This window comes from Halioxenophilus aromaticivorans (genome assembly GCF_042850945.1).
Classification (GTDB): domain Bacteria; phylum Pseudomonadota; class Gammaproteobacteria; order Pseudomonadales; family Cellvibrionaceae; genus Halioxenophilus; species Halioxenophilus aromaticivorans.
Map to the genome: position 1 here is coordinate 3,051,079 of NZ_AP031496.1, position 57,671 is coordinate 3,108,749.

Sequence of the window (57,671 nt, forward strand, 5' to 3'; positions counted from 1 at the left end):
CAGATCGTGGTCGTCTACGACTAATATTTTTATCACCTTCTAAACCCCAATAGTAGTTCGAGCTTATACTCTTAAACAACACATTACGTGCTTAAGAACAAATCGAGCTTCCCTACTCATGGCTTTCGTTGTCTGAGGTGCCGCGCCCAAAGCTCATGGGCTCGCCTCTGTGGACAACAATATCACCACTACCAGTATTGCCTGTCTCTGAGCGCAACCAGCGGCAGGTTACCAGTTTGAACGACCAATCTCCATCGCACTGTTCTTTGTGGGCTGCGCTTATGCCCACCAGCATATCATCCTGCGATCCTCTACCGTAATGGAACAGTTACGCTAAGTATTTTACAACAACATTGAAAATGCCAATAACCCGACCTGGCGTGAGATTAACGGTTTTCATTTACCGACCAACACAATGCGCAAGTCAGTCACAAATTATTTTGCGAAACGTGAGATTGATTCTCGCATCTACCACTTTCTTAGTTTTAGGTACTTTGTGCAGCCAGTTTTTTTGGGTGCCACCGGACATCTCTAATAAAGATCCCGGTTCCAAAAGCAGACTGACAGGGGCCAAACTTCTGTCCTGGCGATGCTTAAATTTAAAGGAGCGAACCCCACCTAAGCTCACTGATGCAATCACCGGGTTGGATCCCAGCTCTGGCTCATCATCTGCGTGCCAATCTACGCTATCGTTACCGTCACGGTAATAATTAGCCAAGACAGCGTTGAAGCTATACCCAGTGGCCTGCTCTACCCGCTCTTTCAAACTACGGAGTTCAGGCGTCCAGTCCAGTCTCGGGAGTTTGATACCGGAGTAGCCATAGCCCGCGTTGCGGTCTGCGTACCACGCGTTCAACCTGGGAATAGGAATGGCTTTACCGGCGATACGAATACTTGGGGATTCCCACGCCAAGTGCTGAAAAGCCTGCCAGTAGGTAGCCTGTTCTTGTTCAGACAACCACTGGTTTAAATACCTTGCCTGGCCATCGTTTAAATCGATGGACTGCCAACCGCGAAACAAGGAAAACTGATCGGTCAACTTATGTCACCGTCGGGGCATTTTGCCACATTAGCATTTGTTAATGTTAGTCTTTTCATTTCTTTAATGAGTGTTCACAAACGGTACGAGCGCAGCAAACATTGTGCATTAAAGGCAGCTAACGACTGAGGGTTCTATCTCGAGCGAGACATCGAACTTGGCGGCGACATCCGACTGAATAACCGATGCAGCATTGAGTATGTCTTTGCCCGTGGCACCGCCGGAGTTAACTAACACCAGGGCTTGCTTTTCGTGTACAGAGACCGGCCCGATGGACTTTCCCTTCCACCCCGCTTGGTCGATCAACCAGCCAGCGGCCAGTTTAACAGTACCGTCTGGCATTGGGTACGATGGCATGTGTGGAAAGCTTTTTAGTAATGCATGGCATTGCTCTTGCGCGACTACAGGGTTCTTAAAAAAGCTGCCGACATTGGGGTGCGATGCCACATTTGGCAATTTGCGGGCGCGTATGTCGCTAACCGCATCATAAATATTTTGCGGGCTTAACTTTTGGGCATCGGTAGCGGCGAAATAATTAGACAACTCACCGTAATTCAACCGAGGTAAAGCGCGTTTACTAAGCCGAAAACTGACCGCGGTTATGATGTACTTATCTCGCCATTGGCCCTTAAAACGGCTATCGCGATAGCCAAAGTCACACTGGGCTCCCTCCACAACTTTGGCCTCACCACTGTGCCGGTCGATCAATTGGATTTCGCGGATGGCGGAGTTAACCTCAACACCGTAGGCGCCAATGTTCTGGATAGGACAAGCCCCTACCCGGCCGGGTATAGCAGCTAGGTTTTCCAACCCCCAATACCCGTGTTGGACGCAGTAGCGCACAAAGTCATCCCATACTTCGCCGGCTCCGACGTTAATGATTAGCTCGTCATCGTCTTCACTGAGCTTCTCTATGCCCAAAATACGGTTAACAACCACCAAACCCGGTATGTCGCCATTTAGAATAACGTTGCTACCACCGCCAAGCACCAGCGCGATATCAGGGCCACAATCGCCTACCACCTCTCGCGCTTGGTCAGAATTCTCTATGGTGCATAGCTGAGCTGCACGACTGGGTAACGCAAGCGTGTTTAATTCTTGCAGGTTTTGCTGGGGGCTGTATTTCATGGCGATGAAAACTAAGACTGCTGAATGATATGAGTTATTAAACCCTCGCTGGCCTGTTCGATCAGATCCAGCACAGTTTCAAAGCCGTCCGCGCCGCCATAATAAGGGTCAGGAACGTCTTTACGCGCGGCTGGAGCAAAATCAAGAAACCGGCCCAAATAGCCAGAGTAATCCGCACCGCTAGACATGCCCTCGAGGTGATCTAAATTATCGCTATCCATTGCCAATATATAATCGAAACGATCGAAGTCGGAAGACTTTACCTGCCGAGCTCGGATGCTGGACAAATCATAACCCCGCGCTAAAGCAGCCGCTTGCGCCCGCGAATCGGCCGGATTGCCCGCATGCCAGGCCCCCGTACCAGCAGAGTCGATAATGATGGAAGCGTTGGCCAACTTCGATTCAGCAACTTTGAGGCGAAACACACCTTCGGCCGTTGGTGACCGACAAATATTGCCGAGACAAACAAAGAGGACGGATTTAGACATACCTACTCCTGCTGTTCGATTAATTTACGTACGGCCGCCAAATCCTCAGCGGTATCCACACCACCCGGCACCGCAGCCATGGCTTGGGCCACATGAATCTGCTTACCATTAGCTAATATCCTTAGCTGCTCCAAACACTCCACCTGTTCTAACTCGGCCATTTGCCAGGTAACGAATTGATTTAGCAACGCAACTTTATAGGCGTATATACCAATATGCCGCTGGGCATTGAATGGCTCTGGCAGGCTAGTGTTATCTTTATTGAAATGATCCCTGGGCCAGGGCACCGGCGCACGACTGAAGTACAGTGCTCTACCGCTGGGATCGGCTACTACCTTGACGGCGTTGGGATTAACAAACTCTTCAAAGGAGTGGATTTTTTCACTTAAGGTGGCGGCGCTAAACCCGTTTGCGCTAGCCAAATTATGGGCCACCTGATCGATCACCTGGGGCGGAATTAACGGTTCATCGCCTTGCACATTAACCACAATGTCTTCGTCTCCAAGCCCCAACAGCGCGGCACTTTCCTGCAGTCTGTCGGTACCGGAGGCGTGGTCTTCCCGAGTTAAAATACACTGCCCGCCGAAGCCCTCAACCGCACTTTTGATCTGTTCGTTGTCGGTGGCTACCACTACACGGTCGGCTTTCGATTTTTGTGCCTGCTGGTACACCCACTGAACCATGGGTTTACCGTGAATATTGGCCAAGGGTTTACCCGGCAAGCGAGAAGACGCATAACGAGCAGGGATGATGACAGTAAAGGGTTGCATAGTTAAGGCTCTAAGTTACGACTCTAATCAAAGGGAGAACTGTTCGTGCGTAGAGCCAGCCTATTGGTTAGCTCATCAAAGACGGGTTCAGGAATATTGGCCTGGACTTTTAAATACCACCAATTATCTGCAGCGAAGGCGGCGCATTTTACGGCATCTTTTTCCGTCATCACCACGGTGCGCCCACCATATTCGGCAAAGTCTTGTGCAGTAAACTGGTGATGATCTGCAAAGGCGGTAGAATCAAATGGCAAGGCGAGCGCTGTTAGAGTGTCGAAAAAACGTTGTGGGTTGCCAATGGCGGCCACCGCGCACAGCGAGCCATTGGCCGTGAGTGATTGCAACGGCAATCGCTCGCCGGTTTTGACATTAACCCAGTGTACCGGCGTTAAGGTAAACACCACTGCGTTGTTGTAAAGCGGCTCTCCCGTTGTGGACAATCCATTCTGCAACACCAAATCTACCTGGGTTAATCGTTGTTCCGGTTCGCGTAAAGGGCCAACGGGTAGACAGTGCTTATTGCCCAAACCACGCTTACCATCAATAACGGCGATCTCTATTGCTCTGGGCAAACCGTAATGTTGCAAGCCATCGTCACTGATCACAATGTCGACATCGAAATGCTCAGTGATGTAAAGCAACGCCTGCTTACGGTTCGGATCAATCACAACCGGGCATTGGCAAGCAAGCGCCAACATTTTGGTCTCGTCACCGGATAGTGTCACGTCGGTATCGGCATCAACGGCCAAGGGGAATTGTTCGCTCTGCGAGCCATAGCCCCGCGAGATAATCCCCGGGCGTAAACCCTGTGATCTAAGCCATAACACCAAAGCCTGCACACAGGGTGTTTTACCTGTTCCGCCAACAGAGATATTGCCCACCACAATAACCGGAGGCGAATTGAGTTGCTTTATTCTGCGTTGAAAACGAGTGGCTACTACCCGCCGATACAAACACTCCAACGGCGCCAGGATTTGGGTCCAGCCGGGTTTATCCTGGTACCAGGATGCTTCTATGGCTGAGCGCATGGCTTGGCCCAAGGAGTTGCCGGCCAAACCGATTAGTCGCTCGTATCTTTGGGTTGTCGCGTAGCAATACTCAAATGGACAAAGCCCAGTTTTCCGGCAACGTCCATGGCAGTTACGACGGACTGATGGGGCGTAGCGGCATCCGCCGTGATGACCAAGGGCAAGGAGTTATCGCCTTCAGCGACCTGGGTTAACGCACGCTCCAATGTTTTGGGTTTCTGATTAACCAAAACATTGCCATTGATGGAATAAGAACCGTCTTTTGCGATGACAATATCGATGGTCTGCGGCTGTTCCTGGGCTGGCTTAGCACTGGCCTCTGGCAGATCCACAGTTAAGTGGGTCTCTTTGGTAAAAGTGGTAGAAACCATAAAAAATATTAACAGCAAAAAAACAACATCAATCAGAGGCGTTAGATTAATGCTGTCTTCGTCTTTTGTTTGACGTTTAAATTTCACGCAGCTCTACCTACACCACTTTAACATCGACTTTGCGATCGCCATGAATCGCATCCACCAGTTTTACGGCCTCTTGCTCCATGGTGACGACCAGCGAATCTACCCGACGCTGGAAAAACCGGTGGGCAATCATGGCGGGGATGGCGACGCACAAGCCCGCCGCGGTGGTAATTAGCGCTTGTGAGATACCGCCGGCTAGTGCACCGGTGTTACCCGTACCTTGCACCATAATAGCGGTGAACACTTCAATCATACCAAACACGGTACCGAGCAAACCCAGTAACGGGGTAACGGCCGCAATAGTACCCAGAACTGACAAATAACGTTCCATATCGTGGACAACGCTACTAGCCGCTTCCTCGATGCTGTCTTTCATTACATCACGGCCATGGCGGGAATTGCTGATTCCGGCGGCCAAAATCGTCCCTAAAGCAGAGCCTTGCTTCAGTTGCTTAAGAGATTCCACGTCCAATTGTTTGGCTCGAATGTTATTCCAAACCTCACCCAACAAATTTTTGGGGGCAATTTTATCTGGGTTTAAAGTCCAAAACCGCTCCAAACTGACGCCAACCACAGCCAAAGAACACAGCAAAATGGGCAACATCAACCAGCCGCCAGCGGCAATAATTTCAAACACAAAACTCTCCTAGCTTCGTTCGGTAAAGGGCTTGCTTCAACCCCTTTAGCATAGCCAAAATCCATTCAAAAGTGGCCATCAGCAACGCCGATGGGCCGATTTCTCGGGGCAGAACTGTAGCACAATGGTAAAAATGAGCACAGCGTCACTCAAACCAAAAGCGCTGACGCTCTCCACGCAACCCATAAGCATCAAAATTTCCGTCAGATTGCCATACGAATTGAATGGCGCCATGCTTGGCGGTATTCCAGATAGTGGCATCCGTGAGCTCGCGATAGCGGTTTAGAACACGCGGATTGGGGTGCCCGTACCGATTGTGATAACCCGTACTAAACACCACATGTTGAGGCTTGAATGCCATGATAAATCGATGGCTGGAGGACGACTTAGAACCATGATGAGGGGCAACCAAAACCGTGAGCGGCTGAGCCAGCTGGGCAACCAATTGCCACTCCACCGCTTTCGATATATCTCCCGTCAACAGAACGCGGTGTTCGCCCCATTCAATTAAAAGCACACAGGATCGGTCATTTGAATTTTCCGAAGCTATTTGGGCGGGTTCGGGCCAAAGGAAACTGAAATCGACACTCTGATGCGTAGACAACTGCCACTTCCAGTTTTGGCCTCTGTGGCAAGCATCGACACGCCATGGCAGTCGGTGCGGCTCGCCACTGTGTACCACTGAAGCCTTAAACTGTTGGGCTATTTGCTGTGCGCCGGAAGCGTGGTCAGCATCACCATGACTGACTACCAAGTGGTCAATACTGTGGCTGCCAGACCAATGTAAAAACGGGCTCAATATGTCCGTTGCGGCAAGAAAATCTTCGCTAAAGCGAGGCCCGGTATCAAACACCATAGTTCTACCGTGTGCTTGTAAAACATGCACAGACCCCTGCCCCACATCTAACACGGTTAGACGCACCGTGAAATCAGGCTCTGGATTACTGGTCACCAGTGCTATCGCGGCGCTAAGGCACACCAGCTTTAAAACACGGGGCAGTACCGGCAGCACTGTACAGGCAACTAATAATCCCAACAGCAGCCACTGCCACCATGGAATCCATTCCGCTGCAACCGGTGCTAGCAACCCATGGTTCTCCATCGCCACTAGCTTTGACAGCACATGGGTATAGCCTTCCAATGTTCTCCATAGCAATTGCATTGCCCAAACAGCAACGCCGTACACCCAGTAGAAAAGGCTCGCCAGCACCTCAAAACAGCTCATTACGGCGGCGAGGAGCGACACCGGCACAAGACAAACAGACACAAATGGAATGGCCACCAAATTAATTATAGGAGACACAAAGTTAAGCGAGCCGGTGGCTAGGGCTACCGGAAAGAGCATGGCAATAAAGATGGATAACTGCATTTTAACAGCACCAATCCACGCGGAATGTTTGTTCACCGTGGAGACCACACTGAGAATGGTCGCAACCACAGCAAAGGACAACCAAAAACCCTGGCTATGCCCCGCCAATGGATCGATGATCAAAACCAGTACAACGGCCAACCAGAAGCCCAACCACGGGTTTCTCGACCAACCAAACAACCAAAATACATTGGCCACAACCACCATGACCAACGCCCGTTGAGTGGGCAGGCTAAACCCGGCCAGTAGTGCGTAGAACAGCGCCAAAGCGACGGAGCTAAGAGAGGGTATATATTGGCGAAACACCGGTCGGCCCACACTGAGCAAACGTGCTACTAGGCCGCCCAACCAATAGCCGAGCCCAGCCACGATGCTGATATGCAGGCCAGAAACAATCAGCAGGTGCAGTGTTCCGGTCAGTTGTAACAACTGCCATTGATCCTGGGATAGATAGGATTTATCACCCAGTACCAGCGCGATTAATGCGCCAGCTACGGCGGATTGTTCATCGCTATTCGCTTCGACTTGGTCGCGAGACCCGCGCTGCTGACTGGCCATCAGAAACTGGTTTCTGATGGCTAAACGTAGGCTGTCTATGCCATAACGATTCCCTTGGCTGGCGGACGCGGACGCTTCAGCAGCAACGGTAACCAGCTCAGTGGCTCGCCCCACCGCACTGTAACCAGAACTTAATAACCAACGCTGATAATCGAATCCCTTGGGGTTTACTAGGCCTCTAGGCACCCTCAACTTTGCCCGCAGAGACACCTTGCGCCCTGGGTGTAGCCATGAGGTATCTAGGTCGTCTTTGTTGACCCAAACCAAGCTGAGCCGTTGACCGTGCAGGCGATTCAACGAACATTGTGAGTTAGAACTTGCCAGATTGGGCTCGGCGGATAGGTTGTGGGCGATTAAATCGAAATGCCACTGGCTCACGGAAGGATCAAACGCTGAGGGCGCTCTATTGGGCAGGCCCGCCACCGCCCCCGTAAGGTCAACGACTTGATTGTCGTAGCACTTAGGTAGCTGCTTGGATACTAATTGAGAGCAGGAAAAGTAGGCCGCGCACAGGCCAAAGAGCGCGCCGACGAGAAGAAGCAATGTTCGCTTAACAACCCACCAACGCTGCCCTAATGGGTGCAACCACAAGAAAAGACTCAGTAATATGACTACTATTACAACAACCAACAAAATAGCGGGCAGCCATGCCAACGTCGGCAGATAGCTCACAGAGAGCATGGCAATAGATACTGCCAGCGCAATAGCCTTCATAATAGATAGTTTATAGATCATCCATGACAGCAGGCATTATCAACCAAGCACTGGCTTCAAACCCAGCACTGGCTCGCAAATCCACAAACAATAGTTCGACGAATTACCAACTAGAGCCCAGCGACATTTGGCGGCATAATACGCGCCCTTTCGCTAGGCCTAACCGACCTCCATGCCCCGAAAACTGCTAAAACGCTGGATTCCCAGTCCAGACCAACTTCAGCAAAAGCAGTCTAATTCCGTCTGGGGTAAGTTGTGGCAGGACCCAAATCTATTCCATTTGAATCGCCACTCGGTATCCGTGGCGTTCTTCCTTGGGCTGTTTATTGCATTTATACCCGCGCCAGGCCAAATGGCTTTGGGCGCGTTTTGCGCTTGGTTTTTTCGCTGTAACCTACCAATAACCCTAGCGCTGATTTGGGTGAGCAACCCGTTAACCATGGCGCCGATATTCTTCTTCACCTACAAACTGGGCACCTGGATTTTAGACACGCCGGTACGTACGGTGGAGAGCGGATTCAATTGGCAGTGGATCACCACCGAAATCAGCTTAATTTGGCAGCCTTTATTAGTTGGCTCACTGTTAACAGGGTTATTTTGCGGATGTTTAGGCTATACCACCATTAAAGTGTTTTGGCGCTGGTATGTGATTCGTAATTGGCACCGCAGGCAGCGTGCCAGGTCACAACAAAAATAGTGCGATTATTTAGCGCGACTAATCGTAACGCAGCGCATCAGCCGGCTGCACTCGGCTGGCCCGCCATGCGGGATACAGCGAGGCCAAAACGCTCAACGCTAGGGCTGTGATGCCAATAAACGCTATATCAGACCAGCGGTTATCGATGGGTAAATAGCTCACAGGGTAGATTTCTGAAGTGAGCAATTTGCTGCCAAACAAGGCTTCTATCCAGCCCACCACAGTGGCGGCCACTTGGGTCAAGGCCATGCCAACCACCAATCCCAGGGCGGTTCCAACGCAACCTATCAAAAGGCCTTGCACCATAAAGATCGATAAAATTTGTTTTGGGCTGGTGCCAAGCGTACGCAGAATCGCAATATTGCCTTGTTTCTCAACCACGGCCAGCACCAATGTGGATACTACATTGAATACTGCAATACCGATGATCAACACCAGCAGCAGCCAAACCAAGTTACTGGACATTTGCACGGCGTGATAAAGATTACCGTGTGTCCGGGTCCAATCGCTGGAGTAATAACCAAACGGTAGAGCCGAAACAACCTCGCGGGCCAGCTGTGGCGCCTGGAATAAATCGTCCAACCGCAACCGAATGCCACTCACATTGCCGCCCACGGTGCTCAACTCAGCGGCACTCGCCAGGCCCATAAGGCCCATTCCTTGATCCAGCTCAGTACCCGTTCTTAACAGGCCCGCTAAGCGTAGATATTTCACGCCCGCCGAGCGACCGCCGCCATTGGGTTTAGGCACCACCAGCGAAAAAGTGTCACCCACGCTGAGTGATAATTTTGCAGCCAGGTCAGCCCCCAAAATGATTGATGACGGATCCTGGCTGACCTGATCCAGTAATTCTGGATCTACGAACAGCTCCAAATGAGAAACCGTTGTTTCCAGCTCGGGCTCAATACCGTAAACCAAAACCGGTTGCACCAATCCATTGTGGCTAATCATACCCTCTAGCTGCACAAAGGGAGACGCAGCAACCACGCCTTGGGCTTGTGGTAAAGCGGTAATGTCTGCCAATGTTTGCTGCCAGTTGTCTATACCATCGCGGTGATAAATGGATACCTGCGGTACTACGGAGAGTATTTTGGTTCGCAACTCTCGATCAAAACCATTCATCACTGCCACCACCAACACCAGCAGTGCTACGCCCAACGCCAGCCCAGCGGTTGAGATGGAGGTTATAAAGCTCATCAACTTGCTGCCGCGCCCGGCGCTGGAAAATCGATAGCCTATAAACCAGGGCAGCACCACACGGCCTTTGCTCATGATACGGTACCCACTGCTGGTACAAACGATCCATCAGCCAAGAACAACGTTCGATCCATGCTGCTGGCCAACTGTTCGTCGTGGGTAACGATGACAAAACTGGTGTTAAGGCGCTGGTTTAAGCCGGCCATTAAATCCTGAATGGACTTGGCGGTTCTGGTATCTAAATTGCCGGTGGGCTCATCCATAAACACCACCCGAGGGTTGGTTACCAACGCCCTGGCAATGGCCACCCGCTGGCGCTCGCCGCCAGATAATTCGGCGGGTTTATGCCGACCGCGGTTACTCAAGCCAACATCATCCAAAATAGCCTGGGCGCGCTGTTTGGCTTCGGGCTTTGCGCAGCCGCCGATGAGCATCGGCATCATGACGTTTTCTAGCGCGGTGAATTCTGGCAAGAGATGATGAAACTGATAAACAAACCCCATGTACTGGTTACGTAATGTTCCGCGCTGCTTTTCGTTTAACTCATTTAGAAAGTTATCCAGCAATTGGACTTCGCCGGACGAAGGTAAATCTAACCCGCCCAGAATATTGAGTAACGTCGACTTGCCCGCGCCAGAGGCACCGACAATGGCGACCGTCTCACCGGCACCAATGGTCAAATCGATACCATTTAACACCCTGACCTCTTGCGGGCCTTGACGGTAGGTTTTTACTAAACGCCGGCAGGCTAAAACCGTTGATGGTTTGGCGTTTTGAGGAGTATCAGTCATATCGAAGCGCTTCTGCGGGGTGAATTTTTGCGGCTTGGTAAGCGGGATATACGGTTGCAATAACACTCATTGCTAGGCCAGCAGTGGCCACAATTAAGGTGTCTTGCCAACGCCATACCGATGGCAATTTGGAAACAAAATAAACGTTGGGATCGAACAGATTGGTGTGCGTGATGGATTCGACCCAGCCGACAATATCACCGATGTAAATCCCTACCAGAGACCCAAGTGCACAGCCAGTAACAATACCAATAACCCCCACCGCTGTTCCTTGGGCCATAAACGTCAACATCACTTGTGCAGGCGCCATGCCCATAGTTCGTAAAACGGCGATATTGGAACGCTTATCGGACACCATCAGCACAAGACTGGTGATGATGTTAAATGCGGCCACCGCAACGATGATCATCAACAGAGAACCCACCACTACTTTTTCCATCTTAACCGCTTGGAATAAAGCACCTTGTGTTTGGCTCCAGTCCTTAGCGGTTATCTCACCCGCGTCTTTGCCTGCCAATTGATTTTCTATGGCCGCCATTGTCTGCTGGGCTGAATAGAGGTCTAGAGTTTTTACCCGCAAGCCGTCTGCCGCGCGCGCTCGTCGGTATAGCTTTTGTGCGTCTTGCAGGTTAATTAACGCAAGGCTTTGATCCTGCTTGGCGCCTACCTCAAATACACCGACCACGGTCATACGCTTTTGCCGGGGAAAAGCGCCTGCCGGAGTAATACTTACTTGGGGCAACACCAACACGACCTTATCGCCGGTGGTGACTCCTAAATAGCGGGCCAATAAGCGGCCAATCACAATACCGTAGCCACCGGGTTGTAGGGCATCCAAACTGCCCACTAACATCTTCTCGGCCACCTGAGAGACGCTAGCTTCGGCCACAGGCTCAATGCCTTGCACCTGAATACCTTGAATACCGTAGCTGCGTGTTAGCAAGCCAAAGCCTTCAATGTACGGCGCCGAGGCGACTACGCCAGGAACTTCATCCACATGCTTGCTCAACCCGGCCCAATCATCCACGCCGCCGGGCTGTTCTACAAAACCGTGGGGTACAACACTCAAAATGCGGCGTTTGATCTGGTCATCAAATCCATTCATAACCGACAGCACAACCACCAGTGCGAAACAGCCAAAAGCCATGCCCAGAAGAGAAAAAATAGAAACAAAACTGATGAACTGATTTCTACGTTTGGCCTTGAGATATCGCAACCCGATAAACAGTGGCAGGGGTAGTCCGAGGGCACTCATGGTTGTCTGATCCAAGAAAACGAATTGAAGGCTAGCTGCGGCCCGTTGAGCGCAGACCAGCAAAAGGTGAAGGAGTTAACAAGGTGCGCATTGCGAAGAGCATCATACCGGGTAATCACTTTTTGTCGATCTAGACATGCTATGCTTAAACTGTTTATCGTAACCGCACCACGATAAGGCGCATACGCATATGAGATGTGACTTAACCAATGGGTTTAAGCATTAAACTGAAAAAACTACAGATTAAAAAACACCAGACCAAGCCCCTGGAAGAACTACCGCCAAATGAAAGCAAACATTGAAAAATTCCCTATATACGCGCTCATCTACGGCTGCCTAGGCGTTATGTCGCCCCTTGCTAATGCCGAAGCCGTGGCCATCCCTGTGGGCCAACAAAGCCTGAATTCCAGCATAGCCGTGCCCCGGGCGGGCATGTCGAAGGCTCGCGTAGAGCAGCAGTTCGGCGCCCCAACCCACCGAGCCGCATCGGTAGGGGATCCGCCGATCTCCAGCTGGGAATACAGCGGTTTTACCGTTTATTTTGAGTATGACCGCGTGATCCACGCGGTGGTCAGCCATTCAAAGTCCAGCCGCTAGTTAGGTTTCGCAACAGCTTACTGCGCCAAACTCCTTTAATGGGTTTGGCGCCAAAGCACCTCCCCACCCGATTGTTTAGCCACGGCGTCTAAAGCCTGTTCGTGGGCCGCCAACTCATCGGCGCTAGCCAAAATCACAGGAGTAGATTTGCGATCCGCGGCTAAACGTCGAATGGCAGATCCGCCAGAACTGTCGCTGTCAGAATTCTGGCTACCAGTGCCCAATCCAAGCGACGTCTGACCGCCCGTCATCAACAAATAAACGTCTGCTAGAATCTCGGAATCGAGCAATGCACCGTGTAACTCACGCGCGGAGTTATCTACAAAGTACCGCTTACACAAAGCATCCAAGTTATTTTTTTGGCCTGGATGTTTCTCGCGCGCCAGAGCAAGGGTATCCACTACCGTACATACATCTAAAATTGACCCGAAATTGGGGTTGAGCAAGCGAAATTCGTGATCAATGAAGCCGATATCAAAGGGCGCGTTGTGAATGACCAACTGAGCCCCTTTGACGAAAGCCAGAAATTCCTCGGCAACTTGGTTGAACCGAGGCTTATCGACCAAAAACTCGTTGGTGATGCCGTGCACATCAATGGCTTCTTGCTCGACTTCACGCTCTGGGTTGATGTATTGGTGATAATGCCGGCTGGTCAACTTTCGACCAACCATCTCTACGCAACCAATTTCAATGATTTTGTGGCCTTGTTTCGGGTCGATACCTGTGGTTTCGGTATCCAGTACTATCTGTCTCACAGACGCCTCAAAAAGAGTTAAAGTTTAGTCATTAAAACACCGACGCTCTACAGCTCGATAATCCCTTTATTAGCAAGCTGATCCGCTATCTCGTTCTCGCGGTGACCGGCGTGCCCCTTTACCCAATGCCATTGCACTTGGTGCTTACCGGTTGCGGCATCAAGCTGCTGCCATAGATCGGCGTTTTTCACAGGTGATTTACTGGCGGTTTTCCAACCGTTTTTTTTCCAGTTGTGTATCCATTGGGTAACACCCTGACGCACATACTGGGAATCGGTGGTTAAATCGACCTTGCAGGGCTCCTTCAACGCCAGTAAGCCGTTGATAGCCGCTAATAATTCCATTCGATTATTGGTGGTGTTGGCCTCTCCACCATAGAGCGACTTCTCTTTACCCTGGAAACGCAATAGTGCGCCCCACCCTCCTGGCCCTGGGTTGCCTTTGCAGGCACCATCAGTGAAGATCTCGACGTTTTTCAAACTTTTTCTTACCCGACTAGTGTTTAATTTTGCTTGCGGATTTCACGGCTACGCCCTCGGGCACCCTTGACGTCACCTTGCCCACACCGAAGCCAGACATAACGTTTACTGGCTGCCATTGAGGCTTCATGGGGATAGAGGACACCTGCTCTTTACGGGCGACGATCATATAGAAACTGCCCATGGGTTTTAAGAGTTTACCACCAAGTTTTTCCAACCAGCGCGTGTGGTTGACTAAAAAGCGGCTATTGAAGGGTAAACGAAAGTGACCGTGGTCAATGCGAACCGGCTCGCAATCCAGCACCCGCAACCAATCCACCACTCGGGACAGCCGCAGCGCGTTTTTACGCTGGTGGGATTTTCGGCTAACGTGGCGCGCAATTAGGGACGACGCCCCCATAGGGCTGGCAGGATTGAAACCCACCAAAACCAAGTAGCCGTGGGGAACCAGGGTGCGAACCACCTCGCGCAATACCCTGTGGGGGTGCTCAGCATAATCCAAAACATGATGTAAAATCGCCACATCGATGGAACGTTTCTCCAACGGCAGCTGTTCGAAGTCACTCAACCCGCGCACTTCACCGCCGCTACACGTTAGCGGGTGCAACCCAAAGCAGTGATTTACTTTACTGTTTCCGTAGAGCTTTGCTCGACGATCGACACTCAACTGCAATAAGTGATAACCGAACATGTAGCCCAAAGCCTCGTCCAGCTTCGATTGCTCTTCAAGCAACAGGCTCTCACCCAGCGGTGTATCACCCCAATTTTCGATATCGGGTACCGCATGCGCCCAGGGCAATACGCCGAACCTCTGGTGATACGCCTCACGCACAGGGCCTGGTAACAGGGCCGACTGGTCTAAAAATGGATTCTTGCTCATGGCAACCGCCCTTCGCTTTGATTCAATGCGTTTTATACATAGAGAACAGGCACAAGGCTTGCCACACCAAGGCTTGCAAATGTGCATCTAAACTGACAGCCTGGGCGGCAAATAGCTTCACCCTTGCTCTGTAAAATAAACCTAGGACCTGGTCGTATTATGACGCACCCACATTCCTCTGCCCACCCCGATCCCATAACCGTGGTCGCAATTCCTGCGTTTGCCGATAACTACATCTGGCTGATCGAAGACAGGCAATCACAACAACACTGGTTGGTTGATCCAGGCATCGCCAAGCCTGTGATTGATTACTTTCAAGCAAATGGCATAACGGCGCTGGCTGGCATTTTAGTGACGCATCACCACAATGATCATATTGGCGGTATAGATGACCTCAAGGCGCATTTTCCCGACACCCTGGTCTACGGCCTTAAGTCAGCCAGAGTGCCCCAGGTGACTCACACCGTTGAAGGTGGCCAGCAACTACATTTATCGAGCAATCTAATACTATCGGTGCTCTCGGTGCCTGGGCATACCATAGATCATATTGTGTACTTCCTGCCTGCCGAACAGCCAAGGCTATTCAGTGGCGATACGCTCTTTGCCGGCGGCTGTGGCCGGTTGTTTGAGGGCAGCCCGGCACAAATGAGAGCGTCATTAGATCAATTACGCCGACTTGCCGACCACACTTTGGTATACTGCGCCCACGAATACACGGCCAGTAACTTGCAGTTTGCTCTAGCCGTGGAGCCGGGTAACGCGTCTCTCAAACACCGCATCGACGATGTCACAGAACTTCGAGAAAAAGGCAAACCTACAGTTCCCTCTCAACTGACCACAGAGCGACAGACCAACCCATTTCTGCGCTGGGACGAGCCGAGCGTCATCGCCGCGGCCCAAGCACAGGGCGCAGAGGATAACTCCCCAGATACCGTATTCACTGCAATTAGAGCGTGGAAAGACAAGTTTTAGGCGCTAACTGTTTCAATGGGCTGGCGGCGGCCGCGAGGCTGATTGCTGGAGCTTGGAGCGTGCATCGCGCCCCTTAACACAGTTAATGTAAATTCTAGCTTCAAAAAAAGCTTGGTTAGTCAGCAATTTGCGCAAACTTTTACATCTAGTTGCTAACTAGGTCATATACGAGACCAAGCCAATTTGACTACAATTTGCGACCTAACTAACCTGCCTAGAAAGCGCCCAGTTCATGGCCATAGACAAGGCAGGCGAAGAACGACTTATACGCAAAAAGTAAAAAAGTAACACGTGGTAGCAGCTCTTTATGGTCTCGATCAACAAACTTTACCCATTGGCCGCCGCTGGCATGCTAATCGTGGCATGCCAAGCCCAAAATAGAACGAGCCCTACTAATACCGAGTCCCAAGCCGAGCAAACGACAGCTGCCCCGGTTGTAGAACGTAAAGTCAGCAAAGCCAACCCCATAAAAGACCGCAAGGTAAAAGTTTGTACCATCGAGCAATATGGCGACCCTGGGTTTGAGCTAACAGATCACGTGGATTTATGGGACCGACTGCGCGCGGGCTTTGCCATCCCAGATCAAAACCACAAACGTATAAACCGCTATATTGACTGGTATAAGAAACACCCTGGCTATTTGGATCGCGTAGCCAAGCGTGGCCAACCCTATCTACATCACATCATTGAACAACTAGAAGCCGCCGAGCTACCTCTAGAATTAGCACTTCTGCCCATCGTAGAAAGCGCTTTTGATCCATTCGCCTACTCCCACGGCAGAGCTTCGGGTATGTGGCAATTTGTGCCGGGAACAGCCAAGGCCTATGGCCTTAAACAAAACTGGTGGTATGACGGTCGACGCGATGTAGTCGCCTCAACCAACGCCGCGGTGGAGTACCTCAGCTATCTAAGAGATTATTTTGAAGGCGATTGGCTGGCTGCACTGGCAGCCTACAACTCAGGCCAAGGCACAGTAGGCCGAGCCATTCGCAAAAATAGAAAAGCTGGTAAAGCCGACGACTATTGGTCGCTCAAATTGCCAGACGAAACGGCAGCCTACGTGCCGCAATTATTGGCTTTGGCTAAACTCGTTGCCAATCCAGAACACTACGGCGTAGAGCTGAGCGCCATAGACAATAAGCCCTGGTTCCAAGCCGTACCCATAGGTTCACAAATAGATCTATCTCAGGCCGCAGAGTTAGCCGACATCAGCATAGATGAACTGTACAAACTGAACCCCGGATTTAATCGCTGGGCCACAGACCCCACTGGCCCACACGAGCTACTCATCCCGGTGGACAAATCAGTGACCTTTACCACCAACCTGTCACAATTAAGTAAAGAAAAACGCGTCGGCTGGCAACGCTATATCATAAAAAATGGTGATGCCTTATCCACCATTGCGGCCAAATTTAATACCGACGTAAGCACCATCAAAACCGTGAATGGGCTAAGCGGCAACAATATTAGGGCTGGCAAGGCACTTATGATTCCCGCTGCCATGGCCGATGACAGCAAGTACTCCTACAGTGCAGACCAGCGGCTCGCCAAGGTGCAAGCCCGAAAACCCAACATCAACAACCGCTATAAAATCCAATACCAAACCCAAGCAGGCGATTCGCTTTGGGTCATCGCTAAAAAACACGGTGTATCCGTGCGCAACTTGGCCAAATGGAATTCTATGGCCCCCAACGACCCTCTCAAGGTGAATAAAACCCTGGTAATTTGGGCCGACAACGGAAAGGACAGCGCAGACAACAGCGTAGCCACTAACAATCAGACTCTGCGTAAGATCTACTACAAAGTGCGTTCCGGCGACTCTTTGGACAGAATTGCTCGCAAGTTCAACATCTCGGTAAAGCAAATCCGAAATTGGAACACCAAGGCTCGCAAAAAATACCTCCAGCCTGGCGATTCTCTAACCTTATTTGTTGATGTTAGAAATATCAGTCACTAAGTTAATCAAAACTAGGCGCAACAAAGCGCCTCTGCTTTGAGTGTCTCCACGCCTGATGTTGTTACGGCTACAAAAGCTACTGGGTATAACCTCTAACACACCCACGCCAGCTATTATTATTACGGGCATAGCCATGCCTTCCTACACCCTTGCCAAGGAGCTGATGCAGAGAAAGATTGCCACTCCCTGCGCGTTTATAGACGATCAACCGTGGACCAACCGAACCCAAATACTAGGGGTAACCATTCATTACCCCAGCGATCTGGCCGCCCTTGTGAAGAGGCAGCATGTCGCTATCGTCGTACGCTTTGATCACGATATAACCATCGCAAATACTATTTGGCAAGAGGTTGAGAAGACCGGTGTTCAGCAAATAGAAATACCCAATACCGCCTCGCTAGGGTGGCAATTAAAGGCGATCATGGAAACCCTCAAGACTAACTAAACACCCAAAAAAAACCGGCTGGTGCCGGTTTTCGTAACGATAGTTGTATGGCTCTGGGAGGATTTCAATTAAATCTCGACTTCAGCCTGGTCAACCAAATAATCGCTTAAATTGGCTAGATCCGCATCGCCGTACATTCTTCCTAGCTGGGCCTTAATGGCTGAGCGCTCTTCTGAAGTAACGCTTTCAGTATCACCACTGTTCACGCCGGTGAGCTCAATCAACGCCATTTGCCCACTGGCCAATACCGCGGGGCTGTAGACGCTTGCACCCTCATCTGGCTTCGGCATGCTGAACAAGATACGTACGATGGCAGCATCAACATCTTGCTGCTGCCGCTTGGCTGCTTCTACACTCATCACTTCGGTGGACATTTCTTCTGCCACGCTGGCCAACGTGCCATCGCCCTGACGAACCCTATCGATAGCAGATTCAACCGATTCCGCCAACAACTCCCCACCTTTGTTAGCCTTAACCGTTTGCGTGATGGATTCTTTAACGTCGTCGAAAGGTTTTACTGCTTCTGGTTCGTGACTTACCACGCGAATAACAACCACGGTAGATTCATCCAACTCGATTGGATCGCTAGTAAAGCCAGAAGAGATTAATTCTTCAGAAAAAGCCGCCTCGATGACCTGTGGATTTGCTGCGACACCCACACCATTAAAGCGACTGAATGTTTCAGACTCCCAAAGCGGTAAATCCAATTGCTCAGCCGCGTCTAATAAGCTTTCTACGTTGTAGGTTAAATCTTTAAAGTCGTTGAGCTTTTCTAGGAAGAACTCGTTGGCCTCTGCCTGGCGTATTTTCTGAGCAATTTCCATACGCATCTCTTCAAGGCTTGGCATTGCGGATTCAGACACATCCACCAGTTTAATGATGTGTGCACCAAATTCCGACTCCACTGGCTCGGACACCTCACCAACGCTTAAATTTGCCAACGCCTGTTCGAACTCAGCAACGAAACTATCGCCAGTGGTCACTCCTACATCGCCACCGGAGTCTTTGGAACCGAAATCTTGAGAATACTCTTTGGCCAGAACGGCAAATTCTTCACCCGCTTCTAATCGCTGTTGAATATCGGCAAGTGTGTCGCTGTAATCGTCACTGGAGGGATCCAGCAGGATATGTGCTGCACGGCGCTGTGTAGCCGGCATAAAGCTTTTCGCTTCCTGCTCGTACTCTTCTTCAATGCGCTGGTCATCAACCTCAACGCTGGCAGCCAATGTGTCGGCGCTCAGCTCTAAAGCTTCAATTTTGACTTGCTCAGGCGTCATAAATTGATTCTGGTTAGCCTCATAGTAGCTCTGTAACTCAGACTCTTCGACCTCTACTTGCTCTTCAAAGGGAGACTTATCGACAACAATATAGTTAAAATCGCGAGTTTGCAGACTCAAATCGGCCAAGTAATTGGCTTCGTCTTCCGTCAGGAAGTTGGATTGGCTGATGCCACTGGCGAATTGATTCAGTACGATCTCGCTGGTGATCATCTCTTTGTAAGACGTATTGGTAAAGCCGGCATTGCGAATCAATGCCTGGTATCGATTGGCATCAAATTCACCATCGATCTGAAAATCCGGCGTTCCTAAAATAATTTGATCAATGCTGGAGCCGGCCACGGTCATACCTTTGCTCTGCGCTGTATTTAACATCGCGGCTCGTTGTATAAGAGACTGCAACACCGGCTCACGTAGGCGATCATCGCTAAGGAATTGAGGCGGGAAGTTTTCGCCAAACTGCTGCATCAGCTGGTTTTTACGCATCTGTATGGCCCGTAAGAGCTCGGCCTCGGTAATCTCTACGCCATTCACCTCAGCGGCGGGCTCTGCGTCGGCTTGTGTGTTAAACAGTGAATCTATTCCAAAAAGCGCAAATGGAATACAAATTAAGCCAACCAGAATAATGGCAACTGTACCTTTGATATTATCGCGAAATGATTGCAGCATGGCTGTTCCGTACTTTCGAATCTTGATCAGATGACTATTAATAAAAAAGGTGCACATTGTAGTGCACCTTTTTGAGGATGTGGAGTTTTACAGACGACCACCGGATATTAGGCCGATATGAAGGTATAAGCAGGTACGCCAAACAACTACCCTATCTGCGCGAAGTTTAATATCCATATTTAACTTCTTGAGGCCGTTCCGCTTTGATTTCCATAATAACCAACACCCAATACAGCTTAGCCTTGAATCTGCGTAAGTTTACGTCCTGCGACAACTCTTAAAACACTGCAACAAAGCCTGAGCTACACAAGCGATCGCTGTGCGGTCTGGTGTTTGCAAAGAGGGGATTAACTCTAAAAATTACACTGATGGTTGGCTAAGCCATTATGGCTTATGACTAGGAATTTACCGCGTCTTTTAGCGCTTTGCCTGCCTTGAAGCTTGGGATTTTAGCAGCAGCAATTTCAATTGGCTTGCCAGTCTGTGGGTTGCGACCAGTGCGCGCAGCTCGATCTTTTACTGCAAAGGTACCAAAACCAACCAGAACTACTTGATCGCCTTCTTTCAGAGCACCGGTAACGGTGTCTACCATTGCGTCTAAGGCACGGCCCGCAGCTGCCTTTGGTATATCTGCTGATGCTGCAATGGCATCGATAAGCTCTGATTTATTCACGCTTTACCCCTCGTTTATTGGATAATTAATTTCGTATATTTGGGCATTTGACCGCCTAGCAAATCCCCGCAAGGCCAGTAATTTCGGGGCCTGTCAGGGAAGACGATTTATACCAACAGTCACCTGTTGGGTCAAGGAAACCACTTGCCATTTAGACCAATTTGACGGACAAAATACAATTCAATGCAACCTTCGTCGTTAGTTTGGATAAACTTTGATGGGCTTTTTTTGATTGATCGATCGAACAAGTGAAAAAAGACCCAACGCTCAACTACCCAAACTGTACATTTCGCCCAGGGGCTAAGTTGCCCCCGTCTTATTTGTGCTTTTAAGCTTGGCTCAGTGTCTAGCCTGCTGGCCGCTCACGCCGGCTTCGGCACGCTCCAGTAAATCACGATATTCTTCGTCCGAAAATGGCTCCGGCATATGTGTTAGGGCCACCTCTAGCACTTGATCAATCCATTTTACTGGCTTTATGGTAAGCGCTTCTTTGATGTTTTCCGGAATCTCTTTAAGATCGCGCTCGTTGTCAGCCGGGATCAGCACAGTTTTAATACCACCCCGGTGTGCAGCCAACAGCTTTTCTTTGAGACCACCTATTCGCAACACTTCGCCGCGTAAGGTGATCTCACCGGTCATGGCCACATCAGCCCGCACCGGAATATCGGTTAACACACTCACCAGAGCCGTGCACATTCCAACACCGGCACTGGGACCATCCTTTGGCGTAGCCCCCTCTGGCACGTGAATGTGTAAATCGGTCTTTTCGGAATAATCAGGCGCGATACCAAGTACTTGCGCTCGTGACCGGACAACTGTCATAGCTGCCTGAATGGACTCCTGCATTACGTCGCCCAGCGAGCCGGTTTTTACCATACGGCCCTTACCTTTTAAAGCAGCGGCTTCGATGGTTAACAACTCACCACCAACTTGAGTCCAAGCCAAGCCTGTCACCTGGCCGATTTGGTTTTCTTGCTCTGCAATACCGTAATCAAAGCGACGAACGCCTAGGTATTTCTCCAAAACATCGCTATCGATTTCGGCCTTTGCGCTGTCTTTTTCTTTGACGTGTTGCGTAACTACTTTACGACAAACCTTGGCAATTTCACGATCCAGGCCACGCACCCCAGCCTCTCGGGTGTAATAACGTATAATATCCCTGATAGCGTCTTCCGAGAGGTCTATCTCTTTGGCTTTGAGGCCGTTACGCTCTACTTGTTTAGGCAATAAATACTTAGTGGAGATAGCCACTTTTTCGTCTTCGGTGTAGCCAGGTATACGAATAACCTCCATACGATCCAACAAAGGGCCGGGAATATTCATGGAGTTTGAAGTACAAATGAACATCACGTCTGAAAGATCGTAATCGACTTCCAGGTAGTGGTCGTTAAAGCTGTTATTTTGCTCAGGGTCCAAAACCTCCAGCAAGGCGGAGGCTGGATCGCCGCGATGGTCCATGCCCATCTTGTCGATTTCATCTAACAAAAACAGAGGATTTTTAACACCAACCTTGGACATTTTTTGAACCAACTTACCCGGTAAAGAACCGATGTAAGTACGGCGATGACCGCGAATTTCAGCTTCGTCGCGCACACCACCCAGGGCCATGCGGACGAACTTTCGGTTGGTTGCTCGGGCGATAGATTCACCAAGAGACGTCTTACCGACACCCGGAGGACCCACCAGACACAATACTGGGCCCTTTATTTTCTTAACCCGCTTTTGCACGGCTAAATATTCCAAGATGCGGGCTTTAACTTCTTCCAAGCCGTAGTGATCGCGCTCCAGAATTTCCTCTGCGCGCTGCAAATCGTTACGAACCTTGCTGCGTTTCTTCCAGGGAACGTTAACCATCCACTCAATATAAGAGCGAACCACCGAAGCCTCAGCGGACATCGGAGACATCATTTTGAGCTTACCCAACTCGGTGCGAGTTTTGCGCTCAGCTTCTTCTGGCATGCCGGCGTCGGCGATTTTTTGCTCGAGATCTTCCATCTCGTTGGGCTCTTCGCTTAAATCACCCAGCTCTTTTTGAATGGCTTTCATCTGCTCATTCAAATAGTACTCACGCTGACTCTTTTCCATCTGCTTTTTAACACGGCCACGGATACGTTTTTCAACCTGAAATAAGTCAATCTCCGCTTCTATCAAGCCTAGAATATGCTCTAGACGATCTCGCACGCTGACCATCTCCAGTATCTCTTGCTTTTGCACAAGATCCAGGGACATATGGGCCACAATGGTGTCCGCCAGCCTGCCCGGCTCATCAATGCCGGATAGTGAGGTCATCACTTCCGCAGGGACTTTTTTACTGAGGTTTACATACTGCTCAAATTGCGACATTGCTGTCTTAACCAGCACATCACTTTCGCGCGCGGGGATTTCTTCTTGGGCCAGTATTTCAACATCAGCTTTGTAGTAAGCGTCATCGCCGTCAACGGACAGCACTTTTGCGCGCTCACCACCTTCGACCAACACCTTTACGGTACCATCGGGTAATTTCAGAAGTTGCAGCACCGAAGACACAGTACCGATCTCAAATAGTCGGTCTGGTGTAGGATCATCATCAGATGCGTTCTTTTGCGCCAGCAACAACACCTGCTTATCTGACGCCATCGCCTGCTCTAACGCTTGGATCGACTTTTCTCGCCCCACGAATAACGGGATGACCATATGGGGGTAAATAACCACGTCACGGAGCGGCAACAGCGGTAAGCCATGGATGGCGGATTCGTTACTGTCAGATGCCATGCTATACATTGCCTCACATTGGTTTAGCGGGCCATTGCAGACGCGCTGGGATATTCATAGATGGAAAGTTGGGGTCTGTACGTAGAAATACAAGCCACTAGCACAGTTTGGGGACAAAATTCACTTATTATGGGGGTACCAAAGCCCTCTCTGTGGATCTAGAGAGGGCCGCGGGTAGCTGAAGAGACGGGTTATTCGTCGGAAATTGCTTTCTGAGCGTTGGAATTTTCGTAAACAAGAAGCGGTTCCGACTCACCATTGATGACACTCTCATCAATAACAACCTTAACGACATTATCGGCGGATGGTATCTCGTACATGGTGTCTAATAGTACGTTTTCCATGATAGACCGTAGGCCGCGTGCACCAGTTCTTCGCTCCATCGCTTTCTGCGCTACAGCATCCAGTGCCTCAGGGCGGAAGTCAATCTCTACCCCTTCCATACTAAACAACTTAGTGTACTGCTTAGTGAGGGCGTTCTTAGGCTCGGTAAGAATTTGAACCAAGGCTTCTTTATTTAGCTCTTCCAAGGTTGCAATAACAGGTAAGCGACCAACGAACTCTGGAATCAAACCGTACTTAACCAGGTCTTCCGCTTCGAGCTCTTTCAACGCTTCGCCAAAGTTCTTCTTGTCATCCTTGCTTTTAACGTCAGCGCCAAAGCCGATACCGCCCTTCTCAGAGCGATCTAGGATGATACGATCTAAGCCAGCAAATGCACCACCGCAAATGAACAAAATGTTAGAAGTGTCGACTTGCAGGAATTCTTGTTGAGGATGCTTGCGTCCTCCCTGTGGTGGAACCGAAGCAACGGTACCCTCAATCAACTTCAACAGCGCTTGCTGCACACCCTCCCCGGACACATCACGAGTTATAGAAGGATTGTCGGATTTGCGCGAGATCTTATCGATTTCGTCAATATAAACGATACCTTGCTGCGCCTTGTCGACATCGTAATCACACTTCTGCAACAGCTTTTGTATGATATTTTCAACGTCTTCACCAACGTAGCCGGCTTCTGTCAGGGTCGTAGCATCAGCGATGGTAAACGGTACGTTTAGCAGCCGCGCCAATGTCTCGGCGAGTAAGGTCTTACCGCTACCGGTTGGCCCTACTAGCAAAATATTACTCTTACCGAGCTCGACTTCGTCTTTACCCTTTTTGCCATCGCTGCCAATGCGCAGTCGCTTGTAATGGTTGTAAACCGCTACAGACAGTACTTTTTTAGCACGCTTTTGACCAATAACGTATTGGTCCAAGGTCTTGGCGATTTCTTCAGGCGTTGGCAGGCGTTCGTTGCCGCCTTCGGCACTGCTCTCTTGAATTTCTTCGCGAATAATGTCGTTACACAGATCGACACACTCGTCACAGATAAAGACGGATGGGCCTGCAATCAACTTGCGCACTTCATGCTGGCTTTTACCACAAAACGAACAATACAAAAGCTTGCCGTTCTGATCCCCTTTATCGTTGCCTTGATCAGACATTAAGTCACTCCATTTTTCTGCTGTGCTTTACTAAGATGCTAGCTTTGCACCCATTTTGCAAGTATAGCTGCCCAAATTAGTGGCACAAATCAGAGTTCAATTGTGAATAGCCGGTCTATTCATCACAAGTGACGCCGGCTTCTACCTGACGACCGTCACCCCTTACTACGGCGACTGGTCGAAGTGTACTGATAGTCGGCGCTATTCCCCGCTGCGGGAGGTCAACACCTTATCGATTAGGCCGTATTCCATAGATTGCTGAGCGGTCATGAAATTGTCACGTTCGGTGTCCAGAGCGATTTGCTCGACGCTTTGGCCGGTGTGCTGCGCCATTACCTCGTTTAGACGAGCCCGAATCTTAAGGATTTCTTGAGCTTGAATATGGATATCCGATGCCTGACCCTGGGCACCACCACTTGGCTGGTGGATCATGGTCCGCGCGTTCGGCAAACAGTAGCGTTTTCCTTTGGCTCCCGCGGTCAGCAAAAACGCACCCATACTGGCGGCTTGGCCGATACACATAGTGCTCACATCGGGTTTGATGAACTGCATGGTGTCATAGATGGACAAACCCGCAGTCACTGAACCGCCAGGGCTGTTGATATAGAGGTGAATATCTTTATCGGGGTTTTCAGCTTCCAGGAATAACAGCTGAGCGACAACAAGGTTGGCCATGTGATCTTCAACCTGCCCAACCAAAAAGATAATGCGCTCTTTTAGCAGACGGGAATAGATGTCAAAGGAGCGCTCTCCCCTTGCGGTTTGCTCAATAACCATTGGAACAAGTCCGGAGTTAACCACAGAACCAGGACCAAAATCATCAAACATAGAATTAGACATAGATTACTCAACTTAACTTCAAGTGCATTCAAAAGACAGTTACGTGTTAGCAGAAAAATGGTTCACTCGCACCAACTGGTACATTGGTGACATTTTTTCGGCTAAGACCCAGCTATTAGCTTAAATGATGCCAACTGTCGCCTATGGCAAAACAAATATAAGCCACTCAGCAATTGAGCTTAACGTGAGTTCGGGTGATACGCCAGTACTGACGCGACGGCAGGAAAAAAAAACGCCGCTTTCGCGACGTTTTTGATAGTTTTAATACAATATGGTTACATTTCGAGCAACACTGTACTAACTCTGTTAGGGGGTTTACTGCTCGCCCTGGTTGCCTTGGGCAGCCTTGATAACATCTTCGTAGTTGGACTGTGTTTCAGTAACATTGGCATCCGCTAGAATGGCCTCTACCACCTGATCTTCCAACACGGCAGACTCTACACCAGCCAGCAACTGCTGATTGCTGTAGTAATAAGTAACAACTTCTTCTGGCTCTTGGTAGGTAGAAGCAATTTCTTCAACCATGGCGCGAACCTTATCGCCGTCCACTTTGATCTCTTTTTGCTTGACGATCTCGCCCACGATCAATCCCAGGGACACACGGCGCTTAGCTTGCTCCTCAAACATTTCGTCTGGCAAAATGCCTTTAAGATCTAACTGCTGGGCCTGGGCACCGAATTGCTGGGCCATTTGACCGCGCAGAGCATCGATCTCACCTGCCACTAAAGCACTGGGCAGCTCGACTTCATTAGCGTCGATCAACTTGTCCATGACTTGCGTCTTGGCCTGAGTCTTCACTGCATTTTTGAGCTCGCGCTCCATGTTTTTCTGAACTTCGTCGCGGAATTCATCTTCAGTCTCGGTATCGATACCGAACTTCTTGTAAAGCTCCGCGTTTAGCTCTGGCAACTCCTGCTCGGAAACAGAGTTAACAGTCACCTCAAACTCCACTGCAGCGCCTTTAAGGTCTTCTGAGTGGTAATCTTCTGGGAAGGTCAGCGCTAAAGTCTTGGAATCGCCTGCTTTTAAGCCTTCGACGCCAGCTTCGAAGCCGTCAATCATACGGCCGGAGCCCAGCACCAAATCTTGCTTCTCAGCACTGCCACCTTCGAAGACCTCACCGTCTTTAGTGCCTTTATAATCGATGTTGACCTTGTCACCATCGGCAGCGGCACGCTCAACTTCTACCCACTCGGCTTGCTGCTTACGCAGGATATCGATCATCTTATCGACATCTTCAGTGCCCACATCAGCTATTAGCTTTTCAATGTCGAAACCAGCCGTCTCTTTCAGCTCAACCTCTGGATACACTTCAAAGGTAGCCACATATTCGAAGTCTTGGCCTTCTTTGCTCTCTAGAGGCTCAATGGCTGGCTGACCGGCGGGACGCACTTCTTTCTCGGAGACAGCGTCCTGGAAGGTACGATTGATCATGTCACCCATAACTTCTTGGCGAACACCAGCACCATAGCGCTGCTTGACCACTTTAAGAGGAACCTTGCCTTTACGGAAACCGTTGATGCGGATAGTTTTAGCAGCTTCCTGCAGACGTTTATTTACTTCGCTATCGAAGTCAGCCGCGGGAATGCCTACTGTCATACGGCGCTCAAGGCCGGAGGTGGTTTCTATAGAGACCTGCATGTTGATCCTCTAATCATCTGTTGACGTCGCCATGCCCTAACCAACGGGGTCTAGCCAGAGATTCGAGGGCACGATGACAAGAATGGGAAAGTCCGCCAGAACCCCCTATTGGGGCGGCGTACAAGTGCTTCATTAATGGTGCGGACGGAGAGACTCGAACTCTCACACCTTGCGGCACCAGAACCTAAATCTGGCGTGTCTACCAATTTCACCACGTCCGCTAACCGAACAGATAGCCTATAAGCATTTGATTTGGCTAATTATTTTTGCAAATCAATTTGGCCTATCTGAAAAGCGGGGCAGATTGTGCCACAGTAATCTGCCCCGTACAACACAAAAGATAAATTAATCACTAAACTTTGTCTCAAAGCCAGTCTGGACGCCATCACTGGCCACGCCGCCGGTTTCCATAACCACCGAGATCGCGATACAACCCATTGTCCCGCTGTTGCGAATCCTGTGTGGCTGCATGGCGTCGATATAATAGCCGTCGCCCTGGCGTAGGCTCAGTGTCTGGGCTCCTACGGTAACCTCCAGCTCGCCATCAAAGATAATTCCGGCGCACTCGCCAGCCTTATTCATTAACGCATCCCCCGTATCTGCCTCCGGCGGATAAAATTCCCAGGTTACCGACATCGAACGGTTAGTTTTATCGGCCGCCAGTAATTTCGCGGTGATGCTTCCCTCTCCGACATTCGGCATCTGATTACTGCGATAGAAGGCATTGGCTGCGGCACTTAAATCTAAGCTAAAAAAATCACCCAACCCCATGGGAATTCCATCGAGTACTTTTTTAAGGGATGCCACGCTCGGTGATATACGGCCCTGTTCCATTTGCGAGATGGCGCTGTTGGTTACACCCGCCCTGCGCGCCAACTCCCGCTGGGACCAACCATTGATTTTGCGTATCAATTGCAACCGCTGCCCTACGTCCAACGACACGAGCACCTCACCTTATTAGACTGCCATTTGAATCAAGACTTTAAACTATGCTAGTGGCTATGCAAATATAAGCCTACTTTCAATCACTCGATGTTGATGCGATAAGCCCATTCGCTGACGAAAAACAATGCAAAAAATAACCTTTGTTCTTTACCCAGAGATGCTGGCTTCCAGCATCACCCTACCCATTGAAATGCTGAAAGCCGGTGAAAGTTTCGCTAGAGTCAAAAGTAGGCAGGCTGAAACACTGGAAATCACTACTACCGCCCAATCCCAGCGGGCAATAAAATCTCACGCGGGCTTGCCCATTGTGGCAGACAACACCTTCGCCGACAGTCACAGTGCAGATATCGTGTTTCTACCCGCGCTTTGGCGCAACCCGACTCGAGCACTGAATAACCTGCCTGAAATATACCCATGGTTAATGAAACAATATCAAAATGGGGCAATTATCAGCGCCGTTGGTACTGGCGTTTGTTTTCTTGCTGAAGCAGGCTTGCTTGACGAAAAGGCCGCCACTACCCATTGGCATTTTTTCGATGAATTTCACAAGCGCTACCCCAAAGTTATATTGAAGCGACAGTATTTCATTACTCAATCCGCCAATCTATATTGCTCTGCAAGCATCAATGCGCTAGCGGATCTAACAGTGCACTTTATTCAACGGATCTATAACACGGACATTGCAAGCCACGTGGAACGCCACTTTTCCCATGAAATTAGACGCTCCTACGAAGCCATAGGGTACTTCGACGGCCAAATGAACAAACACCCTGACGAAGACATCGTACAAGCTCAAATGTGGCTGCAGGATAATTACAACAAGGAAGTTCGCTTCAGCGAAGTAGCCGATAGATTTGATATGAGCGTGAGATCCTTTAATCGACGATTTAAGTCCGCCACCAACAAATCGCCCCTTCAATACTTGCAAGAGATTCGGATTCAAACCGCTAAGGATCTACTGAAAACAAGCAATTTAACCATCAGCGAGATCGCTTTTAAAGTGGGTTATTCCGACATGGGCCACTTCACCATGCTGTTTAAAAAGCTGCTGGCCACCACACCAAGCGAATATCGCACCACGGTGAGAGCGAAATTATTCAAAGCTTAATTGCTTAAGCACGAATAGGCGCTCCAGCTGTTTGCCAGAGCAAGCAAAAAAATCTTTGGCAAATACGGGAGCTTACTCTATTGAGGCCAGAGGCTTGCGCATAATAACCACATCATCGGACCACACCGTGAGGCGGCCATTGAGGTGGGCCGCGAGCCACATAAACGTCACCAAATGGAAGAACACCACATGGGTGGGGTCGTTTTTATAATGCCAGTTTGCGAATCGCTCTTGGCTTATCCACCGTTTGGTCATAATGGCCAAATATCCACCCGGCCGAACACACTGCCATAACTGAATAAGAGTATCCTTCGGCTGCTGGAGGTGCTCAACCACTTCGGATGCGGTGACGAAGTCGTAACTCGCTTCCAACACCGATTTGTCATCAGCATAAAATTTATCGTACAGGGCCATGCTGTGACCTGCGGAAGAAAACATGTCGGCCAGCGCAGGCGCCGGCCCACATCCGAAATCCAGACCACTGGCAGAGTCTGGCAACAATTTTTGCACCGGGTTAAAAATTCTCGATAGAAATCGGCGGTAGCCGGCGTCAGAAAGGTCGTTTTCGTGCAGGTCGTACTCCACTCTCTCCTGTGAAGAGCTCAACCAATAGTCACTGGGCACACAGACGAGCTGGCAATTCACGCAACGCTCGTATGCTCGCTTTTCGTCGGTCAGAAAATGTTGCGGATTGGCCTGCTGGCAAAGTGGACACTGAACCGGTATCACCGGCTGGGAAGCATTTGAGGATTCTTTAGAGGGTACCATAGGGGTGAAACTGGGTTGCCATTTGGCAACCCGCTGTATAACGACTGTTCAAATGGGCGAAGTCACCCATTGCAACAAGTCTTTTTTGAAGACGGTAAGTTTCGGCCGAGCCGGTTTGCTGTTGTTAAACAACATTACGTATTCAGCTTCTCCGGTGGCGTTGTCTAAATCGTAATCCTTGCCATTAATTTCGACAAGTTGTTTCCCACCCGCCAAGGTCACGTAGGCCACGTAAAGCTCAGAACCTTTGTGTTCAAAATCGGTGGTATCTATGCCGTCACCGCGCACGGCTAGGCGACGAAGCAAGGGTTTGCGAGAGCTTCTAGACATCGCCTTGGACAGGCGAGCCATTTTCTTTTCCAGCTTAAGCTCTTTGATTAACGTAGCCTCTGCGGCACTTGGTGCGCTGGCTACAGCGCCAGCGCTTTCTGGATTGGTTGGCTCCTGCGCCGCATGCGCAACATTGATAGAGGCCATCGACAAGGAAAACGCCAATATTAAGGCCTGACCGCGTAACTGCATTATTTCTCTCCGTGCTGTTAAATTAACCACAAATATCAATGGGTTATATAGTTATCACCACACTCTCAGGTATATAATTCGGTGGCATGCTAAGAAATAATGCACTAATCATCAGTGTTGTTCAATAAATTATCCAGACAACATTAAATATTCTGTTGCCATTTGCTTAGGGGCTTTTTGCCACCGTAAGATGACAACTGCTTCGTCGACTAATGGCTTAAAATGTTTGTCCTCACACCACCTATGAAAAGAATTTTGCTCTCCGCCACGCTTTATACCGTCTTTTACGCGGCCACGGTCAGTGCGCTCAGCCCAGAATTTGAGGCTGACCGACTGATGCTATTAGCCCAGGAGCAAATCAAAGACGATCAGATATCCCAAGCTGAGATCACGCTACAGCAGATACAGGACCTTAAAGTGACGCCGCCGAGCGAATACTACTTCCTTAAGGGTCAGGTGTTGTCGTTCAGCGAGCGAACCCAAGAGGCGATAGACTCGCTTGTGATCTACATAGAAAGCAGCGGCAAGGATGCAGAATATTACACCAGCTCACTGCGGCTTATTTCACAGCTAAAAGATAAACAGGACTCCAGCAAATTAACCATAGAGCCGAATAGCGATCCTAATATTGAGTGGACTGGTACCAAACGCTCCAACAGCTACGTGGATCAGCTACGGTTTTTGTATGGCGCCAAGTCCGACCAATCGGCTCTGTTGCAGCATATCAATAATATGCTGAACACCTACCAAGCAGGCTCTGACACGCCCGGCTACGCTCTGGCCACGCAAGCGCCTGCGACCCTAATTACCCGCACCAAAGGTACAGACGGTATCTCTGAGGTGCGTTCCACAGACAAAATAACCCTGTACGGTGTTAACCCGTACATAGAATTTTCCTGTACTCGGCAACCGCAACAATGCCAACTGATGCATCCAGCCACGGACCAACCCTGGCTGACCATCGCCGGAGATCAACAAGCGGCCCGAGAAATCAGTAAGGCGATCGCTGAGCTCATTAAACTGCTGCAAACAGGGCGACAGTAAAGTGTTTTTGTGTATTGATCTAAACGCAAACAAGCCCCGTAAAGAGTACCTTAAGGTATGCAACTACACGCCACATAGTCCTTTCACCGCAAAGCAAAACCCATGAAATACAAAAACACGCCGGACTTTAATCACGCCAGCCAAGAAAAGATTGGCGTATTGATTACTAACCTAGGCACGCCAGACGAGCCCACTAAACCCGCCCTTAAACGCTATCTAAAAGAGTTTCTTTCAGACCCAAGGGTGGTTGAGTTCCCACGAGCGCTGTGGTGGATGGTACTTAACGGCGTTATTTTGCAAATCAGACCTAAGCGGTCTGCGCAAGCTTACAAAACCGTGTGGACTGAACAAGGCTCGCCACTACTTACCATTACCCTGGCGCAGCTTGCGGCATTGCAAAAAGAGTTTGGCCCGGATGTATCGGTGTACGCGGCCATGCGCTACGGCAATCCAAGTCTTTCGAGTGTGGTGGAGAAAATGCTAGCCGACGGCGTTCGTAAGCTTTTAGTGGTGCCGCTGTACCCGCAATATTGTGCCGCCACCACCGCCTCAACCTTCGATGCATTGGCACAGGATTTCACCCAGCGTCGATGGCTACCAGAGCTGCGCTTTATCAGCCATTACCACGATTACTCGCCCTACATTACCGCCTGCGCAGGCGCCATTAAAGAGCATTGGCGGCAACACGGACGCGCCGAGCGTTTGGTGTTGTCTTTCCACGGTATACCCAAACGATACTTGCTCAAAGGTGACCCTTATTTTTGCGAATGCCATAAAACCAGCCGGCTGATTGCACAAGCCTTGGGCTTATCCGAGGGAGAATACAAGATGACGTTCCAGTCGAGGTTTGGCCGCGAGGAATGGTTAAAGCCCTATACCGACGAAACTCTAAAACAACTTGCCGCCGATGGCACTAAATCGGTTCAGGTGTTCTGCCCGGGTTTTGCCGCAGACTGCCTGGAAACCATTGAGGAAATCGACGTCGAAAACCGGCAGTATTTTATCGAAGCCGGCGGCGAAAAGTTTGAATACATACCTGCCCTCAACGACGCGCCTCATCACATAAGCGCCCTCGCCCAGTTGATCAGAGATAACCTTGGCGGTTGGAGCTGCGATAATAGTGAACGAACCCTGCAGGCCTCTTTAGCCGGCAAACTGGGGGCAGAATCATGACGCAACGATCATTGGTCATCGTCGCCCACGGCAGCAGAGCTGAAGCCGCAAATGCTGAATTTCTTCAGCTAGTAGACAAGCTAAAAACACAATTGACTGGCAGTTATGCCGGGGTGTTCGGGGCTTTTCTTGAGCTAGCCGAGCCTTCGATTCCCCACGCTATTTTAGAGGCCGCGGCAGAAGGTAAAAACGGTGTGGATGTTTATCCTATGTTTTTTAACTGCGGTAAGCACGTACAACGAGACATACCAGGTATCGTCGAGGCTGTGATGGGCGAGAATCCAGCGCTGGATATTTGCCTTATGGATTACTTTGGCTCGGGCTCTCACTTGGCCAGCGCCATGGCCCAACATATCGTGGCGCAAGCTGAGGAATAATAAAACCCGCAAGGCTGCGGTGGTTACGGCATATCTCCTGGGCCAATTGCCACTGCAAAAGGCCCAGCAGATTGGTTTTAGATATTACGCAGAAGTTAGCACATGTCCTCGTAAGGGTTGCTCAGCTGCAGATTTACAACCTGTTCAAAACCGGGTAATTTCAGCGCCTTGTCGGTTATTTCAATAGCGTCTTCGTCGATCATGCCTTCGCCGAATTGATAAATCACCTGCAGGTCTCCCAGGCTGGCCTTTTCGTCGTAGGCAGCCGCCTGCTGGCGCACTATCTCACGCTGGCTACGATATTTTTCTATAGCCGCTGCGCCATAACGCTTCTCCAGCATCTGCTCGGTTTTTTGCGGCGAGATTAGTACTGCCGAGCCATTGGCACCACCAAACCCTTTGGAATTAATAAACGCAATATCCAAATCGCCTTCAAACGATGTATCGGTCAAAGACAACTGCAAGCGCTCGTCGTAAATGTCGTCCGCCAAGCGGTCTGAAGTTTTGATGCCGGGTAGGATTTTTTCCTTAAACATCCCCAAGGCGCAGGTCACTTGATCTCCACTGGCTGGTGCCAAAGAGTGGCCAAGGAACGCCTTTAATGCGATTACCGGCCATTGCTCGATACCAAAGGCCTTGGCAACCCGATCGAAGATCTCGCTTTCGCTGGTGCGATTTTTTGGTGTACTTGAGCCGTGGGCGAGCAAAATACTGTTGTGCTTAACGGCATCATCACCAAACATTGCCCGAGCACTGGCTACAGCCTTGGCCAAGGTAATGTAGTTGCCCGCACCAGGCGCTGAAATGGACTTTTTATAGCCATCCGCATTGAGGAAAACATCGCCTACCGAGGCATGAATGTCGGCGCCCATCTCCAGCGCCAAAGCGTCATCCATCAGCACAATATATTGGCTGGATTCCGCTATGGTAAAACCACAGTTTTCAGAGAACGGGCGGCTAGAGCGACGATGATCGACCTCGTCCACGCCATACATTTTTTTCTGATTATCCTCAGTCGCAAGCGCTCCCATGGTGCTGTAACCATCGATGATTTCGCTGGTAATAGGCGCTTCACAGCCACCTACGATTACCACACGCTTACGGCCACTGCGGATTTCTTCTACGGCGGTGTCTAAGTTATACAAGAAACTGGCGCAGGCACCGGTTATAGACCCAGAGCCACCAACGCTGCCAATCATGTAGGCGTTGATAAAATCCGTGGTCATCGAATTTAAACCAAGAATTAAGTTCTTGGTGCTAACGCGGCCTCCAGTAAGGCGCGATTGCAACAGACCACCGGCGCCATATTCGTCCATTTGCGCCATGATATTACTGGAATAAACGCCAATCTCATCCGGCGCCACTTGAGCGGCCACTGCGCTCCACTCGATTCCCATAGAGCGGATGGCATCCGACGCGCCCACAACCGCCATCTGCAAAGCACGGGGATGGAAACGAGAATTGTAATGGGCACCAGGGTTAAAACCCTTGGGCAACTGGCCGGCGGATTTCACAGGGAAATCACGGTAACTCGGCAGCTTAACCCCTTGTAGTGACTGCGCGGTTACACTGACGCGATTAGTGCCTTGTATTTCGGTTACCTGCCAGTCTTCTGGCAATGGCTCAGGTAGATCACGACTGCGCATTTCAAAGGCAATGACACCCCCTTCGCCAGCCTCAACATTGGCGCTTTTCTGCCAATACAATTGGTCGACATCGAAATAAGTTTCAGCGTCGATTTTGCGAATCAGAGAATTTTCCTCAACGTACTGTTGCAGTCGCTCGGCCACTTGGCTTTGCGCTAGGTTTGTGTCGCCACCGACGGAAAAGCTGCCGTCCTCGCTGGTTTGTGCCAGGCCCATCAGTATCGCCAAATTGGCCACGGTAGAGGATTGGGCATCAGAATCCAGGCTGTCCAAGATGATTCGTCGGTAGGCGTGATGAAATGATACCCGACCCGCGGCGTTGTAGCCGCCAAAGCCGACGATGACAGGGAGTTTTGACTTAGACATGGATAAAAAACCAGAGCAAACGAACGTTATAAAAATTCTATTGCCTGGCCGTCAAGCTAGATACAGATATTATGGCCATACATTTGGCCGTTTTAGCCAGGCGGACGACATGACGCCGATAGCCTACCTGTAGGCCAGCTGAAATAACCGATCAGCCCGAATTTCGATTGATAAAAGGCCGAAAATCCCCGTGACAACTACACTGTGCAATTTAACCGCTAAACCTGCATGGCTGATAACTCCACCGACATCAAAACGCTCTCGCAACAGTGGTCAGATCTGTTTCTCACCCGATCTCGCGCGGATCTGCGTCCCAGCAAAGAGCGATTTTCGCGCCTAGTATCAGCACTGATCAACCAAACCTCGGCTCACGAACAACTCAAAGCCGATGCAAAGCAGCTATCAAAGTGTTTTGCCGCGCACGTTTGGGCCAAAAAAGGCCGCTTACAGCCGCCCTGCTCTACGCTTGCATCCTTGGCCGAACTGCACTTTCATTTGGCTCGCTGGCAGCCAAATAAAGGTCGGGTCGGTAAGGAGTTTCCCAAACTGTTGGCCAATGCCGATCAGCTTTTGCGATCGCCACCCGGCACCGAAAACTTACGCTGGCAAGAGCTACATCAAACACTGGTGAGCTACAGTCAACAATGGCAAACGCGGCGCTCGGCGCTGGAAAACCGCCAATTAGAGAGCTTGGTTAATCTCAATAAAATCACCGCAGCGCGCTGTGCCATTGCACAGCAAGTCAACACCAGACTCAGCGGCTCCATACTGCCAGCCTGGCTAAACGACTTTATCAAGGAGACGTTAGTCGGTGACCTGGCGGCAATTGAGGCAACCACTGGCGAAACAACCCAATTGGAGTACTGGCTTTACGCATTGGACGATCTGTGCACGGTGTATTGCCAACTAGCCGACCCAACTGGCTGCGTGGAGAATCAACAAGCCGCCATTAAGGCCGCTCCAGGGATCATAGAGCAATTCAGTACGCCAGACCTAACAACATTACCCGGCAGCCCACAGTACCTAACAATGTACGAACAGATCGTCCAATCCATGGTGGAGTGCGTACAACTGCGCCTAGAACCGCTGCAGGGTTTTAGCCCCATAACGGTGGCAAGCAATGTTGGCCAGGTTAAAGTGTCTAGTTCCGTTGATTCATTTGATTGCGTAACCATCGAATGTGGTCAATGGTTTGAGTACCACTGCGATAATGACACGCCTTTGACATTTAAACTGTTCCACTTAGACCATCATCAATCCCTTGCGCACTGCACCGATTACTACGGCAAGATCACGTTGACGCTAAGCGCAGACGAACTGCAGCTTATGATGGCGGCAAGACAACTGGTATTAGTGCCAAATTTTCTAGGTGCGCTATCGACTCTGGTCCAGGGTTTTTTAAAACAAGAGCGATCTTTGTATGAGAAATCCGTCACTCAAATAAAAGCGCCAGCCGAGCCTGCAAATTCTGAACTTGGTTCACAAAGCCAGAATGCGAACAACCGAAATGACAGCAGCCAGGAGGCTTTGCTCGATGATGGGAGCAGCAGCCACCACTGCGACGACGAAAACACCGAAGAGTTGCGCCGCCAAACGGATGAATCCCTGGCCAAAATCGACGCAGACATAAACCGCCTGTCTCAGGATCAAAAAGCCCAGGCCGCCGAAATACACCATCCAACTACCACTGAGCAAGCTGGCAGCAAAAGCGATGAAGAGATCGCCAGCTTTCAGATTACCGCGGCAAACCTACAACTTGGCGCCTGGGTTAAATTTAAAAACCTGGAGCCAGAGCTGCAAAAGCTATCGCTTAAAATGCCGTCGTCAGATAAATACTTGTTCACCGACAGGCTCGGACGAAAAGCCGGTGAATACCGACTTCAGCAGTTAGTAAACCTGTTTGCAGACGATAAAGTTAAAATTGTCAGCCTGGGCGAACGTTTCGATAGCAGGCTTGAAGCCATCGTAAAAAACCAACGGCGAAAATAAATTCGATTACCCAGAACCCGTTTGCGAGCGTTGCTGCGCCAACGCTGCGGAATCCCAATTGGACGAAACGACGGCAGCGTCTTTTAACCCTGTAACCAGACTAGGTCTTCAATATGGAACAGCGTAGTGAGCTGCGTTTAAATAGGAAATACACTGTTTTGCTGAAACTCGCGGCGGAGACTCCAGCTGGAGACGCCGCTGAATTTGCCATAGCTCGCTGCCTTGATGTATCGAGTGACGGTTTAAAAATAGAGACAAACTCGTTGCTGCAGGCAGGCTACATTCATGAGGTGACAGTGGTTGTGGAATGCTTGGCTGCGCCAGCACAACGCTACAATTTAATCGCTGAAATTATGTGGTGCGATGCGCTTGCACAGGGTGGTTATACGGCGGGCTTGAAACTGCTCGAAAGTGAGGACACAACCTTCATAGGGTGGAAAAAAATCTTAATGCAAGAGCTCGGAGAAAGTTTCTAAGCTACATCGCTTTCCTGCCGCTGTTCAAAAAAACGCAGTATCGCGTCTTTATCCCACATGGCATCTTGGTAACCAAGGTCAATCAATCGGCTGCAAAATTGTTCGGTAAACAACAGATAGCTCGCCATAGTCGCACCGCCGGCCTTGGCAGTAGAGCCCGTAGAACGCATAAAGAGGCGCATTGGGTTAGGCAAATATCTTACACATCGGCCAGCAATTTTATCCAAAGGTTGTGATGGAGATATCACCAAGGTTTCAATTCTTGAGAAAGCGGGTTTTGCTTCGGCTTCAGTACCATCATAGTTGTTCAAAATTTCATTGACGGTTTCGAGGTGTTCTAAATCAGAATCCAAAGAATCCAAAAACGCACTGTTCAAAAGATGGCCAAGCACCTGGCCTATGGATGGCGAATTGCGAACCACCGTGCGCCGCCCCCAGTGGGCCGGATTACGGTTATTACTAACGCCAATCACGAAAATTCTATCCGCCCCTAGATGTAAGGCAGTGCTTAACGGCGACAACTGCCGAATGGCACCGTCGCCATAATACTCACGGCCAATTTTAACGGTTGGAAAAATTCCTGGCAGCGCCGAGGATGCCATTAGGTGATCTAGGGTTAATTGCGCGCCTACGCCGACCCGGTGATATTTACGCCAATCTTCTACCTCTGAATTAGCCTGGAAGAAACTGACAGACTCGCCATTACTGTAGGCCATCGCGGTAACCGAAACCGCCCTCAAACGACCAGACGCTATCGCCTCGGGTAGATTCTCAAAGTGAATATTATCGCTTAGCAGTTTACGTAGCGGCGAATTATCCAACAGCGACAGAGGCCGCTCGCGGCCAGCACCATGGTTGAAGAACGAACCCACTACCCGCCCCGCACCTTTGACCAGATCCCACCAATGGGTACGAATCACTTGATCGATTGTAAGGTTGCGCCAGAGTGAGCTTAGGTTATTACTGGCCGCCGTAAAACTGCCAGGGTGTGAGGTAAGTGCTAATGCGTTGATGGCACCTGCAGAGGTACCGCAGACGATAGGAAACAGGCTTTGTTGCTGCTCTGGTACGATATCAGCAACCGCCGCCAAAACTCCAGCTTGGTAGGCGGCTCTGGCGCCGCCACCCGAAAGAACCAGTGCAGCCGTCACAAACGCAACGCCTGGATATGGAGGTAAACGCCGGTGGGCGCGCCTCCGGCACTACTATTGGCTACGCAACTCTTTGCGTAATACTTTACCCACGTTGGACTTTGGTAGATCTTCACAAAACTCGACTTTCTTAGGCACTTTATATGCTGTGAGGTTATCGCGTGCATAGCTGATAACGTCTTTGTCGGTGAGTGTTGCGTCTTTCTTAACCACAAAAACCTTAACGGCCTCACCACTTCTTGCATCAGGAACGCCAATAACAGCCGCTTCTAATACCTTGGGATGGGACACGATAACATCCTCAACTTCCGCCGGATAGACGTTAAATCCAGACACCAAAATCATGTCTTTTTTTCTATCCACTATACGAATATAGCCTGCTTCATCGATAGTTGCGATGTCGCCTGTTGCAAACCAACCTTCGGCGTCGATATTTTTGGCCGTTTCTTCCGGCCGCTGCCAGTATCCTTCCATCACCTGGGGGCCACGAACCAACAATTCACCGGGCTCGTCAATGGCGGTTGCTTGGCCATTTTCATCCACGGTTTTAACTTCAGTGTGGGGTAAGGCTACGCCCACAGTGCCAGGCTTAATGGCATTAGCGTAGTTGGCACTGACCACCGGTGACGTTTCGGTAAGGCCATAACCTTCGTTAGGTGTGACACCGGTAATCTTTTGCCACAACTCTGCGGTATCTCGTGTCAGCGCCATACCGCCGGAAGAGGTGGTTCGCAATGCAGAAAAATCCAGAGACTTAAACTGCTCGTTGTTGCACAGTGCTTTAAATAATGTATCCAAACCCACAAAGCCGGTGAAACGAACCTTTTTAATCGCGCCCAGCAAGGCGGGAAGATCTCTTGGATTAGGAATCAGAATATTCAATGAGCCTCGGCTGAACAAAGACACGCAATGGAAATTAAATGCGTAGATGTGATAAAGCGGTAAGGGCGCGATGTAGATCTCCTCGCCCTCTTTCATCACTTCTTCCAAGTGATCGACGATTTGCCCGCGGTTGGCGATCAAATTGCGATGGCTAAGCATGGCGCCTTTGGCGACGCCGGTTGTGCCCCCGGTGTATTGCAAAATGGCAATGTCTTCTGGGTTAGTAACCCCCGGCTTAAAAGTACTCGCCGCGCCAAGTTTTAAGGCATCCGTGAACGAGACGCGGTTTTCAAAGTTCACCTCGGGCACCATTTTCTTAATGCGCTTAACCACAAAATTTAGTAAATGGCGCTTTAAAAACGGATGCAGATCGGCAACCTCAGTAACGATGACGGTTTCCACCGGCGTATCTTTAACGACTTCGTTGGCTTCTTTGGCGATGTTTGCCAACACTAACAGTGCTTTAGCGCCGGAATCGTTTAGTTGGTGCTTTATTTCTCTATCGGTGTAAAGAGGATTAGTGTTGACGACGATCAGTCCAGCTTTTAAGGCGCCATACACTGCAATGGGATATTGCAGCAAGTTAGGCATTTGAATAGCAATACGATCACCGGGCTTTAGGTTGGTGTGATTCTGTAGATAGCTGGCAAACTGAGTTGTGTAGGTGTCGACTTCGGCAAACGTCAAAGTTTGCCCCATGCATGTAAACGCGGGTAGTTGGCTGTATTTTTTGCAAGTTTGATCAAATAGATCACAAAGATTTACGGCTTTTGCCATGGGGGATTCCTGTTGTTTTTATAGTAGGCCTAGTGCTCTTGTGCGCAGTGCTTCGCTGTTAAAAACGCGGCCTCATCAGAGGCCGCAAAAAGTATTAAAAGCTGAATTGATCACTGCTCAGCGCCATCAGATTGCCAACGCCTGACTTTATACAATCGTGATGGGTGCGCGTGCGCGGCAAGATGCGCTGGAAGTAAAACTGCGCAGTCGCTAGTTTAGCTTTATAGAAATCCGCATCACCATCGCCACTGTCCAGCTTCTGCTGTGCGGTTTCCGCCGCTAACGCCCAGAAGTAGGCCAACGCAATGTAGCCGGAGTACATCAAGTAATCCACCGACGCCGCGCCCACCTCGTCAGCGTTTTCCAATGCTGTGAGCCCAATGTGCATGGTTAGCTCACCCCACTCTTTGTTGTGGCTAGTCAGCGGCTCAACAAATTCTTTCAAGCTCTCGTTGTCAACGTTAGCTTGGCAGAACTTGTAAATCAGTTTGGTAAACACCTTCAGGGTTTCTCCCTGGGTGCCCAATACTTTGCGGCCAAGTAAATCCAATGCCTGAACGCCGGTGGTACCCTCATAGAGCATAGCAATGCGACTATCGCGCATGTTTTGTTCTACGCCCCATTCGCGGATGTACCCGTGGCCACCAAAACACTGCATCGCAAGGCTCGAAGCCTCAAAGCCAGTTTCGGTCATAAAGGCTTTGGCGATGGGCGTTAATAAGCTCAGTAGCTGATCAGCGTGAGCTTTGGCGGCGTCGTCAGTACTGTACTTAGTCACATCCAATTGCTGCGCCGCGAAATAAGCCAGCATTCTACCGCCCTCAGCCAGCGCCTTTTGTGTAAGCAGCATGCGACGTACATCGGGGTGAACGATAATCGGGTCGGCTGGCCCCTCTGGGTTTTTGGCCCCCGTTAACGAGCGCATTTGTAAACGCTCACGAGCGTAGTCCAAAGACTTTTGGTAGCCCAGTTCCGTGTGCGCCAAACCTTGTAATGCGGTACCCAGGCGAGCGGTGTTCATAAAGGTGAACATGCAAGCGAGACCTTTATTAGCCTGGCCGATGAGATAGCCGGTGGCACCGTCGAAATTCAACACACAGGTGGCGTTGCCGTGGATGCCCATTTTTTCTTCCAGGGCGCCGCAATTGACCGCATTGCGCTCGCCCACCTGACCGTCTTCTTTAGCCAAAAACTTAGGCACTATAAAGAGTGAAATGCCTTTAGTGCCGGCCGGTGCATCGGGCAATCGCGCCAAGACGATATGCACGATGTTATCGGACATGTCGTGCTCGCCGGCAGAAATGAATATCTTGGTGCCAGTAAGGCTGTAGGAGCCGTCAGCCTGAGGCTCAGCTTTGGTACGCAACATGCCCAAGTCAGTGCCACAGTGAGGCTCTGTTAAACACATGGTGCCGGTCCACTGCCCCGAAACTAAAGGTGGTAAATAGGTGGCTTTTTGCTCGTCTGTGCCATGGGTAAACAGTGTCTCCATACAGCCATGGGACAGGCCCGGATACATACCCCAAGCCCAGTTGGCGCTGCCCACGATTTCATTGAGCACGGTACCCAAAGAGCTGGGTAGACCCTGCCCGCCGAATTCTTCGTGATGAGTCATGGATGGCCAACCAGCTTCAATAAACTGCTGATACGCTTCTTTAAAGCCGGTCGGCGTTGTGACGACACCATCGTCCCATTTACAACCTTCTTGGTCGCCAACAGCGTTTAAGGGCACTAATACATTTTCAGCGAATTTCGCGGCTTGCTCGATGACCGACTCAGTGGTTTCTTGGTCGATCATGTCCAATTGATTTTTGGCGTAGTGATCGGCGTATTTGAGCACGTCAAACAGTGCAAAATTGATGTCTTTAAGTGGTGCACGATAATCTGCCATTGCTTCCTCTCTAACATTTTACATTCCGCTGCTCTAGCTACGGATGTTTGTCATTGTCGTTAATGTTGCTGATGACGCCGGAACCCATTGTATTGTACGCAACACTGCGCCTGTCGGTTTGTGATTCAAACGACACTGTAAAGTTTCAATTAAGGAACAGGTCATCATTACTAGAAATTCTAGCACCCTTGATATGGGACATCGCTTGCAGGGATGACCAGTATTTGCGTAAAAGTAACGCTTAGTAAGCCAAAATGTCATTGCGCGGGAACGTTGGCTTGGGCGTTGGCGCTTTTGTCATTGAGAATGGTCTTTTTTGGCCTTCCTGATAAGGATCAAAATAAAGCCAATAGCCCCGGCGGATATTAAGATTAGTGCTAAAAAAGCGATGCATATAACGAGAAATGACGCCACTTCAGCCGCCGGCACACCCCAGCCATAGATCGCCAACGCCAAAAACGACAAACCTGCGATAACGCCCACAATGACGGTGCTGCGGCGTTTTAGTTTACGATTAAACAACATAGGATTGCCCTTTACAGCCCAAACTCAGCATTACAAACTGCCCTCTCTGGACCACTCACATTGGACTCGGATATCGTCACTGCCAGGCACATGAAATGCGCCATCAGTTTCCCAAGTAAATGTGTGGGTGCCGGATATGACCGTATCCAAGTGAACCTTAGCAGAGACCCAGTACATGCGTTGCAGGAGCTTCTCGAAGTGACTGATCCAACTCTCCCACTCGTACTCAATACCTTTATAGGAGGCTCCGAAATGCACGACTTGGCTGAAGTTGATGGTGTTATCGTCGGGCAACGAAAACATTTCCTGTGATAAAAAAGGCCACTCCTGCACTGACGGCAAGGCTAGCATGGCCTGTCGGTTGGTCTGAATTCGGTCGGCATCGCCCTCACACTCATCGATAATAAAGCCATAAACCAAAGATTCGTAATTCAAACTATTCCCCTAAGGTGTGAACTGCTGGATAACCAGGACGCAGCCTAGCCGATACCGTGTTGCTTAAGAAAAGCAATAAATTGCTCTTCATCAATGACCTCAACGCCCAAATCTTGAGCTTTGGTGAGTTTTGAACCCGCACCAGGGCCGGCCACAACACAATGTGTTTTCTTTGAAACACTGCCCGCCACCTTGGCACCCAAGGATTGTAAATGCGCCTTTGCTTCATCGCGGCTGTAAGATTCCAATGAGCCAGTAACCACATAGGTTAATCCAGCCAAGGGTAATTCTTCGGGCTGTTTGGGCTCGGATTCACTCCAGGTAACGCCGGCGTCTTTTAAGGCAGCCACCAACGCAAGGTGATCCTTTTGCGCGAACCATTCAGCGATAAAATGTGCCACCACCGGGCCGATGTCGGGAATAGATTGCAAGCTTTCTTCATCCGCCGTGATCAGCGCATCTAGGGTGCCCAATGCGGCTTCCAAACTGCGCGAAGTAGCCTCCCCCACCTCTCGGATGCCCAGCGAATAAATTAATTTAGCCAGGGTGGTTTGTTTACTGCGTTCGATGGCGGTTACTAAATTCTGCGCGGATTTTGCACCCATGCGCTCTAAGCCCGCAACATCATCGGTGGTCAACCCATAGAGGTCTTCAACGCTTTTAATCAGGCCTTTATCAACCAATGCCTCGACCAATTTATCACCGAGGCCTTCGATATCCATGGCTTTGCGAGACGCGTAGTGCTTAATGGATTCTTTGCGTTGGGCGGGGCAAACCAGACCGCCGGTGCAGCGCGCAACGGCCTCACCCGGCGTGGTTTCTACCGGTGAGTCACACACCGGGCAACTGGCCGGGAAAAGAATTTCTGCGGCGTTTTTGGGTCGCTTTTCAGCTACCACGGAAACGACTTGGGGGATGACGTCGCCGGCCCGACGAATCACTACGCTATCGCCAACCATAACGCCCAACCGTTCTATTTCATCTCGATTGTGCAAGGTTGCGTTGGACACTGTAACGCCACCCACGAATACCGGTTCAAGCCTAGCCACAGGGGTTACCGCGCCGGTTCTGCCGACTTGGAATTCAACGCCTTTGAGCACCGTCATTTGCTCTTGGGCTGGGAATTTATAGGCGATAGCCCATCGCGGCGCCCTAGAGACAAAACCCAACTGTTGCTGCAGTTCTAGGGAGTTGACCTTAAAAACGATACCGTCGATGTCGTAGGGCAAATAATCACGCTGCTCACCCAATTTACTGTGGTAGTCAATACACTCCTGCGCACCTTGGGCCGACGCCATGTATCGATTGATACGAAAACCCCATTGGTTGAGTTGTTCCAGTACGCGAGTGTGGGTGTTGGGAAGCGTGCCGCCTTCCACAACGCCAACGCTGTAGGCACACATTTCCAACGGGCGAGTTGCGGTAATGTTACTGTCGAGAACTCGCAGGCTGCCGGCTGCGGCGTTACGCGGATTGACAAATACTTTACCGCCCTCGGCGCGGGCTTGTTCATTGATCGCATCAAAGCCTTGCTTGAGCATGTAAATTTCGCCCCGCACTTCCAGCAACTCAGGGATTGCTTCGCCGCGTAATTTAAGCGGAATAGACTTAATGGTTCTCACATTTTGAGTGATGTCTTCGCCGGTTTGGCCATCGCCTCGGGTTGCCCCCCTGATCAAAATGCCGTGCTCATACATCAAACTCACGGCAATTCCATCTAGCTTGGGCTCACAGGCGTACTCAACCGTATCGTCGATCTTTAAACGCTCTTTTATTCGGCGGTCAAAATCCAGTAAATCCTGGTCGCTGAAGGCGTTGTCCAAGGACAACATGGGCATACGGTGCTGCACGCTGTCGAAGGCTGATAACGGCGCTGCCCCTACTCTTTGAGTGGGCGATTCAGGTGAGACGAATTCTGGGTGATCCTGCTCTAGTTGCTTCAGCTCTTGAAAGAGTTTGTCGTACTGCGCATCGGGCACACTTGGGTCGTCCATCACATAATATTGATAGCTGTACTGATCCAGCGTCGTGCGCAGCATCTCAACACGTTGTGCGATGGCAGATTTATCCATGGGTGTTGCGTCCAAACAAAAGGTTTAACTGAAAATTTTTAAATAAAAGTGGCTAACGAATAGCACAACACCGACCAAGGCCGGTGTTGTTAGGCTGAAAAAGCAAAATGCTCAATCAATGTTTTAATCGATTTAATTCAAAATCTCGGATGCGTTGCCGGTAATGCTCTACCGTCTGCGACGTTAACACGTTGCGTTGTTCGTCTTTTAATTCTCCGCCCAGGCTGTCCGCTAAATAATCCGCGGTGCCGTAAAACAATTCAAAGGCATCCATGCTGCGAGCATCGCAAGGCAGGGTAAGAAACAGACTTACGCCAGGCGTTTTAAAATCTCGCATAGATTCTAATTGGAAGGTTCCAGGCATTACGATATTGGCCATACTGAATACGATGGGACCACTGCCATCCATACGATGGTGGCGATGGAAGATGTTCATTTCACCCAAGCGCAAACCCGCTTCTACGGCCAAATCCAACAAATCGCTGCCGGCAAAGTAGAATCCCTTCGGCGCCATAATGTTAATGACAAAAACTTCTTCTGGCTCAATCACAGATTCTGCTTGACTGTAATCGATCTTTGGTTCGGCCGAAGCGGTAGTACCGGCTGGAGCACTGTCCGTATCGTCTTGCTCAGTCAAATCCAGTTGCTGCGGCTCAGTTGTCACCTCGCTGGTGCTAACAGGCTGCCCTTTATCAACTTGCGTTACCTCGTCATCTTCCCAGGTGTCGGATGACATGGTCGGCTCGTCGTCGGCGCTGGTTTCTTCCTGGTAGAATTCGGTGACCTCCGGGTCGCTATCTGCGTCAGCTCCGATGTCATCTAGGTTGCCGAGTGAGGGCTCCTGGGGCAGAGGACGGCGCTCGTGTTTGGGTTCCGCTACCGAGTCCATGAGCATTGGAACGGATTCATCAAGGTTTAGTGCGACCTGTTCGGGAATACGGAAGCCCTTGGTGGTTTTGCTGGCTGCATAGGCTTCCTTAACTGAATTGTTCAGTTTTTCGGCTTCGCTTTCGTCGCGCTTACTGACCACGCGAGCGCCACCCTTGGGCAGTTCGCTACCGTAGGTTTGGGGTTCGTAATGATCATCGCCTTGCTTACTGGATGACCGAATTGAATCGGCGCGGCTGTGGCGCATACGACGAATACCGTCTAACACCACTGCCAATATTGCTATGCCAATGATAATGGTGAGCCACTCGCGCATGGCGAACTCTTCCATAAAGCCTCTCTTTTAGTTGGTTAGCGGGCAGAACTAGCTGGCTGCCAGTTCCGCTGCTTCTTCTACATCCACTGTTACCATACGAGACACGCCTGGCTCGTGCATCGTAACCCCCAATAGGTTTTGCGCCATCTCCATAGCACCCTTATTGTGGGTAATGTATATAAATTGCACGTGCTCGCTCATCTCTTCCACCATACGCGCGTAACGGCCGACGTTAGCGTCATCCAGTGGAGCGTCAACCTCATCCAGCATGCAGAACGGTGCCGGATTGAGCCGGAAAATACTGAATACCAACGCAATGGCAGTCAGTGCTTTTTCTCCGCCTGACAGCAAATGAATGGTGCTATTTCGTTTTCCCGGTGGCCGCGCCATGATGGCGATACCTGTATCGAGTAAATCCTCGCCGGTGAGTTCCAGATAGGCGTGACCACCACCGAAGACTTTCGGAAACAGCTCTTGTAACCCGGAATTCACCTGATCAAATGTTTCTTTGAATCGAGTACGAGTTTCTTTGTCGATGCGCCGAATGGCGTTTTCCAGCATGTCCAAGGCTTCACGTAGATCTGCATCCTGCCGATCCAAATATTGCTTTCGCTCAGACTCTGCTTTGTATTCGTCAATCGCAGCCAGGTTGATGGCACCGAGGCGTTTGATTCGCTCATCTAACTTGGTAATTTCTTCACTTAAGCTGTCTTCGGTGGCGTCTTGGTCCAGCTCTTCCAAAACCGTCTCTAGAGTGAAGTCGTCGTTTTGCAGCAACTCCAAGGCGTTTTGCCGCTTGGTTTCCAGCTCACGCGCATTTAGGCGAGAGCCCTCCAATTTGGTTCGAATCTCGTTGGTGCTTTGCTCAATTTTGCTGCGTTTTTGCTCCAGCTCGCGCAAACCATGTTCAATTGCTTGTACCGCTGTCCGAGCCTTAGTTAGTTCCGCTTCCACGCTCAGGCGTTTTTCCAGTAATGCTTCTAACTCGGATTTCTGATCGTCGCCTGGATCCTGGGTTTGCTCTAAACTCTCCAGTAATAAAGCCTGTCGCTCTTTGGCACGAGCATGCTGTTGCTCGGTACGGGTCAGCGCTGAACGGATAGAGTCGATTTGGGTTTTTAAGCTCTGATTGGCGATGGCCAACTGATGCGCACGATCTTTGTCTTCACGGGCTTTAATGCGAGCGTTTTCCAGTGTTTGACGGATGTTATCGCGTTCCGTTAGCAATTCATCTCGCTTGCCGGAGTCGTTTTCCATGGCCTCGATGGCGTCTTCGAGGATGGCACGGGCATCGGCTAGATTTTTCGCTTCTTGGTTTTGTTGTGTCAGCCCTTCGTTAATTTCGGCTTCCAACCGCTCACGGCGGGCCAGTGTTTGCTCAATTTGCACACGCTGAGCGCTGAGTTTAGAACTCAGCTCGCTGAATTGGCGGTTGTGCTGGTCGAGCTCTCGCCGAGCATCCTCTCGCTGGGCCTGCAGCGATTTCTGATCAGCCAGGGTCGATTCAAGCTCTTCGGAAAGTGCCTCTGCTTGCTCTTGATCTTGCTCGATCTGAGCGGCCAGCACCTCCAACTCTTGTTGCCGCGCTAACACGCCGGCGGCAGCGTTCTGCTCTTTTTGTGCTCGCACCCAGCCTGGGCCAAACCATAAGCCATCCGATGTGATGACAGATTGGTGCGCCGACAAGGACGCACGCTTGGCCAATGCCGCAGCCACCGAGTCCGCAACGAATACGGAAGCCAACAACGACTGTGCCGCGCCAGCGCCGGACACGAAGTTGGCCAGTGTGTCGTCAACATCGGCCACCACTGAAGCATTTGTGTCGAGTAATGTAACGCTGCCTTCGGTGATGGAGCCCAAGCTTTGTGCCAGCTCATCAAAGCGGTCTGTGGCTACTGCTTGTAAGTCTCCACCCAGCACGGTCTCTACCGCTTTGTCCCAGCCGTCGCTAACTTGTAGTTGCTCTGCCAATTTGGGGGAGTTGCGCAAGTCGTGTTGGTCTAGCCAGGCGTCGACAACATCACTTTGCTCACTGAGCGCCGCCTGCTGTAATGCTTCCAATGACGCTAGCCGGCCTTTTTGCGTCTGTAAGCGCCCTCTTACATCATCGAGTTGATTGCGCAGCTCTTCCACTCGCTGCTGCTTGCCAATCACCGATTCAGCTTTGGCGTCGCCCAGCTCACGCAATTGCTCGCCCACTAATTCAAGCTCTGCCAACTGCTCCTGTAGCAGCGCAAGTCCTTCTTCTCCTTCCACCGAACCTAGGGAAACTTGTTCTTGACGCAGCCGCTCAATGCGCTGGTTAAGGCGAGTTTGCACTTGCTCTAAATGCTGTATGCGCGATTGCTGCACCTCGGCCTTCTGGCGAGGTTCGGCTGCGGTTTGGTTGAACTCGTCCCAGCGTGTTTGCCAGGTACGCATGCCTTCTTCGGCGTTAATAAGAATCTCGCTGGACTCCTCTTCCGCCACCTGCAGCATTTCTAGCTCAGGCTCAATTTCGAGCAATTCGGCAAACAGCTGCTCTGCTTTTTCGCTGTCTATCTGCAGCAGCTCTTCGGTTTCTTTAAACTCCTGCTGAGCTTGTTGGAAATCCACCTGTAACTGGCGTTTGCGCTCTTCGTTATGGTGGATGTTTTGTTCAATGCGGGTGATATCGTTACCTAGAGCATAGAACCGGCTTTGCACCTCATTGAAGCCCTCGCCTGCCTCGGTGTGCTGCACGCGTAGACGTTCGATCTCGGTATCGTTACTCACCTGTTCGGTGACGAAGCTCTCTACCTTGAGCTCTAGCTCCGTGATTTCGGCGCTTTTTAGGCCGGCTTGTTCATCCAGCTTCTTATAGCGCAGGGCCTGCAACCAGGATTTCACTTGGCGCTCCAGCTCCTTGTACTGGGAGTAGCGTTCGGCTGCTTGGGCCTGACGCTCTAAACGAGACAGCTGCCTATCCAGCTCTTCACGAATATCGGTTAGACGCTCAAGGTTTTCTTGGGTACGTCGCATGCGATTTTCAGTGTCGCGGCGGCGCTCTTTGTACTTGGAAATACCAGCCGCTTCTTCTACGTAAACCCGCAGTTCTTCTGGTTTTGATTCAATCAACCGGGAGATCATGCCCTGCTCGATGATGGCATAACTGCGAGGCCCTAGGCCGGTGCCCAGGAAGATATCGGTAATATCGCGACGACGGCAGCGGTTGCCGTTTAGGTAATAGTGGTTTTGACTATCCCGGGTGACCTTGCGGCGAACAGAGATTTCGTTGTAGCTGGCAAACTCACCTACGATGGTGCCATCGCTGTTGTCAAAAACCAGCTCAATACTGGCTTGGCCGATGGGCTTTCGATTTCCAGACCCGTTAAAAATAACGTCGGTCATGGATTCTCCACGCAGGTTTTTGGCTGAGGATTCCCCCATTACCCAGCGTACAGCATCGATAATATTGGACTTACCACAGCCATTAGGGCCAACCACCGCACAGAGATTACTTGGGAAGTAAACCGTGGTGGGGTCAACAAATGACTTAAAACCCGCAAGCTTAATGCACTTTAGCCGCATATATTAACTTTTCGCTCAATTTTGCCGGCAAATAGCCGCATTTTTGTTTGTTGTACCGCGAGGATGGATGCCTCATATACCTAGCGACTATTCTACTTGGGTTGCAATTTCTAAGGTGTAGACTTGGTCAAACGCTGCTTGTTTCACAGGCCCAACGCTAGCCTGCCAATCACCGGGCTTGGTGGTCGGGCTGCCATCTGTACTCAGCCTCGCCACCAATTCAATATCACCTACGCTGGCGATGGTCATACCGTCCATCATCGACATAGACTCAGACAAGGTTATCTCCACCGGCAGATCCGCAGCGGTCAACTTTTGAATGGCCAAAGGCATCTTAGGGCCCTGCCATGCCCTAGCGTAAACAAAGACAGTTTGGTTTGGCGAATATTCCACTTGTGGTGACAAACTCACTCGAACCGTGACACTCACATCAGCGACCGTGCCATCGCCGGCGCTGGCCTCTCCTGTGCCATCAGCAGTAGTTGCGTTTGACTGAGCCGAACCGCCTGAGTGGCGCAAAATGGTGTTGATGTTGTCGATTCCTGCCAGTAACGGGCCAGCCTCCGGATTGTTCGGCCCCATCAAACCTACCGCTTTTTGCCAGTACTCCAGCGCGGCCTGGTGCTCTTGGGTTTCATAACTGGTGATGCCCGCCAAGCTCAACGCCAAGGTGTTGTTGCCATCCAGTGCCAGCGCACTATCGGCCAGGGTTTTCACCTGAGGAAGCATCTGTGAACCAGAGGCCATAAACAAAGTCTGACCAAACTCCGCCAATATCTGGGGCTGTTTCGGATCACGAGACAGAATCTCCTGGTAGGCTGAAATCGCGCCAGAAAAATCCTGCAAAGTGACCAAATTACGCGCTAATAGATAGTAATTGCTGAGATTTTCGGGGTCTTTAGCGATCAAAGCCCGCAGTTGCTCGGTGACTTCCTGGGTTAGTTCAATCTCTTCCGAGGACAAGGTCTGAGAATTAGCCTGGGCTAAGCGATTCTGCTCAATAATCAGCTGCCGCAGATTCAACTCCAGATGCGGCCCACGCTCGTAGTAATAAACCAAGCTTACAAGAGGAACCAGCGCTACAAGCAACCATAAAACCGGTTTGGCACCCTTGGCTGGAGCAATGGACTCATCTCCAGTAGTGTTATCTTCTAATAGAGAGCGACCTAACTCAGCCTTCAGCTGATCGTATACCTCGGGTTCAATATCACCCTGGCTGAAGCTGGCCTCTAAATCGGCCAAATGCGTTTTGTAGAGCTCAGTGTTGGCAGCGGAGCGACTGTACTCGCTGTCAATAGCCCGAGTTTGGTTTTTAAGAAATGGCCATATCGAAAAAAGCACAGCAATTGCACTTAAAACGAGGAAACAGGCCCACATTATTGTCATTCAAGTACTTCCGTTCTACTGGGTTTTGGCTAGCATGGCTTTTAAATCGCGCTGTTCCTGCTCACTCATTGCTGGCGCGGCAGCACTGGCCCCCACGGCCCGCCTGCGCACGATCCAAACCAGCACAACCACCCCTAGCAGCAGGAGAATGGCGGGTCCAAACCACAGAACGAAGGTTCCGGCGCTTAAGCGTGGCCGGTAGAGTATGTAGTCGCCGTAACGATCCACCATAAACGTCTTGATGTCGCCGTTAGACTGGCCCTCATTGATCATTCGATACAATTCACGGCGCAAATCCGCCGCAATTTGCGAGTCAGAGCCATTGAGATTCTGATTTTGACACTTTGGGCATCGCAGCTCTTCTATAAGAGTGTGATAGCGCTGCTCTTCTTGTTCTGATTTAAATTCACGCACATCCACCACAGCCTGGGCTGCCCCAGCCATCAGCAAAACCGAAACCAGGACTGTTCCCACCAACCGGAAGCAATACCGTCTTGCCGAAGCTTTGTACATGCAACCTCCACCAGTCACTCATGCCACTATTTTTAGGCGCAAGCTTGCACCAAAGTAGCGTAAAAGGAGCGAATTATAGCAAGCTTAACAACATTGGCTAGGCTAAAGCCGCGCCGGATAAGTATTTCCTAAACCAGCGCTAGTTTTATGATTTTTAAGAATTTTTTGTTGACTCCGAAAAAATTATCCGTAATATACGCGGCTCTTGACGAGGGTGGTTAGCTCAGTTGGGAGAGCGACGGCCTTACAAGCCGTAGGTCACAGGTTCGACCCCTGTACCACCCACCACTATCAAAGTGGATGCAAGCATGCGGACCGGTAGTTCAGCTGGTTAGAATGCCGGCCTGTCACGCCGGAGGTCGCGGGTTCGAGTCCCGTCCGGTCCGCCACTATCTTAAAGCCTCGGCACTCGTCGGGGCTTTTTTGTATCTAACGAAGTCACACAGCGGCTCTACACAGCTTGACGGCCCGATGACAAATGGGCGGGACACCCGTTTGTTCTACGCAGTCGCCCAAAGGAGCATGACGGCCTGGGCTAGTGTAGCTAATCCGCCCTACTCACTATCCTCAGTATTTTCTGGCGCTTTTTTATTTCAACATAGCCCTCCCTAAAAAACGCTAAGCCAAACAACAAACCGGCCAACACAAATCCACGAAGCCAAAAATTAAGCAGATAACCCGAATCTGTTGAGCTCAATCCAGGAATATGTTGATTTAAAAAAGCCAAATTAACACCGCTGGCTGACAAATGAAGTTTTTTATTTACTTTGTTGGCGAAGGACTCAACAATTCAAATGCAATAATAAAAAAACAGCTAAAACGCTATCAGTAAACGCACCTCAATCGATCTGGTAAATTCTTAGCCATCATTACAACCCTTCGGAAATACATTCCGAATGGCAAGCAACATAGAAGAATAAAAATCATGACAGCCCATTACCACTTAGCAGAATTGTGCCAACAAGCCATCGGTAAACCCGAAACTGCCCAGGCTGTGCAGTTTGAGGGCAAATGGATTCCGTGGAGCACTATCGCCACCATCGCCAAAGAAGTACATAACCTGCTAACAAACAGTAGCGCCAAGCCAGGTTGCAAAATTGCCTTTATCGCTCGCAACCAACCACGCTCACTAGCCGCTTTTTTAGGCCTGTTATCCTTCGGCTGCACGGTTCGAATGGTCTACCCGTTTCAGTCCGAACAGGCCATGGCGGCAGATATTGAAGCCATAAATCCAGATGGACTCGTGGCAACGGCTACAGATTTATCAGCCAATATTCTGCATACCCAAAACAAAGACAAAAACCTAGTCATAGCGTTGAGCCAAACTGGAGCGACCGCACGGGAGGGCTTTGAACATTGCCAAAATAAGCCCTGTGAACCGGGCATAATCCTGCTCACCAGCGGTACCACCGGAAAACCAAAGCCATTTTCATTAAGCTACGAGCAAGTTGAAAAATACCTGACAGGCAGCGCCGCAAAACTCACCGGCAGCAAACTGCAATCGCAACCTGCAATACCCGCCCTACTCTATTTTCCGGTAAGTAATATTTCAGGGATTTATTCTACACTTCCACCACTTTTAAATGGCCAGCCAATTGTTTTGTTGGATCGCTTCAACCTTGACGCATGGCTGGCTTTTATCGACCAATACCAACCGCAATTCTTTGGGCTGCCACCGGCAGCGTTTAAAATGCTATTAGATGCCCGAGTGCCAAAACAGCGGTTGTCCTGCCTTAAAGCGCTTTCTGCCGGCGCTGCGCCTTTAGATATAGACACGCACCGCCAGTTTGAAGCCACCTATGGCATAGCCATTTTACTCTCCTATGGCGCCACAGAGTTTGGTGGGCCAGTCTGCGGCATGAATTGGCAACTGTGGAATGAACAAGGAAAAGACAAAGTCGGCAGCGTGGGCAAGCCCTTCCCCGGCATGCAAATTCGGGTAGTAGACGCTGAACGCAAACAACCATTACCTCCGGGCCGAGAAGGTATTTTGCAAGTCGTATCCTGCCGCATTGGCGAGGACTGGATAACCACATCGGACCTGGCAGTGATAGATGAAGACGGTTTTTTATTTTTAAAAGGGCGAGCCGATGGTGCAATCATACGCGGCGGATTTAAACTGCTACCCAGCATAATAGAACAAGCGCTTTTACAAAACTGTGATATTGCCATGGCCTCGGTTATTGCCATCAAGGACGACCGTTTGGGCCAAGTACCCGGCGCAGCAATCGTTATGAAAAATACGAGCGATCCAGTTAATTTTGACAACGTTGCAACTGCCTTACGAAACCAGCTTCCAGCTACACACATTCCTGTGCACTGGCTTGCTCTGCCAGAGCTGCCGAGAACCCCATCAATGAAAGTGGACATGCCAACCCTGCGACAACACTTTGCCGAACAATTAAAGCGCATAACAGACCGATAACTTTTAGAAGATTAAAAAGCCCACCAGCCGGCTGGTGCTGCGCCCTCTTTTTGCGAGCAAAACGGGTATACCTTAACTACTGCAATAGCCCTCTCTATGCAAGCCAGCCTCCCTGTTACAACAGTCTCTTAGCTACAACAAACTCCTAGTTACGATAAGCAGTGGTGACAACGACCACCCAAACCTCTGGGCCTCCCACTGATTGGCGCTTTCATAAACAGTTGCATCCTCTATAGATAGTATTTACTATCTTTAAAAAATCCAGATTGGGACCCCACGATGAACCGGCCACCTCTCAACCCCGCACTAGATCAAGGCATTCTGTGTGCACATCAGTTCCAAATCGCCTACGCCACCAATGATATCGATACAGCAAAAACGCTATTCCAAGAACGACTAGGAATTACCGAATTTAAAACCCTTACAGGCCCCTTGCCCAGCGGTGGCGAGATCCATATAGAGCTGGCTTGGGTGGGCAGCACCATGTACGAGCTATTGACCGCCAAAGGCCCTGGCTCTGATATTTATGTTGGCAGATTGCCGGAAACAACAAGTCTAGCTTTAGCCCACCACCACCTGGGCTACCTGATAGAAACCGAACAGCAATGGCAACAGCTATTAGAGCAAGCCGAACGGAGCAATTGGGCTATTCCCCACATCAGCCATACCCCCGGCTTTATGAATAGCTGCTTTATTGATGTCCCTCTACTCGGGCACTACTGCGAATACCTTTTCCCCGAACCCGCCGGGCTGGCATTTTTAACAGAGCAAGTACCGAATAATTACTAAGGCCGAATCAAATGCGAACGGATACTAAAAACGGTTTTTTTCCGCTATTGGCTGACCTACAAACAGCCTTAGATGAAATAGATAACACCTGGCAACCCGACGATGAAGCCTACCATGCGGATGTCTATCGGCAGACAATGATGAGTTTATCCTACAGCTATTTTGCCTATTTCCACGCCACCCCGGAGCACCCCGACTGGGCGCCTTTATGGAACCCCGTTTTTACCTTACAACCCAACCCAGACGACATTTATTTATACAGCCCCATCAGCGGGAAATACTGTTATCGAGTCAGCGGTAAACGCGGCACGGTAAAAATACTTAGCTTCACCACCCAACGCCATATGTCCGGAATGATTGACGACATCAGCCAAATAGGCGGCCACAACGAAATCGACGACAGCGATTTTAGTGTGGATGAGTTCGGTAATATTGATATTTTATTTAGCGTAGAAAAACCATCCGGCTACGCCGGTGATTGGGCACCGATCGACCCAGGGGCCACCGGCATGATGGTGCGCCTGCGCAGCTACGATTGGCTGAATGAAATAGACCCCAAACTCGCCATTACTTGCTTAGATCCGGTTGGACCAAAAGCCCGGCTGACGCCATCAGAAATCCGTGATCGCATAAAGGAGATGGCTAAATTCCCGGGCAGAAAAACAAAAAGCTACTATCGCCTGCAAAACGGCGTTAAAGATCGCGTTGGCTTTAACGTATTTGAGCCCATCAGAATGCAAGGAGCTCTAGCTAAACAAGTCTATTGGCCGGCGTGCTTCCAACTAAACGACGACGAAGCACTCATTATTGAAACAGAACTGCCCCAAAAGCGGCCCTACTGGAATATTCAGCTGAATGACCCCTACTTTAATGCATTGGAATACGTCTATCGAAATTCCAGCATAAATGGCCACACAGCGGTGGTTAGTGAGGGCGGAAAATTCCGAGCAGTAATATCCCTAACCGACCCAGGTGTGCCCAACTGGCTGGACCCAGCCGGTTATAACGAAGGTGGTATTTACGGCCGCTGGTTCGATTGCGATAGCAACCCAACGCCAATCATCAAGCGCGTGCCCCTGATCGAACTAAGACAACACCTCCCTACCACTACACCTGTTATATGGCCCGAGCAAAGAGCCGAAGAACTGCAACTGCGGGTACAGGCTTGCCAAATGCGTAAGCGCTGGTAATTGCCTCATGATAAACAGCTCAAGTTTAAAGTCTCCAACCACCTTTGCCAACTCAGCCGGGCAATTACACAACACGGTCAGCGGAATTTTAGGCAGCGATAACTTTGGCCCCGACGATTACCAAGCGGGCCTAGCTGTACTTTTGCTGTCGCTCGATTACGACCCAAGGTTATCGGAATTCGGTCGCGAAATGGCCTGGCGAGAACTGTGTAAAACGCTCTATGCCCGAGGCTACCTCTATCAACAGCTTGCAGCCCACCCGGATACTCAAAATATGCCCATCCACAGCCCTGTGGTGATAACCGGGATTCCACGCACGGGCACTACCGCCCTGCACAAACTGATGGCCCTGGATGAAAATTTTCAAGGTTTGCAGACTTGGTTAATCGGCAATCCCATGCCCCGTCCACCACAATCAACCTGGCAACAATACCAAAGCTTCCAGGCCACCCTAAAACAATTACAAGAACGCTATCAGCATGCTCCAGACCGGCTAGCGGCGCATAAAATGGCAGCAGATGAAGTAGATGAATGCTGCTTGATAATGCGTCAAACGTTTACTTCAAACATCTGGAGTTGCATCTGGAGCGCGGCCAGCTATGACCTATGGTTGCAAACTCAATCTGAGCTAAACAGCTACCGTTATTTAAAAACCGCGTTACAACTGATCGGCAGCAACGATAGTTCAAAACGATGGCTCCTCAAGAACCCAGGCCACATCGCCCACCTGGATTCGCTGTTTGCTGTTTTCCCAGATGCCAAGGTCATTCACACCCACCGCGATCCGGTTAAAGCCATTCCATCTTTGTGTTCAATGTTTATCAAAAGCCACGACTTGGTCGAACAAGGTCGGCGCAATTTACGCGCCAAGTTAATAGGCATACGCGAGCTGGAAAAGTGGTCTGCAGCAATTCAC

Annotated in this window: 51 protein-coding genes and 3 tRNA genes (2 of these 54 only partly in view); 17 read left to right on the forward strand and 37 right to left on the reverse strand. The window is 50.3% G+C overall.

Translation table 11 applies throughout. The annotated features are described in order from the left end of the window. The 10 genes from uvrY to ACGHM3_RS13330 form a co-directional block, all read right to left on the reverse strand. Nucleotides 1-36, reverse strand: partial view of a UvrY/SirA/GacA family response regulator transcription factor gene (uvrY, locus tag ACGHM3_RS13285; RefSeq protein WP_345415714.1) — the start only. The gene continues 609 nt to the left of window position 1, outside the view; only the first 36 of its 645 coding nucleotides appear in the window; it begins with the start codon at nt 34-36; the stop codon falls past the left edge of the window. Between the two features lie 76 nt (nt 37-112). Further along, nucleotides 113-295: a hypothetical protein gene (locus ACGHM3_RS13290; RefSeq protein WP_345415711.1), complete on the reverse strand. Its 183-nt coding sequence runs from the start codon at nt 293-295 to the stop codon at nt 113-115. Between the two features lie 129 nt (nt 296-424). Continuing rightward, the gene (locus ACGHM3_RS13295) at nt 425-1,039 is read right to left on the reverse strand and encodes an alpha-ketoglutarate-dependent dioxygenase AlkB (protein WP_345415708.1); all 615 of its coding nucleotides are present in this window, start codon (nt 1,037-1,039) and stop codon (nt 425-427) included. 108 nt (nt 1,040-1,147) lie between these two features. After that, the gene (gene murB, locus ACGHM3_RS13300; RefSeq protein ID WP_345415705.1) at nt 1,148-2,167 is read right to left on the reverse strand and encodes a UDP-N-acetylmuramate dehydrogenase; all 1,020 of its coding nucleotides are present in this window, start codon (nt 2,165-2,167) and stop codon (nt 1,148-1,150) included. An 11-nt stretch (nt 2,168-2,178) separates the two neighbouring features. After that, nucleotides 2,179-2,655, reverse strand: a complete 477-nt coding sequence (locus ACGHM3_RS13305; protein WP_345415701.1) for a low molecular weight protein-tyrosine-phosphatase — start codon at nt 2,653-2,655, stop codon at nt 2,179-2,181. Nucleotides 2,656-2,657: 2 nt separating this feature from the next. After that, nucleotides 2,658-3,425 carry a 3-deoxy-manno-octulosonate cytidylyltransferase gene (kdsB, locus tag ACGHM3_RS13310; RefSeq protein WP_345415698.1) on the reverse strand — a complete coding sequence of 256 codons (768 nt, stop codon included), beginning with the start codon at nt 3,423-3,425 and terminating at the stop codon, nt 2,658-2,660. A 23-nt stretch (nt 3,426-3,448) separates the two neighbouring features. Continuing rightward, on the reverse strand, nt 3,449-4,453 hold the full coding sequence (gene lpxK, locus ACGHM3_RS13315; protein ID WP_390517063.1) for a tetraacyldisaccharide 4'-kinase: 1,005 nt from the start codon (nt 4,451-4,453) through the stop codon (nt 3,449-3,451). Nucleotides 4,454-4,485: 32 nt separating this feature from the next. Continuing rightward, nucleotides 4,486-4,911 (reverse strand): biopolymer transporter ExbD, encoded by a 426-nt coding sequence (locus tag ACGHM3_RS13320; RefSeq protein WP_345415692.1) that lies wholly within the window; start codon nt 4,909-4,911, stop codon nt 4,486-4,488. Between the two features lie 10 nt (nt 4,912-4,921). Next, nucleotides 4,922-5,548, reverse strand: a complete 627-nt coding sequence (locus ACGHM3_RS13325) for a MotA/TolQ/ExbB proton channel family protein (protein ID WP_345415689.1) — start codon at nt 5,546-5,548, stop codon at nt 4,922-4,924. A 145-nt stretch (nt 5,549-5,693) separates the two neighbouring features. Further along, complete coding sequence (locus ACGHM3_RS13330; protein WP_345415687.1) at nt 5,694-8,210, reverse strand: DNA internalization-related competence protein ComEC/Rec2; 2,517 nt, start codon at nt 8,208-8,210, stop codon at nt 5,694-5,696. Between the two features lie 151 nt (nt 8,211-8,361). Between ACGHM3_RS13330 and ACGHM3_RS13335 the strand changes: the two genes are divergently transcribed. After that, nucleotides 8,362-8,886: a DUF2062 domain-containing protein gene (locus ACGHM3_RS13335; RefSeq protein WP_345415684.1), complete on the forward strand. Its 525-nt coding sequence runs from the start codon at nt 8,362-8,364 to the stop codon at nt 8,884-8,886. A gap of 18 nt (nt 8,887-8,904) precedes the next feature. Here ACGHM3_RS13335 and ACGHM3_RS13340 read toward each other — a convergent pair whose 3' ends face one another. Genes ACGHM3_RS13340 through ACGHM3_RS13350 form a run of 3 tightly spaced genes read right to left on the reverse strand, consistent with a single transcriptional unit; the run spans nt 8,905 to nt 12,129 of the window. After that, nucleotides 8,905-10,158 carry a lipoprotein-releasing ABC transporter permease subunit gene (locus ACGHM3_RS13340; protein ID WP_345415681.1) on the reverse strand — a complete coding sequence of 418 codons (1,254 nt, stop codon included), beginning with the start codon at nt 10,156-10,158 and terminating at the stop codon, nt 8,905-8,907. Then, nucleotides 10,155-10,874 (reverse strand): lipoprotein-releasing ABC transporter ATP-binding protein LolD, encoded by a 720-nt coding sequence (lolD, locus tag ACGHM3_RS13345; RefSeq protein WP_345415678.1) that lies wholly within the window; start codon nt 10,872-10,874, stop codon nt 10,155-10,157. Before lolD ends, ACGHM3_RS13340 begins: the two co-directional genes overlap by 4 nt. After that, complete coding sequence (locus tag ACGHM3_RS13350; RefSeq protein WP_345415675.1) at nt 10,867-12,129, reverse strand: lipoprotein-releasing ABC transporter permease subunit; 1,263 nt, start codon at nt 12,127-12,129, stop codon at nt 10,867-10,869. The genes lolD and ACGHM3_RS13350 overlap by 8 nt, the downstream gene beginning before the upstream one ends. A gap of 285 nt (nt 12,130-12,414) precedes the next feature. Between ACGHM3_RS13350 and ACGHM3_RS13355 the strand changes: the two genes are divergently transcribed. Continuing rightward, the gene (locus ACGHM3_RS13355) at nt 12,415-12,726 is read left to right on the forward strand and encodes a hypothetical protein (protein WP_345415672.1); all 312 of its coding nucleotides are present in this window, start codon (nt 12,415-12,417) and stop codon (nt 12,724-12,726) included. 35 nt (nt 12,727-12,761) lie between these two features. Here ACGHM3_RS13355 and dnaQ read toward each other — a convergent pair whose 3' ends face one another. The 3 genes from dnaQ to ACGHM3_RS13370 are packed head-to-tail and all read right to left on the reverse strand — an operon-like array spanning nt 12,762 to nt 14,840. Then, entirely contained in the window at nt 12,762-13,481 is a 720-nt protein-coding gene (gene dnaQ, locus ACGHM3_RS13360) for a DNA polymerase III subunit epsilon (RefSeq protein ID WP_345415670.1), read from the reverse strand. Nucleotides 13,482-13,528: 47 nt separating this feature from the next. Further along, complete coding sequence (rnhA, locus tag ACGHM3_RS13365; protein ID WP_345415667.1) at nt 13,529-13,960, reverse strand: ribonuclease HI; 432 nt, start codon at nt 13,958-13,960, stop codon at nt 13,529-13,531. Between the two features lie 16 nt (nt 13,961-13,976). After that, nucleotides 13,977-14,840, reverse strand: a complete 864-nt coding sequence (locus tag ACGHM3_RS13370; protein WP_345415665.1) for a methyltransferase domain-containing protein — start codon at nt 14,838-14,840, stop codon at nt 13,977-13,979. Between the two features lie 159 nt (nt 14,841-14,999). Between ACGHM3_RS13370 and gloB the strand changes: the two genes are divergently transcribed. From gloB to ACGHM3_RS13385, 3 genes are all read left to right on the forward strand, one after another. Further along, nucleotides 15,000-15,812: a hydroxyacylglutathione hydrolase gene (gene gloB / locus ACGHM3_RS13375; protein WP_345415663.1), complete on the forward strand. Its 813-nt coding sequence runs from the start codon at nt 15,000-15,002 to the stop codon at nt 15,810-15,812. Between the two features lie 307 nt (nt 15,813-16,119). Beyond that, nucleotides 16,120-17,769: a LysM peptidoglycan-binding domain-containing protein gene (locus ACGHM3_RS13380; RefSeq protein WP_345415660.1), complete on the forward strand. Its 1,650-nt coding sequence runs from the start codon at nt 16,120-16,122 to the stop codon at nt 17,767-17,769. A gap of 40 nt (nt 17,770-17,809) precedes the next feature. Beyond that, complete coding sequence (locus ACGHM3_RS13385; protein WP_345415657.1) at nt 17,810-18,214, forward strand: hypothetical protein; 405 nt, start codon at nt 17,810-17,812, stop codon at nt 18,212-18,214. A gap of 68 nt (nt 18,215-18,282) precedes the next feature. Here ACGHM3_RS13385 and ACGHM3_RS13390 read toward each other — a convergent pair whose 3' ends face one another. The 8 genes from ACGHM3_RS13390 to ACGHM3_RS13425 form a co-directional block, all read right to left on the reverse strand. Continuing rightward, the gene (locus tag ACGHM3_RS13390; RefSeq protein WP_345415654.1) at nt 18,283-20,160 is read right to left on the reverse strand and encodes a SurA N-terminal domain-containing protein; all 1,878 of its coding nucleotides are present in this window, start codon (nt 20,158-20,160) and stop codon (nt 18,283-18,285) included. A gap of 397 nt (nt 20,161-20,557) precedes the next feature. After that, nucleotides 20,558-20,833, reverse strand: coding sequence for a nucleoid-associated protein HU-beta (hupB, locus tag ACGHM3_RS13395; protein WP_345415651.1), 276 nt, complete (start codon nt 20,831-20,833; stop codon nt 20,558-20,560). A 339-nt stretch (nt 20,834-21,172) separates the two neighbouring features. Beyond that, nucleotides 21,173-23,584 carry an endopeptidase La gene (gene lon / locus ACGHM3_RS13400; RefSeq protein WP_345415648.1) on the reverse strand — a complete coding sequence of 804 codons (2,412 nt, stop codon included), beginning with the start codon at nt 23,582-23,584 and terminating at the stop codon, nt 21,173-21,175. 191 nt (nt 23,585-23,775) lie between these two features. After that, nucleotides 23,776-25,071, reverse strand: coding sequence for an ATP-dependent Clp protease ATP-binding subunit ClpX (clpX, locus tag ACGHM3_RS13405; RefSeq protein ID WP_345415645.1), 1,296 nt, complete (start codon nt 25,069-25,071; stop codon nt 23,776-23,778). 201 nt (nt 25,072-25,272) lie between these two features. Further along, nucleotides 25,273-25,911, reverse strand: a complete 639-nt coding sequence (clpP, locus tag ACGHM3_RS13410; protein ID WP_345415641.1) for an ATP-dependent Clp endopeptidase proteolytic subunit ClpP — start codon at nt 25,909-25,911, stop codon at nt 25,273-25,275. A 315-nt stretch (nt 25,912-26,226) separates the two neighbouring features. Beyond that, a complete protein-coding gene (gene tig / locus ACGHM3_RS13415; RefSeq protein WP_345415638.1) occupies nt 26,227-27,552 on the reverse strand; it encodes a trigger factor in 1,326 nt (441 codons plus the stop codon). A 136-nt stretch (nt 27,553-27,688) separates the two neighbouring features. Further along, nucleotides 27,689-27,773 (reverse strand) — tRNA-Leu (locus ACGHM3_RS13420). 124 nt (nt 27,774-27,897) lie between these two features. Next, complete coding sequence (locus tag ACGHM3_RS13425; RefSeq protein WP_345415635.1) at nt 27,898-28,494, reverse strand: helix-turn-helix domain-containing protein; 597 nt, start codon at nt 28,492-28,494, stop codon at nt 27,898-27,900. Between the two features lie 127 nt (nt 28,495-28,621). On the opposite strand from ACGHM3_RS13425, the gene ACGHM3_RS13430 reads away from it, so the two are divergent. Next, entirely contained in the window at nt 28,622-29,605 is a 984-nt protein-coding gene (locus tag ACGHM3_RS13430) for a helix-turn-helix domain-containing protein (protein WP_345415632.1), read from the forward strand. 72 nt (nt 29,606-29,677) lie between these two features. Here the strand turns inward: ACGHM3_RS13430 and ACGHM3_RS13435 are convergent, their stop codons facing one another. Both ACGHM3_RS13435 and ACGHM3_RS13440 read right to left on the reverse strand, forming a co-directional pair. Then, nucleotides 29,678-30,250 (reverse strand): class I SAM-dependent methyltransferase, encoded by a 573-nt coding sequence (locus ACGHM3_RS13435; protein WP_345415630.1) that lies wholly within the window; start codon nt 30,248-30,250, stop codon nt 29,678-29,680. Between the two features lie 171 nt (nt 30,251-30,421). Next, nucleotides 30,422-30,895 carry a hypothetical protein gene (locus ACGHM3_RS13440; RefSeq protein WP_345415627.1) on the reverse strand — a complete coding sequence of 158 codons (474 nt, stop codon included), beginning with the start codon at nt 30,893-30,895 and terminating at the stop codon, nt 30,422-30,424. A gap of 243 nt (nt 30,896-31,138) precedes the next feature. On the opposite strand from ACGHM3_RS13440, the gene ACGHM3_RS13445 reads away from it, so the two are divergent. The 3 genes from ACGHM3_RS13445 to ACGHM3_RS13455 all read left to right on the forward strand — a co-directional run bounded on the left by ACGHM3_RS13445 (nt 31,139) and on the right by ACGHM3_RS13455 (nt 33,489). Further along, nucleotides 31,139-31,939, forward strand: coding sequence for a hypothetical protein (locus tag ACGHM3_RS13445; protein WP_345415624.1), 801 nt, complete (start codon nt 31,139-31,141; stop codon nt 31,937-31,939). 102 nt (nt 31,940-32,041) lie between these two features. Further along, nucleotides 32,042-33,112, forward strand: coding sequence for a ferrochelatase (hemH, locus tag ACGHM3_RS13450; RefSeq protein WP_345415621.1), 1,071 nt, complete (start codon nt 32,042-32,044; stop codon nt 33,110-33,112). Then, the gene (locus ACGHM3_RS13455) at nt 33,109-33,489 is read left to right on the forward strand and encodes a CbiX/SirB N-terminal domain-containing protein (RefSeq protein WP_345415618.1); all 381 of its coding nucleotides are present in this window, start codon (nt 33,109-33,111) and stop codon (nt 33,487-33,489) included. Before hemH ends, ACGHM3_RS13455 begins: the two co-directional genes overlap by 4 nt. Before the next feature lie 95 nt (nt 33,490-33,584). Here ACGHM3_RS13455 and ACGHM3_RS13460 read toward each other — a convergent pair whose 3' ends face one another. Then, nucleotides 33,585-35,501, reverse strand: coding sequence for a beta-ketoacyl synthase N-terminal-like domain-containing protein (locus ACGHM3_RS13460; RefSeq protein ID WP_345415613.1), 1,917 nt, complete (start codon nt 35,499-35,501; stop codon nt 33,585-33,587). 228 nt (nt 35,502-35,729) lie between these two features. Here ACGHM3_RS13460 and ACGHM3_RS13465 point away from each other — a divergent pair, with 228 nt between their 5' ends. Together ACGHM3_RS13465 and ACGHM3_RS13470 are read left to right on the forward strand one after the other, a co-directional pair. Further along, nucleotides 35,730-37,490: a DUF1631 family protein gene (locus ACGHM3_RS13465; protein WP_345415610.1), complete on the forward strand. Its 1,761-nt coding sequence runs from the start codon at nt 35,730-35,732 to the stop codon at nt 37,488-37,490. A 113-nt stretch (nt 37,491-37,603) separates the two neighbouring features. After that, complete coding sequence (locus ACGHM3_RS13470; protein WP_345415608.1) at nt 37,604-37,966, forward strand: PilZ domain-containing protein; 363 nt, start codon at nt 37,604-37,606, stop codon at nt 37,964-37,966. Here the strand turns inward: ACGHM3_RS13470 and ACGHM3_RS13475 are convergent. The 10 genes from ACGHM3_RS13475 to ACGHM3_RS13520 all read right to left on the reverse strand — a co-directional run bounded on the left by ACGHM3_RS13475 (nt 37,963) and on the right by ACGHM3_RS13520 (nt 52,351). After that, the gene (locus ACGHM3_RS13475; protein WP_345415605.1) at nt 37,963-39,117 is read right to left on the reverse strand and encodes a patatin-like phospholipase family protein; all 1,155 of its coding nucleotides are present in this window, start codon (nt 39,115-39,117) and stop codon (nt 37,963-37,965) included. The two genes, ACGHM3_RS13470 and ACGHM3_RS13475, sit on opposite strands and share 4 nt — an antisense overlap. A 54-nt stretch (nt 39,118-39,171) precedes the next feature. Further along, on the reverse strand, nt 39,172-40,776 hold the full coding sequence (locus tag ACGHM3_RS13480) for an AMP-binding protein (RefSeq protein ID WP_345415602.1): 1,605 nt from the start codon (nt 40,774-40,776) through the stop codon (nt 39,172-39,174). A 94-nt stretch (nt 40,777-40,870) separates the two neighbouring features. Further along, on the reverse strand, nt 40,871-42,667 hold the full coding sequence (locus ACGHM3_RS13485) for an acyl-CoA dehydrogenase C-terminal domain-containing protein (protein WP_345415599.1): 1,797 nt from the start codon (nt 42,665-42,667) through the stop codon (nt 40,871-40,873). Nucleotides 42,668-42,964: 297 nt separating this feature from the next. Beyond that, on the reverse strand, nt 42,965-43,192 hold the full coding sequence (locus ACGHM3_RS13490; RefSeq protein WP_345415596.1) for a hypothetical protein: 228 nt from the start codon (nt 43,190-43,192) through the stop codon (nt 42,965-42,967). 30 nt (nt 43,193-43,222) lie between these two features. Beyond that, nucleotides 43,223-43,627 (reverse strand): hypothetical protein, encoded by a 405-nt coding sequence (locus ACGHM3_RS13495; protein WP_345415593.1) that lies wholly within the window; start codon nt 43,625-43,627, stop codon nt 43,223-43,225. Between the two features lie 44 nt (nt 43,628-43,671). After that, nucleotides 43,672-45,699: an NAD-dependent DNA ligase LigA gene (gene ligA, locus ACGHM3_RS13500; RefSeq protein WP_345415590.1), complete on the reverse strand. Its 2,028-nt coding sequence runs from the start codon at nt 45,697-45,699 to the stop codon at nt 43,672-43,674. 115 nt (nt 45,700-45,814) lie between these two features. Then, on the reverse strand, nt 45,815-46,918 hold the full coding sequence (gene zipA, locus ACGHM3_RS13505) for a cell division protein ZipA (protein ID WP_345415587.1): 1,104 nt from the start codon (nt 46,916-46,918) through the stop codon (nt 45,815-45,817). A 33-nt stretch (nt 46,919-46,951) separates the two neighbouring features. Continuing rightward, nucleotides 46,952-50,452, reverse strand: a complete 3,501-nt coding sequence (smc, locus tag ACGHM3_RS13510) for a chromosome segregation protein SMC (protein ID WP_345415583.1) — start codon at nt 50,450-50,452, stop codon at nt 46,952-46,954. An 87-nt stretch (nt 50,453-50,539) separates the two neighbouring features. Continuing rightward, entirely contained in the window at nt 50,540-51,838 is a 1,299-nt protein-coding gene (gene ccmI / locus ACGHM3_RS13515) for a c-type cytochrome biogenesis protein CcmI (protein ID WP_390517075.1), read from the reverse strand. Nucleotides 51,839-51,853: 15 nt separating this feature from the next. After that, nucleotides 51,854-52,351 (reverse strand): cytochrome c-type biogenesis protein, encoded by a 498-nt coding sequence (locus ACGHM3_RS13520; RefSeq protein ID WP_345415580.1) that lies wholly within the window; start codon nt 52,349-52,351, stop codon nt 51,854-51,856. 212 nt (nt 52,352-52,563) lie between these two features. Between ACGHM3_RS13520 and ACGHM3_RS13525 the strand changes: the two genes are divergently transcribed. The 6 genes from ACGHM3_RS13525 to ACGHM3_RS13550 form a co-directional block, all read left to right on the forward strand. After that, nucleotides 52,564-52,639: transfer RNA gene (locus tag ACGHM3_RS13525), tRNA-Val, on the forward strand. Between the two features lie 24 nt (nt 52,640-52,663). After that, nucleotides 52,664-52,740 (forward strand) — tRNA-Asp (locus tag ACGHM3_RS13530). 536 nt (nt 52,741-53,276) lie between these two features. Next, nucleotides 53,277-54,776 carry a fatty acid--CoA ligase family protein gene (locus ACGHM3_RS13535; protein WP_345415577.1) on the forward strand — a complete coding sequence of 500 codons (1,500 nt, stop codon included), beginning with the start codon at nt 53,277-53,279 and terminating at the stop codon, nt 54,774-54,776. A gap of 279 nt (nt 54,777-55,055) precedes the next feature. After that, a complete protein-coding gene (locus ACGHM3_RS13540) occupies nt 55,056-55,565 on the forward strand; it encodes a hypothetical protein (protein WP_345415574.1) in 510 nt (169 codons plus the stop codon). Nucleotides 55,566-55,576: 11 nt separating this feature from the next. After that, nucleotides 55,577-56,755: a hypothetical protein gene (locus tag ACGHM3_RS13545; RefSeq protein ID WP_345415571.1), complete on the forward strand. Its 1,179-nt coding sequence runs from the start codon at nt 55,577-55,579 to the stop codon at nt 56,753-56,755. Nucleotides 56,756-56,762: 7 nt separating this feature from the next. Next, a protein-coding gene (locus ACGHM3_RS13550) for a sulfotransferase (RefSeq protein WP_345415568.1) crosses the window boundary here: on the forward strand, nt 56,763-57,671 show its 5' portion. It continues 273 nt past the right edge of the window; 909 of the gene's 1,182 nt are visible here — the first part of the coding sequence; the start codon lies at nt 56,763-56,765; its stop codon lies beyond the right edge, outside the window.

Bases quoted from the DNA above. Each gene is read 5' to 3' on its own strand.
- ACGHM3_RS13380 (WP_345415660.1), top strand. From the start codon at position 16,120: ATGGTCTCGATCAACAAACTTTACCCATTGGCCGCCGCTGGCATGCTA.
- ccmI (WP_390517075.1), bottom strand. From the start codon at position 51,838: ATGACAATAATGTGGGCCTGTTTCCTCGTTTTAAGTGCAATTGCTGTG.
- ligA (WP_345415590.1), bottom strand. From the start codon at position 45,699: ATGGATAAATCTGCCATCGCACAACGTGTTGAGATGCTGCGCACGACG.
- lpxK (WP_390517063.1), bottom strand. From the start codon at position 4,453: ATGCGCTCAGCCATAGAAGCATCCTGGTACCAGGATAAACCCGGCTGG.
- ACGHM3_RS13305 (WP_345415701.1), bottom strand. From the start codon at position 2,655: ATGTCTAAATCCGTCCTCTTTGTTTGTCTCGGCAATATTTGTCGGTCA.
- smc (WP_345415583.1), bottom strand. From the start codon at position 50,452: ATGCGGCTAAAGTGCATTAAGCTTGCGGGTTTTAAGTCATTTGTTGAC.
- clpX (WP_345415645.1), bottom strand. From the start codon at position 25,071: ATGTCTGATCAAGGCAACGATAAAGGGGATCAGAACGGCAAGCTTTTG.
- ACGHM3_RS13370 (WP_345415665.1), bottom strand. From the start codon at position 14,840: ATGAGCAAGAATCCATTTTTAGACCAGTCGGCCCTGTTACCAGGCCCT.
- ACGHM3_RS13430 (WP_345415632.1), top strand. From the start codon at position 28,622: ATGCAAAAAATAACCTTTGTTCTTTACCCAGAGATGCTGGCTTCCAGC.
- ACGHM3_RS13340 (WP_345415681.1), bottom strand. From the start codon at position 10,158: ATGAGCAAAGGCCGTGTGGTGCTGCCCTGGTTTATAGGCTATCGATTT.
- tig (WP_345415638.1), bottom strand. From the start codon at position 27,552: ATGCAGGTCTCTATAGAAACCACCTCCGGCCTTGAGCGCCGTATGACA.
- ACGHM3_RS13540 (WP_345415574.1), top strand. From the start codon at position 55,056: ATGAACCGGCCACCTCTCAACCCCGCACTAGATCAAGGCATTCTGTGT.
- ACGHM3_RS13535 (WP_345415577.1), top strand. From the start codon at position 53,277: ATGACAGCCCATTACCACTTAGCAGAATTGTGCCAACAAGCCATCGGT.
- ACGHM3_RS13460 (WP_345415613.1), bottom strand. From the start codon at position 35,501: ATGTCTAAGTCAAAACTCCCTGTCATCGTCGGCTTTGGCGGCTACAAC.
- kdsB (WP_345415698.1), bottom strand. From the start codon at position 3,425: ATGCAACCCTTTACTGTCATCATCCCTGCTCGTTATGCGTCTTCTCGC.
- ACGHM3_RS13465 (WP_345415610.1), top strand. From the start codon at position 35,730: ATGGCTGATAACTCCACCGACATCAAAACGCTCTCGCAACAGTGGTCA.
- ACGHM3_RS13480 (WP_345415602.1), bottom strand. From the start codon at position 40,776: ATGGCAAAAGCCGTAAATCTTTGTGATCTATTTGATCAAACTTGCAAA.
- ACGHM3_RS13485 (WP_345415599.1), bottom strand. From the start codon at position 42,667: ATGGCAGATTATCGTGCACCACTTAAAGACATCAATTTTGCACTGTTT.
- clpP (WP_345415641.1), bottom strand. From the start codon at position 25,911: ATGTCTAATTCTATGTTTGATGATTTTGGTCCTGGTTCTGTGGTTAAC.
- ACGHM3_RS13390 (WP_345415654.1), bottom strand. From the start codon at position 20,160: ATGCTGCAATCATTTCGCGATAATATCAAAGGTACAGTTGCCATTATT.
- lolD (WP_345415678.1), bottom strand. From the start codon at position 10,874: ATGACTGATACTCCTCAAAACGCCAAACCATCAACGGTTTTAGCCTGC.
- hemH (WP_345415621.1), top strand. From the start codon at position 32,042: ATGAAATACAAAAACACGCCGGACTTTAATCACGCCAGCCAAGAAAAG.
- ACGHM3_RS13520 (WP_345415580.1), bottom strand. From the start codon at position 52,351: ATGTACAAAGCTTCGGCAAGACGGTATTGCTTCCGGTTGGTGGGAACA.
- ACGHM3_RS13335 (WP_345415684.1), top strand. From the start codon at position 8,362: ATGCCCCGAAAACTGCTAAAACGCTGGATTCCCAGTCCAGACCAACTT.
- ACGHM3_RS13290 (WP_345415711.1), bottom strand. From the start codon at position 295: ATGCTGGTGGGCATAAGCGCAGCCCACAAAGAACAGTGCGATGGAGAT.
- ACGHM3_RS13490 (WP_345415596.1), bottom strand. From the start codon at position 43,192: ATGTTGTTTAATCGTAAACTAAAACGCCGCAGCACCGTCATTGTGGGC.
- ACGHM3_RS13355 (WP_345415672.1), top strand. From the start codon at position 12,415: ATGAAAGCAAACATTGAAAAATTCCCTATATACGCGCTCATCTACGGC.
- ACGHM3_RS13440 (WP_345415627.1), bottom strand. From the start codon at position 30,895: ATGCAGTTACGCGGTCAGGCCTTAATATTGGCGTTTTCCTTGTCGATG.
- murB (WP_345415705.1), bottom strand. From the start codon at position 2,167: ATGAAATACAGCCCCCAGCAAAACCTGCAAGAATTAAACACGCTTGCG.
- ACGHM3_RS13350 (WP_345415675.1), bottom strand. From the start codon at position 12,129: ATGAGTGCCCTCGGACTACCCCTGCCACTGTTTATCGGGTTGCGATAT.
- zipA (WP_345415587.1), bottom strand. From the start codon at position 46,918: ATGGAAGAGTTCGCCATGCGCGAGTGGCTCACCATTATCATTGGCATA.
- gloB (WP_345415663.1), top strand. From the start codon at position 15,000: ATGACGCACCCACATTCCTCTGCCCACCCCGATCCCATAACCGTGGTC.
- ACGHM3_RS13330 (WP_345415687.1), bottom strand. From the start codon at position 8,210: ATGATCTATAAACTATCTATTATGAAGGCTATTGCGCTGGCAGTATCT.
- lon (WP_345415648.1), bottom strand. From the start codon at position 23,584: ATGGCATCTGACAGTAACGAATCCGCCATCCATGGCTTACCGCTGTTG.
- ACGHM3_RS13455 (WP_345415618.1), top strand. From the start codon at position 33,109: ATGACGCAACGATCATTGGTCATCGTCGCCCACGGCAGCAGAGCTGAA.
- ACGHM3_RS13445 (WP_345415624.1), top strand. From the start codon at position 31,139: ATGAAAAGAATTTTGCTCTCCGCCACGCTTTATACCGTCTTTTACGCG.
- ACGHM3_RS13545 (WP_345415571.1), top strand. From the start codon at position 55,577: ATGCGAACGGATACTAAAAACGGTTTTTTTCCGCTATTGGCTGACCTA.
- ACGHM3_RS13470 (WP_345415608.1), top strand. From the start codon at position 37,604: ATGGAACAGCGTAGTGAGCTGCGTTTAAATAGGAAATACACTGTTTTG.